The sequence below is a fragment of the Streptomyces sp. NPDC026092 genome (assembly GCF_040638605.1).
Classification (GTDB): Bacteria; Actinomycetota; Actinomycetes; order Streptomycetales; family Streptomycetaceae; genus Streptomyces.
In genome coordinates this window covers 56,367-114,037 of record NZ_JBEZYN010000014.1, presented here as the reverse complement: position 1 = coordinate 114,037, position 57,671 = coordinate 56,367, and the positions used below count along the sequence as shown (strand labels likewise).

Sequence of the window (57,671 nt, the reverse complement as noted above, 5' to 3'; positions counted from 1 at the left end):
CAACGGCCTGTTGCAAACAGAGGACTACACCCAGGCTCTGTTGACCATGCGCCGCCCGCTGCTGAGCGATGACATCATCGAGCAACGCGTTCTGGCACGGATGGCCCGCCAAGAGATCTTCAATCGGCAGCCGTCCCCGCTGCTCAGCTTCGTCATGGAGGAGCCCGTACTGCGGCGCCCACTGGGTGGCAGGTCGGTGCAGCGAGGCCAGCTCGAGCAGATCCTGCTGGTCGCGCACAGGCGCAACGTCGAGCTCCAGATCATGCCGCTCGACCGAAAGGACAACGCCGGCGTGGACGGCCCATTCACGCTGATGACCCAACGCCGCGGCGATCAGTTCGGATACGTGGAGGTCCAGGGTCGAAGCACGCTGGTGACGGACCGAGAAGAGGTCCGCGCGCTCGCAGCGCGCTATGGGATCATCCGAGCGCAGGCTCTTACCCCATGGGAGTCTCTGGCCTTCATCGAGAAGCTGCTGGGAGAAGTATGAACGTCGCAGACACCACCGCTAGCGCCCCCGAACTCGCGTGGCGCAAGAGTAGCTACAGCGGCGCCGAAGGCGGCCAGTGCGTTGAGGTCGCTGTACGCCCCGGGACCGTGCACGTCCGGGACTCGAAGGACAAGGCGGGGCCAGCGCTGTCCCTGGCGCCTGAAGGATGGGCGGCCTTCGTGGAGTTCGCCGCACAGGGCTGAGCCGAACCGACATTGACGAGGGCGCCCCGCCAACGGACCGTTCCGTCGGCGGGGCGCCCTCGTCTGTACACGACTGTACGCGCGGCTCTCAGTCGGCCCTCTTCGCCCGACCGCGCGTCTTCTTCTCTGGACGCCAGGCCGTGAGGTCCTCCGCCGAGAGTCCGTGCTTGGCGCGCTGCTCGTCCAGGTACGCCTGGTACTCCTCGGAGGGCGTGCCGCCCCACTCTTCGTCGTGCTCACCGTGCCACTGGTGGACCCAGGGCATCAGTTCCTGGATGCCTGCGAGGAGCGGGGTGAGCCGCGGGGTGCCCCAACCAGCCTGCTCGGTACGGTCATTGATCACGTTGACCAGCGCCTGCACCTGATCCTTGTGGTCCCAGCCGGCCCAACCGAGGAGGATGGTCGGATCGGAGTCGGGCGACGCGTCCGGGTAGGAGATAAACCGCTCCTTGGGGACGTCCAGCTTGCCGCGGTGGGACCAGTAGGAGGTCTTGAGGAAGTCAGAGGAGGCGTACTTCGGCGGTACGGCGATGTCGAGGCGCTCGCCGGTCTTGTCCTCCTCCCGCTGGAGGTCCCAAACCTGCTCCCACTGCTCCCGCTTGCGCAGACCGGAGTCCTTGTAGCGCAGGGCAGCGAGGTACGGCACGTGCTCGCTGGCGATCACGTCCGCGAGAACGGTCACGAGGGTGGCGTCACGCTTGCCCATGTGATCGGTGGCGTACAGCTCGGCGACGGCCTGGACGTCAGCGTCCTGCCGGAGGGCGTCGGCGAGCTGGGAGACGGTGAGCGTCCGGGGCGCACGGAACCCGTCCCGGAGGCCGAACCAGAGGTTCTCGCCCTCGCACCGGTCGAGCAGCCAGGTACGGAGGGCTTCCTTCTCCTTCTTCTCCCAGGGGTCGGAGGCCCAACGCCGCTTGCATTCGGGGCGCTCGATGAGGGCGATGTCCTTGCGGGAGTTGATGATGTCGATACGGGCCTGGACGACGGCCTTGTACTCGTCGGGCCAGTCTGCGGGGATCTCAGTAGTAGGGGTCGACCCGTGGCGCTTAAACCAAGCGGTCTCGGCCTCGCCTGCGGCTACCTTCCGCGCCAGCACGATTTCAAAAGCCCGCTCGCCGAGGCCAACCTTGGGTACGCCAAGGGTGCTAGGCAAGGTTGTACGGCTTACCTGGTCCGGAGAGAGCAGGTTGTAGGAGCCATAGACAATCCAGTCCAGCTCCTCCTGGAGGGCGACCATCCGCGCGCCGATGGAAGCGTACGCGCCATGGGCCCTTTCGAGCGCCGCACGGGTGGGGGCGCTGATGACCACAACAGAGGGCCCATGCGTAGCCGCCTCCCGCGCCAGGGAGTCAAGGGCACGGCCTGCTTCGAGGGGCAGCTCCCCCGGCAACGGGAATTCCTGAAGTTTCGTCCCCGTGAACTCATACCGTTCCTCCCACTCTTCGTCCTGCAGGCCGCGCCCAAGGCCACTACCTCCCTTGCCTTGGCTCACCTGCTTGAGCCAGAAGCAAGCCGCCGACGAATTCAGCACCCCCAACAACCCCAGGTGCTGCTCCTCCGTCGCCCCCTCTGGCAACTTGATGATCGGCGCCGACTGCTTGAAGACCTTCTCACCACGGTCCAGCACGAAGTGATTATGCGTCGCCACAAACGCAAATGCGATCGAAAGATCAGGCCTCAGCTTGCTCGGGTATAGTTCCTGCCACTCGTGCCAGGCCATCCCGCGCTCCAGCATGGGAACCCCGAAGCGCCTTCGATGAGAGATCGCCACACGATATGCGGCAAGCAGTCGCCTGGTCGACCCGATCGACTCGTAGGGAAGCGCCTGAAGATCATCGCCATAAACCCACACCGAGTCGTGTGCTGGCACCAGATCGAAGTCACGGATGACATCCCCCGTTACCATCGGACGTGTCCTGGCGACCGCGAGCCGCCTCGCCGCACCATCTCGCGGCAGCAGAAAAAGATCATCTTCCCCCGTGACCGCAGAGATTCCGATGGATTCAGTGACCGGCCCCAGTTTCTGCCCTGCAGCCTCGAGGCATCCAAGAACTTCACCGGCGCCGCCACCACTGAGAGACCACGGATGCATCGCAAAGTCGTGTCGCGCAGCATCCTCAACTGAAACCCACTCAGACTCACTCCCGGGCTTCTCCAGCTGACCCAAAATTGCAGTCCAAACCATTGCCCGCGCCGGATCACTCGGCTGGCTTGGCTCGCCTCGCACCCCCAATACGGCGCGAATGCCGTCAGTTTGTCGACCCATACTGTTGCGACCCGCTAGAATCACGGTCGGGGTCCCATGGCCAGGGATGTAAGCCCCTGAAGTGTCGATCACATGAGTGAGGGCAACCTTCGGAAAGAGTTCCTCGATCAGCTTCTTCCCGAACTCCCGCTTCATGAACGAGTTCGACGTGATCTGCCCCGTGAAGCCACCGTCCCGCCGGTCACCCCCCGCCCGCACCGCCAGCTCAAAGATCCGCTGCGCGAACGGCACCGACAGCGCGTACTTGCCCGAGCACGCGTCGTACGCCTTGCGGTAGTTCTCGTTCTCCTGCTTGTCCTTCACCGTGATGTACGGCGGGTTCGCCACCACTACGTGATACGTCCCCCGCCCCAGCAAATCCACCCGCTCCGCGTACTCCCGCACATCCTCCGTGCGGTACGCGAACATCCCCTCGTCCTCACCCCCGAACAGCGTGTCCAGCGTCTCCGTCACGGACTCCGCACCCCGCCCATGCAGCAGCGAGTCCCCCACCGCCACGTTGATCGGGAACGCGGGCGCCGCACTCAGCCGCCGCTCGCCGCACGCCTTCAGGGCAGCCACCAGCAAGCGGAATCGCGCGATCGCCACCGCGAACGGGTTCTTGTCGCAGCCGTGCACGGACTCCAAACTCCGCCGCACCAGCTCCCAGTCGTCCGTGCCCGGCTCCGCCGCGCGCCACTTCTCCAGCAGGCGGCTGAACATGCCCAGGAGGAAGTGGCCCGAGCCGCACGCCGGGTCGATGCAGCGCAGACCCCGCGCGACCGGGTCGGCGCCCTGCCACCCCTTCGGCTTGTGCTTCCATACCGGGTCGAGGCCGAACTCCTCGACAGCCGGCTCCAGCGTCAGGTCGAGGATGAACTCCTCCACGAACTCCGGCGTCTGCAGCAGCGCGTACGTCTTTCGGGCGTGCTCGCTCAGGTCCTGGTACAGGTCGCCCAGGAATCGCGTGTCCAGTTCCTCGTCCATAAACGAATGGACGATCTCGCCGTCCGCGCCCCGCTCCCGCCAGAAGCCAAGGAGTCGCGTCGCCGCCTCGTATGACGGGGTCAGCTCCCACAGCGGGTTGTGGCCCCGGTCGAAGAGACCCGCCACCGCCTCGTGCGAACCTGCCAGCGCCTCGAAACCGGCGACCAGCCAATCCCGGTCGTTCAGCTCCGGGCGCTCCCGGAAGAACGCCGCCTGGCGGTCCTCCGCATCCGCGAGCCGCTCGCCCGGGCCCGCGATGTACGGGTCGGCGATCAGCCCGTTGTCCTCGCAGAAGCGGACGAACACCGTCGCGAGGACCCACGCCGCCGCCGCTTGCGTCACGCGTTCGTCGCGCCACGCTCCGTACGTGGCCGCCGTGCGCTGCGCGTCTCGCGCCGCCGCATATTCGCGCTCAAGCGCCACACGGAACTCGCCCTCCGAGTCCGTCCGCGCCCGAAGGTCGTCCTCCAGCGCGGTGACCTGCCTACGCAGGTCCTTCAGCAGTGCGGCCTTGTCCACGACGTGGCGCCCTTCTCTCCCGTAACCCACAACCCGTCCCCTACCTACAGCCCGTCCATCCTGCCAGCTCGGGAGGAATGTCCAGACCTGCCCCGACCTCAGCCTTCAGCGGACCACGCCGACCCGGCCCGGTCCGCCCTCGAGCCTGCGCTGGCGGTGGAGCTCCGCGATGTCCGCCTGCAAGGACTCGCGGATGTCGCTGCCCATGCGGCGCCAGCCGAAGAACTCGCGTACCTGCTTGATCAGCTCCTCCTCCGAGATACCAGGGCATTCCGCAGCGATTTCATACAGCGCAAGCTGCCGTTCCGCCGGAGCGATGGACGTCACCTTGCGCGGCTCGTCCCCGGCTTCCGGACGCCGCGCCTTCAGGCCTGCAAGCCCGTCCCGGGCCTTCGCGTCGTAGGAGTCGTAGAAATCGCCGTCCCTAACGATCACCTTCGCGCTCACCAGGCTCCGCGCCACCAGCATCACGTTGTCCCGGATCCGACTCCCCGCCCGTCCCACGCCCCACGCCTCCCGCGCCCGCTGGACCAGCAGCTCCAGATGGATCGGGCCCTCGGCCTCGATGATCTGCACCAGTGCTTTGCGCAGGGCCGGCCGCGCCTCGGTCGTGTGCATCTCGTAGCGGGAACTCACCGTCGGCCGGCTCGGGCGGTACACAGCGGCCCACCCACGCTCCACCTCCGTGTCCACCGGTACGCGCTCGTACTCGATCTCGACCTGAGGCTCCCCCACGGGCACCGTCACCACATGACCACCCTCGTAGGTCGCCGCACTGGTACTCGCCCCGGCGTCCGGAGTCGGTTGGTGCGCCGGCGCGGCCAGCGGGCCCTGCGCGATCGCCTGCTCCACGGCCTCCTGCAGTCGCAGTTCCGCCGCTGCCCGGCCCCGGTACCAGTCCGTCCCCCAGATCCGGTACAGCCGCCAGCCCAACCCATTGAGCACTTGCTCCCGCAGCCGGTCGCGATCACGCGCAGCCTTGGAGGAGTGGTACATCGCGCCGTCGCACTCGATCCCGAGCGCGTAGGCGCCCGGCAGCTCGGGGTGACGCAGGCCGAGGTCGATGCGGTATCCGGCGACACCGACCTGGGGCTGGACCTGGTAGCCCCAGCCGCGCAGCACCTCGAGTACGGATTCTTCGAAGGGGCTGTCGGGCTCCGCATCCCCCTGAACTACATCACGAGCGAGGACCGCAGGTCCCTGCTCCGCGTACTCCAGGTAGCGCTTCAGGTACTGGACGCTGAGATTGGCGCTGTCCTTGAGCTGCGTCCCGCGGAACGAGGAGACGACCTCCATCCGGTAGCGGGCGCGGGTCACCGCCACGTTCAGACGACGCCAGCCGCCTGCCTTGTTGATCGGGCCGAAGTTCAGTCCGAGGGTCCCGCGCTCGTCGGGACCGTAGCCGACGGACATGATCATCACGTCTCGCTCGTCACCCTGAACCGATTCGAGGTTCTTGACGAAGAAGCCGTCCAGGCGGTCTTCGGTGAAGCAGTGCTCCAGGTCCGGGCGCGAGATGCGCGCCTGCTGGACGGCCAGGTCGATAGCCGAGGCCTGCGCCTGGGAGAGGGCGACAACGCCGAGCGTCCTACCGGGGCGGGTGTCGAAATGGTGCATGACCCGTGCAGCCACGAAGTCCGCCTCGCTGCGGTTGTCCCGACGGCCCCCCTTGTCGTACACGCCGTCGGCTTTGAGGAAGGCCACACCGACGTCGTTGCCCTTGTCGAGCGATCCGGGGAAGGTCACCATCGAGTTCCCGTAGAACTCACGGTTGCTGAAAGTGATCAGGTCCTCGTGACGGCTGCGGTAGTGCCAGCGCAGCGACAACTCCCGCATGGCCCCGCCCTTGCAGGCATGCAGCAGGGACTCGAAGGAGTCGGGCACGTCCTCCGCGTACTCGTCCGAGTCGTCCTCGACCGAGGAGTCGAAGAACGAGGTCGGCGGAAGCTGCTTGTCGTCGCCCGCGACGATCAGGCTGCGGCCCCGGTAGATGCAGTTGATCGCGTCGCTGGGGCGGACCTGGGATGCCTCGTCGAAGATGACGACGTCGAAGGTGTAGTCCGCCGGCAGATGCTGGCTGACGGTGAGCGGGCTCATCATGAAGCACGGCTTGATCGACTGGACCACCTCGCGCGTGCGACCGAGGAGCTCGCGTACCGGCATGTGCCGGGTCTTCTTCTCCGCCTCGCGCTTGATGACGGCGCTGCCGCCACCGCCGAGGTTGCGGGGACGCCGCCTGTTGCACTGCTCGATCACCGCTCCGCCGGCCGCCGCGATCAGACGGCGGTCCGCTGCGCGGAAGTCCGCCACCCGGGCGTCAAGGTCTTCGGAGCGGGTGGCACGGAGGCGGTCGTCGCTCGCCAGAATCGCGTCGGCCCAGGAGCGGAGCAGCGCCTGCTCGACGATGTCGGGAAGCTGCTTCGGGTCGATGCCCCGCTCGGCCGCGTTCGCGACGAGGTCGTCGGCGCCATGGCGGGCGAGGACGGCGACGCCGGCGCGGTATGCCTGCCATTCGTCTGGGCCGTGCGGATCGGCGAGGAGTACGTCGATCAGCTGCTTCGCCTGGTCGAAGCCGCCCAGCAGGGACGGGGAGAGCTGGGCACTTCTGGCCGCGTCGAAGAGTCCGAGGAGTGCGGTCGCGGACGCGGACCAGCGTTCGGCGCGGCGGTCCGCCGTGGTGCACCACGTGGCCAGGGCGCTGCGTACGTTCGCGGCGAGTAGCGCCGGCAACGGATCGGTGTCGGATCCGTCGGCCAGCTGGCCGGCCAGCCGCTCGCGTCGGGCGACCCCACCCGCCAGCTCGGCAACTCGGTCCGCGGTCGCCAGGGCCTTGTCGAGGTCCGATGCCTCCGCCCGGGTTCGCGGTGTCCAGCGTCCGAGGAGAGTGGTGTGCTGATCGGCGAGACGCTGCACCTCCTGGAATGCGTGATACCAGTCGAGTGCCTGGCCGAGGCGCCCGGAGAGCTTCCTGTCCCAGGTTGCGCTGTGCGTCAGTGCCGCCGCCGCGGCCCGGTCTGTCTTGTACTGCGCCGAGAAGCGGGCCAGCAGTCCGCTGTGAACGTCGGCGAATCGCGCCACCAGTTCCGGCAGTTCGGAGGCGCTCAAAACCTGCTCGCCGAAGACGTCCTCCGCTGCAGTCCGCGCCGCGCCCTCAGCGGTCAGCGCCTGGTGCAGTTCCTGTGCGGCGCGGTGCGCTGTGCTCCGTACGCCGTCGTCGAACCATCCCGCCGGCGGCCGGTGGGTGGCCTTGGTGAGATCCGCGAGCTCGCAGAGGGCGAAGGCGGCCTCGGTTCCATCCGGCTTCTGAACGCCGAAGAGATCCGCGAGCTGCGCAAGCTGGTCGGAGACGTCCTCGGGCAGACTTCCGTCCGCAGCCCCTTCCTGGCCCGGAAGCCCAGCCCGCAGGGTGCGTACGACCTGCTGGAGTTCACGTACCGAAGCCGGTGCGGCCTGAGTCACGGCGAACGGGCGACGTACCGCAACGGCCTGTACGGCATCCCATGCGTCGGCTGCCTCCGAGAGCACGGAGAGCGCCGAGCTTCCGACCAGCCCCCGCCAGGGCAAGGCGTCCCCCTCGGAGGCAGGTCGCCAGGCACGGCTGACGGATTCGGCGGCCGAGGTAACTTCCTGCAGTGCATCGGCGCTCAGCCTGCCGACAGTCTGGACATGGGAGCCGGGCAGCGGAAGGTGCGGAGTACCCGCCAGCTCCAGCTGGATCAGCCGTCCCAGGACGTCGTGGAGACTGCGCTGCAGTGGCTCGCGGGTCTGGTTCATCGCCGCTGCGTAGGCGGACAGCTCCTCACGCAGCAGACGGGCCCGCTTCAGCTCGTGCTCGGCCGCCCCCGTGGCCCGGGCCTCGGTCGTCAGCACCCGGGCGAGTTCGGTCGCCACTGCCTTCTTGCTCGTATCTCCGCTGTGCAGAGCCATGACGAAGTCACCGAGGCCCACACTGCGAAGACGGTTGCGTACGACATCGAGGGCCGCGGCCTTCTCACTGACGAACAGCACACTGCGACCCGCGTGCATGAGTGCGGCGATCATGTTGGTGATGGTCTGGCTCTTGCCCGTGCCGGGAGGACCGCTCACCACGAAGGATCGGCCATCGAGCGCGGCCGCGATGCACTGCCGCTGAGATGCGTCCGCATCAAGGACCAGCGGCGTCTCCTCGGGCAGCTGGACTTCGTCGATCCTGTCGAGTTCCGGGGGCTCGAAGCTGATGAGACCGTCGGGCAGACCCGCGTCAGGACCGAGGGCGACGGCCCTCACCAGCGGATGTTCGAGGATGCGCCCTTCGTTCTGTTGAAGGTCCTGGTACATGGCCTCCCGGTGCGAGGCGAACAGCCCAAGCACCACGCGCTCCTGGACCTTCCAGCCGACTTGACTGGCCGCGACCGAGCGAGCCGCGGCGATCACGGCGGACAAGTCGGCGACGTCGGTGCCGGTGACGGGGCTCCAGTCGATCCCCAGCCGGTCGAGTTTCACCGCGAGGGCGGGGTTGTGCATCCGGTCCTGGCCGTCGACCGGGTGGAGGCGGTAGCGGCGGTCCTTGTCGCGCCGTAGTTCCACCGGCACGAGCAGCAGCGGCGCGGAGCTGCCCTCTTCAGCCCCGGCTTCTCGCCAGTCCAGCATGCCGACGCCCAGCCACAGCACCCACAGACCGAAGTCGTTGAACGTCTGGCCGGACTTCTGTCGAAGCTGGTACAGGGCGCTGTCGAGCGCCGCCTGCGTGGGCTTCTGCGTCACCACACCGGTCCGGGAGCCATGGGCCGACACCCCGGTACCGTCATCCCCGGATTCTTCGGCTTCTGTCCCGAGCGGGGCGAAGTCCCAACCAGCGGCGAGTCCGCTCAGGAGAGTCGTTGCGCTGGGCGATTCGAGCTCCAGCGTCGCCGTCTTCGTATGACGGAAGTTCAGCAGCCGATTGCGTCCACCGAGGTCGAGAAGCGAGCGGCGCCAGCCTTCCAGCACGTCCTTCAGCCGGTCGAGACCGGGATCGCTCGTCGCGGTAGGCACGGTCTGAGGCTGATCGGGCATAGGGGGTGTACCTCCTGAGCTGAGCGCACAGGGGTGTCCACACTCACAGGCCCCCCTGGAGACATCTGCTTATCAGCCCACATCCACCGACACGCCGGAGATCCACAACTCGGTATGAATTCGTTTGCCGCCCGCACGCAACTTCAGCGATCGTCGCTCGTACTGCCGCTCTTGAGCTCCTTCAGAAACAACGAGCCGAGCACCGTCCACTCGGTGGCGCGGTCGACCACTTCCACCGTGCGTCCGTCCAACGAGGGCGTCTGCTTCGGGTCCTCCATCGGGCACAGCCACCACAGCCCGTGCGGAAGCTGCGCCGGGCGCCGGGCAGCCTGCTGGAGATTCACCAACAGGTCGTGTCCGCCGCCGTCGAAGTACCGTGCCAGCAGGCTCGCATTGTGGAAGAAAAGCACGGCCCTCGGGCCGGCTTCCTCGGCGCGCACGGTGAATCGCTCCGAAAGCCGATCAGTGACCCGCTGGACATAGGAGCGCAGCCCGGGCTTCAGCTCACCGCCGCTGGTGAAGGCGGCATCCGCCCGCAGGACCTTGGACCAGTCGGTACCCAGCTCCTCGGCCAGCATCCGGAAAACCGCGAGGAACTCGGTGTTGAAATCGACCGGAGTCACGCCGAACTCCGCTGCCAGAGCCGCCGCCGTGCCGGGCAGGTCCGCGCCCTTGAGGGTGAGGGCGAGGAAGCCCCCGCGCTCGGCGGACGTCGTCAGCTTGGCCCGTACCACGGCCTGCGGATCACGGCCCGACGCGACCGCGGCCCTGGCTTCCGCGACGAGCACGCTCGTACGGGTGTAGGTGGAGCTGGTCCAGCGTGCTCCTTCGACAGCCGGAGGGAAGAACCGCTTGCGTACGGTGTCGTACTCGAGGGGGAATCCCGCATCGACGAGCGCGTCCTCGATCGCAATGTGCGTGGGGGCTTCCGAGAACGGCAGCGAGGGGAAGCGCGCCTTGACCCGGGCGATGAGCTCACCGGTGGAGATGCCGACTTCGCGGCGGACACCGGCAACAGCCTGGGAGATTCTAATGGCGCGGGCCAGGCCGAGCGCCTTCGGGTAGATCTCCAGCCGGGGCGATGCGGAGGCGTCCTGCGAGACCACGGCCGCCAGCCCCACCAGGCGGGTGTCGGCCAGCGGCGTCATTCCCTCCGGCGCAGGTACCTCGCGCAGGGTCCGTACGACCGTGGCCCGGCCCGGCAGGGGATCCTCGGCGGCCATCCGGTCGGCGGCGGCGCCGAGGTTCGCTGCATAGTCCGCCAACTCCTGTGGAGTGGGGTCATCAGTGCCAGGCAGGGAGTCGAGTGCGAGCAGAACGCGGGATCCCCTCCGCAGCACTTCGAGGCGCGGGTCCCGCTCGTTGCCTCGCTGCAATGCCTCGGCGTCAGCCGCTGCGCGGACGACAGCAAGCGCCTTCGCCAACGTTCGCTCGGCGGTGTCGTCTCCGGCGCCATGGCGTACGCGAAGCTCGGCAGCGGCTTCCTGGACGGTCATCACGCGGCCCGCCTGAACCAGAATCTGCACCAGCTCGTCGCGGATGTGCGCGATCCATCCGGTCGCGGACCACTCCTCGATCGCGGCGACGTGGTGCCGGGACACTGTGGGCTGGCTGCTGCCGAGATGCTTGGCGATCAGCGTCTGCGGCGGCCAGGGGCCGAGAGGAGAGAGAGCGCCTCCGTCCTCCTTGGTGCGAGGCAAACCCAGGGTCAGCCGTACCACGTCCGGACGCAGGTTGCCCTTCCGCGCAGCTCCCGGAGCGAGGCGGGCTGCCAAGGAGTCGACGGACTCGGTGGCAGTCAGTCGCGCTTCGTCCATGGGCGTGGCAGCCAGGGCATCGGAAAGCGCTGATTCCACGGGCGTTGTGCCACGCTCCGACGCTGGGGCGGGGCGCTTGAGCATCGCGTACCACTGCTTGTGGCGCCGGTTCAGTTCCCTGCGCACGAGCGTGCCGGCGCCTCGGGCGCGGGCGATCGTATGCGGGGGCACATCAAGGAGTTCGCCGACCGTGACCGCACCTAGCCCGTTGGCGACGGACACAGCTCGTGGGGAGAGTCCGGCCGCATCGAGGGCTGTGGTCGGCTCTGCCGCTGCCGCTGCCGTCTCCCGGGCTTCCTCCGTCGTCGCCGTCAGTGCCCCCATGGTTGCAGGGGTGGTGGCCGGCTTGGCGGAGTCGGCTGTACGGAAGATCTGCCGCCAGGCATCCTCCATCTGCTTGAACGTGTCGAAGCGCCGGTCGACATCACGGTGCAGAGCCCGTTGGAAGAAAGCGGTGAGCCCGTCACGCAGTCCTGGCTCGAACAGCTCGGCAGCGACGAACAGTTCGACGTCCTCGCTCACTCGGGGATCGCTCTGTCCGTCGCCCCAGATGGGTCGCTCGCCGGAAGCCATCTCGTGCAGGGTCACGGCGGCCGCATACCGCTCGGCGTGATCGTCGTAGAGCGAGCGACGAGCACTGCCGAGGAAGGGGTCGAGATAGCCGCGAGTACCGGCGCTGATGTCCCGTTCGGAGGCGTCAGCCAGAGAGAAGTCGAACAGCAGCAGCTCCCACGAGCCGTCGTCGCGCTTGTGCAGACCCAGGTTGTCCGGCTTGATGTCGCGGTGACGAACTCCCTTGGCGGCGAGCTGGTCGAGTGCAATGAACAGATCGTTGCCGTACCGCTCCAACTGGTCGTAGGTAAGCCGTCCTTCGCCGCGCAGCCGTGCACCGAGAGAGCTCTCGCCTGCATACTCGAGTTCCAGAACCGTATGACCGGCGATCTCCCGCGGCTCCTCGAGAAGCCGGATGATCCGGCCTCCGCCCACTGTCTTGAGGGCGTTCGCCTCCGCGTACAGCCGTGAGTCCTTGTCCTGGTCGAGCGCAACCTTGAAGACACGTTCCTGGACAATGGTCTTGTCGTCGGGCCCGACAGGCTCCTCGACGACTCGCTCGACCAACAGCGCCCGTGCGGTGGCTCCGGTCCCGAGTACCCGCTTGACGGTCCACACGTCGTCCACCGGCTGACCCGGGAGCGCCGTCAAGGGATCGGTATCCACCGTCGCGGGCTGATCCGGAGTCGCCGTCTGCTGCTCGGCGTCGTCGAGGATGTCGAGGAAGCGGTCTGCAGAAGGCAGCCGATCGACGACCTCGGCGCGAGTGGCTCGGTAGATCAAGGCATCAAGGCTGTCCGAGAGGCCATCGGCCACGGCGTAAGGATGCAGGCCGCCTTCGGCGGACAGCCTTTCGATCAGGGCGCTTCGCTGAGGGGCAGGCGGCTCGCCCGTGAGGATCAGGTAGGCGACAGCACCGAGCCCGAAGAGGTCCAGATCGACCGGATCGGCGAATTCCTGGTCGGTCTCCGGGGCCAGGTACACCTGGGCGGAGTCCTCGATCAACCCACCGTCGAGCGGTGTGTCTCCGATCGAACGCATCGACGTCGTTTCGAAGTCACGGGCCGCGGTCTGCCAGTCGGTGATGCGTACGGCGGGGTCGGAGCCGTCCTCCTTGGCCGAGACGTACACAGAGCGGGCAGAGAGTGCGCGGTGATAAAGGGAGCGGTTGTGCGCATACCGGAGGGCCTCAGCGAGCTGACGCACAAGGTCGAGCCGGACCTCCGGGGTGAGTTTGCCTCCGTAAGCAGCCAGATAGGCGTCGAGCCGGAGGTCGGAGTGACGGTGGCGGAACAGAATCGCCGGCCCACCCTGATGCTGATGAATCTGGGCGGCCTGGGCGATACCCCGGTGGGTGATGCCCTGCAGAACCTGATACTCACGCCGAGCAGCACGATCCGCGGCTCGCCTCGCGGCCTCGCCTGCCATCTGCTCGACCAGATATATCCGGACCCGGCCTTCCTCCTGCACGAGGCCGTCGACACGGACCGCAAGACGGTCCTCCCAGCCGGGGCCCGCATCGAGCACACTCGGCTCGAGCTTCCAGTCGTCACCGAAACGCAGGTGGGCGGTGGAGTGGCTGATACCGACCTTCTGCATCAACTGCTCGAGCAGCTGCGCAGACTGCGGCGTGATGCGCCAGCTCTCCCGCTCCGGAGGCCTGCCGAGCAGGTCATCCCAGATTCTGCCCAGCCCGCTCGCACCGTCGTTGCGTCCAAAGACATTGATCCGCTGGAACTCGTCGAGCCCGCTGACCAGACCTGAGTCATGGAGGAAGACCGCGGGCTTGATGAAGGGGACACGCCGCGGGTCGACTCCCATCGACCGGGCGGCCCGCTCCAACTGGCCCTTGAGTTCCTTGCACTTGAGGTCGGTCAGATGCAGCGGGTTCTTGAGAGTGCGTACTCGGTCCGCGTGGAACTGCCAGGTGTCTCCGTGATTGACGACTCGGCCGGGATGTCCCTTGAGCTCGAGGAGATAGAGACCACCGGGGACCGCGATAAAAAGGTCGCACTCATTGGTACGCCCGGATGCAGCGGTGAAGGCGAACGTGGCCCAGGCACGGTAGGGCTCCGTCGACGGCATCAACTGCCGGATGTGGTCGAGCCCTTCCTGCTCCCAGGAGTGGCTGGACCGGCGAGGCTGGAACCAACGCTCCTTGCGTGGCTGCCCGGGCTTGGGCGCCGCCGGCGTACCAGCTGCCGTCACGGTTCGACCTCCGAGGTGATTCCGTACGCCACACGGCGTAAGCCTCCAGGCCACCGACCCTACCCTGACGCAGTTGCAGGACGAGTCGGACCGCGCCTCAAGAATCTCCGGCCATGGGTGCTACGGACCATGCTAGGCTCCCGGGGCTATTACGGAATCCACCGGGCTGTCGAATTCGGACGATGCCCTCCACACCGTAAGGAGAGCGCGCATGGCTGCGCCTCAAGGCTCGACTCCAGTACACATATCGGGGTCGCATTCCTCCACTCTGCCGAAATTCAGGCGGAACGATTCCCTGACGCAGAGATCCCGGCACGCAGAATTCGTGGGTGCAGGCGAATCGTTCTCCCCCGTCGAAGCCGTCGACGTCGTCATCCGGGGAGCCCTCCATGCTTCGTGATTCCGTCTCCAACGCCGCCGCTCAGGGACTGAACGGCATGTTGTTCCAGCGGCTGACGGAACAATTCGTGCACGACCACGGCTACCGGCCCGGCACGTCCGAAGCGCGGTCGTGGGAGCGCAGCCTGCCGGCCTTGATGAGCACGCTCCTCGAAGCGGGGCTCCACGATGCAACCGTGCTCCTGGAGTACGGACTGCCACTGACCAGTAAGCGAGCCGACGCCGTCCTGGCAGGCGTGCACCCGAGGACCGGCGAGCCGTCCTACGTCGTCATCGAGCTCAAGCAATGGAGCCAGGCGGAGCCGGAGGACGGGGAACCTCTGCTGTGTCGCGTAGACGCCTACACGCGGCCTGTCCTCAACCCCGTCGAGCAGGTGCGGGGGTACTGCGACTACCTCGTGTCGTTCAACGGAGCACTGGCAGATCACCCCGAGCGAATAGCAGGAGCTGCATACCTCCACAATGCCACCGAGTTCGGAATCTCCGGACTCGCAGAGGTCGGTGAATCCGAGCGAGGAAGACTGTTCAGCGAGCAGCGCCGCGGCGAGTTCATCACATTCCTCAAGTCTCGGCTGGCGCCCGTGAACGGCGCTTCAGCCGCCGACGAACTCTTGGCCGGCAAGATCGGCCCCTCGAAACAGCTCATGGCTGTCGCCGCTCAAGAGGTCCGCGAGCGGGAGCAGTTCGTACTCCTGGATGAGCAGCGTGTCGCCTACGAGACCGTGATGCGCGCGGTGCGTGAAGCTGCACAGGCCGACCGCAAGAACGTCGTGGTCGTCACCGGCGGACCCGGAACGGGCAAGAGCGTCATTGCTCTCTCCCTGGTGGGCGAGTTGTACCGACAGGGACGGCCGGCCCTCCACGCGACGGGGTCCCAGTCGTTCACCAAGACGATGCGCAAGGTCGCCGGGGCGCGGAAGCGTGAAGTGCAGGATCTCTTCAAGTACTTCAACAGCTTCATGACCGCCGAGCGGAACGCACTCGACGTCATCATCTGCGACGAAGCTCACCGCATGCGCAAGACGTCGGCGAATCGTTACACCCCTGCGAACCAGCGCAGCGACCGGCCACAGGTGGAGGAGCTGATCGACGCCGCTCGCGTTCCGGTCTTCCTCCTCGACGAGCACCAGATCGTGCGGCCTGGCGAAATGGGCAATGTCGACCAGATCCGCGCGGCAGCCTCCGCCAAAGACCTCTCCTGCACGGTCATTCCCCTGGACAGCCAGTTTCGGTGTGGCGGCAGCGATGCCTACCTCCGCTGGGTACTGCGCCTTCTAGGCCTGGCGTCGGGTGGGCCTGTCGGGTGGGACCCGGACGACAAGATGCAGCTCATCGTGGCGGACACGCCCGAGGAGATGGAGGCATTGCTCGAGCGAAAGCAGGCCCAGGGCTACAGCGCTCGCATGTCTGCCGGGTACTGCTGGAAATGGACAAAGGAGACCGCCCCCGGTCAGCCCCTTCCAGCCGACGTGGTGATCGGCGACTGGAAGCGCCCATGGAACGTGTTCGGCGATCGCGCGGTGGCCGGGGCACCACCGTCCGCCCTTTGGGCCACCGATCCTGCCGGATTCGGGCAGGTGGGCTGCGTCTACACAGCCCAGGGGTTCGAATACGACTGGAGCGGAGTCATCCTCGGCCCCGACCTGGTCTGGCGTGACGGGACTTGGGTGACGGACCGCACGAAGTCGAAAGATCCGGCCTTCAAGCGGTCGACCCCGGACGACGAGGTCGACCTCCTCATCCGCAACACCTACAAAGTCCTCCTGACACGCGGCATGATCGGGACAATCGTCTACTCCACGGATGAGCAGACGAGGGAAAGGTTGCGCGAACTCGTCTCAGACTGACCCGCATGCCCCTAGGGCACGACAACGGTGCGCTGGGCCGAGAAGTCACCCCAGGTGCCGTCGGGGAGGCGGGCGCGGAGTTTGACGCTGTGGCGGGTGGGCTTCGTGGTGGGGACCGTGAAGGTGTAGGTCGCGCGGCCGGGTGGGGGTTCGGCGCCCCAGATGATGGTGGTGGCGAAGGCGCCGTCGAGGAAGAGCTGGTGTTCGGTGACGGGGGCGCCCGTGCTCGGTGGGGTCCAGGTGAGGGTGACCTCGCCCTTCGCCGGCTTTGCCGTCAGGTCCGTGGGGGCCGTGTTGGGGGGAGCGCCGGGGGCCGGGGTGGTGGTGAGGTCGGCGGTGGGGCTGTCCGGGGAGGAGTTCTCCGCGGCGTCTCGGGCGCGGACCGTGAAGGAGTAGACCGTGCCCGCCCGAAGGCCCGTGAGGCGGGCGGTGGTGGCGGTGCCGGGGACGGTGTGGATCCGGGCGTCGGCCTGGTAGATGTCGTACGCGGTGACCTTGGTGTCGTCCCGGGCCGGCTGCCAGGTCAGGGTGGCCCCGTGGCTGCCATCGGCGGTGGCCTGGAGGGTGCGCGGGGTCGTCGGGGGCGTGCGGTCCTGGGCGCTCGCGGCGAGCGTGGTGGCCGGGACGGTCGCGCTGTGCGGGGAGCGGTTGCCGGCGGCGTCGCGGGCCCGGACCGTGAAGGCGTACGGGGTCGCGGGCGTGAGGTTCACGATGTCGACCATGAGCGTGGTGGCAGGGAGGTCCTTGACCTTGCGGCCCTGCTGGTAGACCTCGTAGCCGGTGACCGCGCGGTCGTCGGTGGCCGCGTTCCACATCACGTGGACGGTCTGGGCGCTGCCGGAGGCGGCGGTGACGCCCGTGGGGGCGGTGGGGTTCGCGGTGTCCTTCGCGGGGGCTGCGGAACAGGCCGTGAGGGTGAGCGCGACGGCCGTCAACAATGCTGCGGCGAGCGGGCGTTGCACAGGAATGCCTCCGTCCGTCGACTTGGTCCAGACCTGTATGGCACGGGTGCCGCGACCCCGGCAAGAGGGCGGTTGTCAGTGGTGTGCGCTTCACTGAATTCGTCACGCTGAGTAATCGAAGCGAGGGGGAATCGTGACGGACCGTACGACTTTTGTGACGCTCACCGGGCTGCGCGAGCGCGGCTGGACCGACCCGATGGTGCGCGATCTGCTGGGCGAGCCCGACATCCAGGGGCGGGATCCGCGGCGGTGGTCGATCGCGCCCGTGCGGCTCTACCGGCTCGCGCGGGTGGAGGCGGTGGAGCGGACACCGGAGTTCGCCCGGGCCGCGGCGGCCCCCGGGAGCCGTTCCGCGGCCGCCGAGGCGGGGGCGGAACGGCGACGGCGGGCGGTGCTCGCGGCGATCCGGGCGGAGCCGATCGAGGTGCCCCGGCTCCCGGCGGCCGAGCTGGAGCGGCGCGCGGTACGGCACCGGCAGCTGCTCGGGGCGCGCGGGCCGGGCGGACCGGGCGGACCAGGGGGACCCGCCGGCGGGGTGGTGGCCGGGGCGCTGGTGCGGTGGCAGGTGACCTATCTGCGGCACGCCCTGGCGAGGTACGAGATCCTGCTCGACGGGCTGTTCGGGTCGACCGGACGGGCGGAGGCCGAGCGGCTGCTGCGCGCGCGGCTGTACGAGGCGATCGGCGCGGCCTACCCGCACCTGGCCCGGGAGTGCCGGCGGCGCGCCGAGGCCGAGAGGTGAGGCCGACAGGTGAGGGTCCGCGCTCAACTCCCTTGCACGCAAGGGGTGTACGGACACTCGCCCGGCTGATAGGAAAGCTTCCTAACAAACCAACCCCCGCATCTGTTTGGGAGGCCCCGGTGCCCAACCCCCATCAGCGCACCGCGATCCGCGTCGCACTCGGAATCGCCCTGCTCGCCGTCCCGGCGACCGCCATCGCCGCTCCCTCGGACGGAGCCGCCCCGGCCCGCGCCGAGTCGAGCGCGGCCGCTCCCTTCGCCGCCGCGGCCGTCGGTCTCGACGACCCGGCGAAGAAGGAGATCGCCATGAAGCTGGTCTCCAGCGCGGAGAACTCCTCGCTGGACTGGAAGGCGCAGTACAAGTACATCGAGGACATCGGCGACGGGCGGGGCTATACGGCCGGCATCATCGGCTTCTGCTCCGGTACGGGCGACATGCTCGACCTCGTCGAGCTCTACACCGAGCGCAAGCCCGGCAACGTCCTCGCGAAGTACCTGCCCGCGCTCCGCAAGGTCGACGGAACCGACTCGCACGCGGGCCTGGGTTCGGCCTTCGAGCGGGACTGGGCCAAGGCCGCTTCGGACTCCGCGTTCAAGAAGGCCCAGGACGACGAGCGCGACCGGGTGTACTTCAACCCGGCCGTCAAGCAGGCCAAGAGCGACGGCGTGGGCGTGCTCGGCCAGTTCATCTACTACGACGCCATCGTCATGCACGGCGACGGCACCGACTCGGCGAGCTTCCGCAACATCCGTAAGAAGGCCCTCGCGAAGGCGAAGCCGCCGGCCCAGGGCGGGGACGAGATCAAGTACCTCAACGCCTTCCTCGACGCCCGCGTCTGGGCGATGAAGCAGGAGGAGGCGCACAGCGACACCAGCCGGGTCGACACGGCCCAGCGGGTGTTCGTCCGCAACAAGAACCTCAACCTCAACACCCCGCTGGACTGGAAGGTCTACGGGGACAGCTTCCACATCGGCTGACCTGAGCCCTGGCCGGAGCCGGACCCCTCCGACACCGCCGGATCGTGCTGCGCCAGTTCGCGTGCGATCCGGCGGCAGGCGGCCGGGACGGGGGCGATCACCGGGACGTCGAAGCGCGCACGGAGCGCGTCCGCCGCCTCGGCCAGCGGGCCGCCGCCGATCACGACGGCCCGCGCCCCGTCCCGTACGACACACGCCCGTACCGCCTCGGCCAACTCCTCCCGCAGCGCCTCCGGTTCGTGGGACAGCAGGTGGGCGTCGCCCCGGGTCAGGCGGATCCCGGTGTACCGGTCCGCGAGCCCGAGGGCGGCGATCCGCCGGCCGATCGCCTCCGCCAGGTCCGGGGTCGTCGTCGCCACCCCGAACCGCACTCCCCCGGCCGCCGCCTCCGCGCATGCCGCCTCCGCGAGACCCACGACCGGGACGCCCGCGAAGGCCCGCAGCTCCGCCACGCCCGGATCGCCGAAGGCCCCCACCACAAGACCCGCGCAGTCCCCCGCCGCCAGGGCCTCGCGGGCCGCCGCGACCACCTCGGGCACCGCCGCCCTCAGCGCCGCCGGGTCGGTCAGCATCCGGGGGCCGCGCGCCACCGTCACCCCGCGGACGGAGGAACCCAGGGTCCGCCGGGCGATCGCCGTCATCATCGCCGTCGTGTCGGCGGAGGTGTTCGGGTTGATCAGCACCACCGAACGCCCGCGGCCGGCCCCCGCGGCATACGCGGGGACCGGCTCGACGGACGGCGGATGTGCGCTCAGTGGACGTGCGCCGCCTTGGCGCCACGGGTCTCGGAGATCTCCTCGCCCGGTTCCATGGGCGCGGTGACCGTGTCGTCGTCCTGCCCCTTGCCCAGGTGGTTGAAGACCAGGTTCAGCAGGACCGCCGCGACGCAGCCGGTCGAGATGCCCGAGTCCAGGATGATCTTCGCGGTCTCCGGGAAGGCGTGGTAGAACTCCGGCGCCGTGATCGGGATGATGCCGACGGCCAGCGAGACCGCCACGATCAGGACGTTGTTGTCCTTCTCCAGACCGGCCTTGACCAGGGTCTGGATGCCGCTCGCCGCGACCGAGCCGAAGAGGACCACGCCCGCGCCGCCGAGGACCGGTCGCGGTACGACCGAGATCAGCGAGGCGGCGACCGGCGAGAGGCCCATCAGGACCAGGAAGCCGCCACCGCAGGCGACCACGAACCGGCTGCGGATCTTCGTCATCGCGACCAGCCCGATGTTCTGGGCGAAGGCGCTGCACATGAAGCCGTTGAAGAACGGGCTGATCGCCGAGCCGAGGGTGTCGGCGCGCAGACCGGCGGCGATGGTCTTCTCGTCGGCGGGCCGGTCGACGATCTCACCGAGCGCCAGCATGTCGGCGGTCGACTCGGTCATCGAGACGAGCATGACCACGCACATCGAGATGATCGCGGCGAGCGCGAACTGCGGGGCCCCGAAGTGGAACGGCGACGGGAAGCCGACGATGTCCGCCTCCGTCACCGGGCTGAAGTCCGTGACCCCGAACGGGATCGCGATCAGCGTGCCGATGACCAGGCCGACCAGGACCGCGATCTGCTTCAGGAAGCCGCGGGTGAACCGGCGCAGGACGAGCACCACCACGAGGGTGATCGCGGCGAGGGTGAGATAGGTGGTCGAACCGTAGTCCTCGGCCGCCGGATTGGGCCCTTGGGCCCAGCCGAAGGCGACCGGCAGCAGCGAGACACCGATGAGGGTGATCACGGTGCCGGTGACGACCGGCGGGAAGAAGCGGACGAGCTTGGAGAAGTACGGGGCGGCTATGAAGCCGAGCACTCCGGCGACGATGATCGCGCCGAAGATGATCGGCAGCGCGTCGGACTTGTCGTCCGTGGTGTCGACGATCGCGAGCATCGGCGCGACGCCGGCGAACGTGACGCCGTTGACGAACGGCAGTCGGGCGCCGATCTTCCAGACGCCGAGCGTCTGCAGGAAGGTGGCGAGTCCCGCGGTGAAGAGGCTGGCTCCGGTGAGGAAGGTCAGCTCGGTGCCGGAGAGTCCGACGGCCGCGCCGACGATCAGGGGCGGGGCCACGACCCCCGCGTACATGGCGGCCACGTGCTGGAGACCGCTGGTGAACATTTTCAGGGGCGGCAGAGTCTCGTCGACCGGATGCTTCTGGTCTTCGGTGTCGGCGCCTGCGTCGTGCGCATCATTGCGAAACCTGGGCTTGGTGGCCACGGAGGTTCCTCCGGTCGGGTAACACGTCGGCGGTGACGTGGGTGTCATGGAGGTGGTGCAAAGCGGTGCAGGTCGTGCGCCTCACGGGTGCGGCTCATGAGGAAGTGGGGGGTACTTCTTCATCTTTGAGAACGGCGTTGATCGTTCTCGAAACTGCGTCGATCCTTGAAAGCTGCTCGTGTGCCCGGGGAGGCCTGGATGGCTGACACACGTCGACCGTCCGGGGGGTGCCGTACCTCTTGTCGTACGGTCACCCCCCGTCCAGCCGTCCGCGGACCCCGCTCGGGTCCACGGTGACCGACCGAGGGCCGTCCCCCTCGGTCGGACTCCTTGGGGAGGTCAGCCCTGGGCGGTGATCCGCGCCAGGCGCTGGGCCTCAGCGCGCGCGTCGCGGGCGATCGCCTCTTCGTCCGCGAAGAGCAGGCGGTTGTTCTCCACGATCTGCTTGCCGTTGACGAACGAGGCCGTCACCGGGGCGGCGGCGCCGAACACGATCGCGGTGACCGGGTCGGCGATCGAGGAATGGCCGAGGCCGTCGATCTTCCACAGGACGAAGTCGGCGAGCTTGCCGGCCTCCAGCGAACCGATCGAGTCGGCGCGGCCGAGGACCTGCGCGCCACCGAACGTCCCGAGGCGCAGGGCCTGGCGGGCGTTGAGGGCGGCCTCGCGGTGGGCGCCGAGGCGGTTGATGAGGAGCGCGTTGCGCAGCTCGGTGTGGAGCTCGCCCGACTCGTTGGAGGCGGTGCCGTCGACGCCGAGGCCGACCGGTACGCCGGCGCGCAGCATGTCCGGGACGCGGGCGATGCCGGCGGCGAGCCGCGCGTTGGAGGACGGGCAGTGGGCGACACCGGTCTTCGTCCGGGCGAAGGCCTCGATGTCGGAGTCGTTCATGTGGACGCAGTGCGCCATCCACACGTCCTCGCCGAGAAAGCCGGTGGACTCGAAGTAGTCCGTCGGGCCCATGCCGAAGAGCTCGTGGCAGAACTTCTCCTCCTCCACGGTCTCCGAGCCGTGGGTGTGCATGCGCACGCCGAGCCGGCGGCCGAGGGCGGCGCCCTCGCGCAGCAGCTCGGTGGAGATGGAGAACGGCGAGCAGGGGGCGACGGCGACCTGGGTCATCGCGTCGAAGGAGGCGTCGTGGTGCTTCTTGACGGTCTCCTCGGTGGCGATGAGCGCACCCTCGGTCGTCTCGACGGCGAAGTCCGGCGGCAGGCCGCCGTCCTTCTCGCTGCGGTCCATGGAGCCGCGGGCGAGGGTGAAGCGGACACCCATGTCACGGGCGGCGCCGATGATGGCGCCGGACAGGTCGCCGGAGCCCTGCGGGTAGACGTAGTGGTGGTCCATCGCGGTGGTCACACCACCGCGGGCCATCATCGCGAGCGAGCCCTGGGCGGCGACGCGGACCATCGACTCGTCGATGCGCGACCAGGTCGGGTAGAGCGCGACCAGCCAGTTGAAGAGGTTGTGGTCGGTGGCCAGGCCCCGGGTGATCCACTGGTAGAAGTGGTGGTGGGTGTTGATCAGACCGGGCGTCACCAGATGACCGGTGGCGTCGATCCGGCGGACCACGTTCTCCAGGCCCTCGGGCGCCTTGCCCGCGCCGAGGGACTCGATCCTGTTGCCGGCGACGACGATGTGCCCGGAGGCGTACTCGGTGTCGTTGGCGTCCACGGTCGCGATCGCACAGTTCTCGATGACGATGCGCTCGACTGCTGCCGAAGGTGCTGCCATGGCGGTGCTTCCTTCATTCCTCGGGGGTGGTGTGGGCACGGCAGGACCCTAGGAGGATTTGAGTGCCGGAGCCGCGTGACGGCTCCGGGTGCCGAGATGGTGGAAGAACAGATTGAGCGAGACCGCGACGAGCGCTCCGGCGCTGATGCCGGAGCCGAGCACGGTCTGTGCCCAGGCCGGGAAGTCGGCGTAGAAGGTGGGAGCGGCGAGCGGGATGATGCCCGCTCCGAGCGCGACGGCCACCAGGATGATGTTGGAGCTGTCGTCGAGTCCGGCTTCCGACAGGGTACGGATTCCGGAGACGGCTATCGAGCCGAAGAGGACGATACCGGCACCCCCGAGGACCGGCATCGGGACCATCGACACGACCGCTCCGAGGACCGGGAACGCGCCGAGGACCAGCAGGGCGCCGCCGGCGACGGCGACGACGTAGCGGGAGCGGACCCGGGTCAGCGAGACCACTCCGACGTTCTGGGCGAAGGCCGAGGTGGGGAAGCCGCCGAAGACCGGGCCGATCAGGGTGGCGATGCCGTCGGTGCGCAGGCCTCGGGTGATGGTCTTCCCGTCGCTCCTGCGGTCGCAGATCTCGCCGAGCGCCAGCATGCCGGCGCTCGACTCGGTCATGAGGACCAGCATCACGATGCAGAGGGAGAGGATCGCGGCGGGCTGGAACTCCGGTGCGCCGAAGGCGAAGGGGCCGGGCAGCGCGGCGACGGGCGCCTCGCGCAGGGCGGTGAAGTCGGCCATCCCGAACGGGATCGCGGCGAGCGTCCCGATGAACAGGCCGAGCAAAAGGGCGACTTGCTTGACGAAGCCCTTGCCGAAGCGCTGGAAGAGCAGGATGACGACGAGGGTGAAGCCGGCGAGCGCGAGGTACTTCATCGCGCCGAAGTCGGCGGCTTCCTTGTTCCCGCCCTGGGCCCAGCTCACCGGTACGGGCATCAGCGTGACGCCGATCAGGGCGATCACGACACCGGTGACGAGCGGCGGGAAGAAGCGGAGCAGCCGGCCGAAGAAGGGGCCGACCGCGAGGCAGAAGACTCCGGCGACCATCACCGCACCGTAGATGGCGGGGAGTTGGTGGCCGGGGGCGCTGGTCTCGGCGATCGCGAGCATCGGGGCGATGCCGGCGGACGAGGCCGCGTTGACGAACGGGAGCCGGTTGCCGGCGAAGCGGCCGGCGCCGATCGTCTGGAGGATGGTGGCACAGCCGGCGATGAGCAGGCCGGCGGCGATGAGCCGGGTCATTCCGGCGGCGTCCAGGCCGACCGCCTGGCCGATGATCAGCGGAGGGGTGACGACGCCCGCGTACATCGCGGCGATGTGCTGGAGCGCGGCGGGAACGAGCCGCGAGGCGAGGAGCTTCTCGTCCACCGGGTGGACCTCGTGCGAGGCCACCGGCGGGGTGGAACACGGGCCTTCTGCGGATGCCGGCCCCGTTGCGGGCTGTGCCATGTGGGTACGTCCCTCCGGTGGTGGCGGCCCCCGCCCGACTGCGGGCGGGCGGGGGCGGCCACGAGGTGCCGCTTAGAGGTTGGTCATGTCGACCGGGATCTGCGCCGTGGCTCCGTCACGCAGCACCGTGGCCTCGATGAGGCCGTAGGGGCGGTCGGCGGCGAAGTAGACCTCGTTGTCGTTCTTGAGCCCGAAGGGCTCCAGGTCCACCAGGAAGTGGTGCTTGTTCGGGAGCGAGAAGCGGACCTCGTCGATCTCCGAACGGTGGTTGATGATGCGCGTGGCCATCTGGTACAGCGTCTGCTGCAGCGAGTACGAGTACGTCTCCGAGAAGGCCTCGAGCATGTGGCGCCTGGTCTGCGCGTAGGACTTCTCCCAGTTGGGCATCCGCTGGTCGTCGTCGGTCCAGTTGAACCGCCAGCGGCCGGACACCTGCGTGGCCAGGATGCGGTCGTACGCCTCCTGGAGCGTCGTGTACTTGTCCTTGATGTAGCCCCAGAACTCCGAGTTGGTGGAGTTCATGACGATGAGGTCCTTGAGGCCGGAGATGACCTCCCAGTTCTCACCGTCGTACGTGATCTGGGAGACGCGGGTCTCCTGGCCCTTGCGGGCGAAGGAGTGGTTCACCTCGTCCGAGCCGATGAACTTGGAGTTGGCGTCGGAGCTGGCGATCCGCTCCCACGAGTACTCCTCGATCCGGATGCGCGCCCGCTTGATCGGCTCCTGGCTGGTCACGAAGTGACGCGCGAGGTGGATGCCGAACTGCTCGGCCGACTCGATCCCGTACTCCTTGGCGAAGGCGTACACGGTGTTCTTGGTCGTGTCGGTGGGCAGGCAGTGGGCGTTGGAGCCCGTGAGGTGGACGTCGTCGAGATCGCCGGAGAGGGCGACGGAGACGTTCAGGTCCTTGATGTGGTGGGTGGCGCCGTCCCGCGTGATCTTGACGACGCGGTTCTCTGCTTTGCCGTACTGGTTCTGGCCGAGAATCGTGGGCATGTCTGCTAGCTCCCTCGGTAAACGGAGTAGCCGAACGGGTTGAGCAGCAGCGGTACGTGGTAATGCTCGCCCGGCTTGACGGCGAACGTGATCGCCACCTCCGGGAAGAACGCACCGCTGTCCCTTACGCGGGGGGCGTCCTGCTGCGCCTCGGCTTGCTTCTTGGAGAAATACGCCTCGGTCTCGAAGCCGAGACGTACGTGGGTGGTGCCCTCCGGCAGGGCCGGCAGGTCCTTGCAGCGCCCGTCCGCGTCGGTGGCGGAGCCACCGAGCGTGACCCACTGCGCGTCGAAGCCGCTGCGGGCCGTGAGCGTGATGGCCACGCCCTCGGCGGGGCGGCCGATGCTGGTGTCCAGGATGTGGGTGGACACCGAAGCGGTGGTGTCGGTGCTCATGCGCTCTCTTCCTCAGTGCTCTCTACGAGACGGGTCAGGCGGATGCGGTTGATCTTGCCCAGTTCGGTGCGGACGATCTCCCGCTCCGCCTCGGGCGAGTTCTCGATCCGCTCGCGGACCGCGTCGCGCATCTGCTCACCGGTCTTGCCGGTGGCGCAGATCAGAAAGACATGGCCGAACTTGTCCTGGTAGGCCAGGTTGAGTTCGAGCATCTCGGCCTTGAGCTCCTCGGAGGCGCCGGCCATCCCGCTCTGCTCGCGGGAGGAGGTCGGGTCCCCGGCCTTCGGACGACCGATCGGCGGGTGGCCCGCCATCGCGTCGGCCAGGTCCTCCGCGGTCAGCTCGGCCATGGCGGCGTCACTGGCGAGGAAGAGGGCGTCGGCGGTGGCGTACGGGCGCTGGGCGAGGATCTTGCTCCCCCACGCCGAGCTGGAGCACACCTCGTGGAGGGCGGCGACGGCGTCGCTGTCCGCGGAGGTGTTGAACCGGGTGAGGCCCGGTGTCGTACCTGAAGTCACGGGAAGCCTCCGTGGCTGTTTTTCGCTGTGCGTCTGACGGGCTGCGGATAGCTAACGCCCTTTGCCGACACCACGTCAACACTTTGTTGAAAACTCGGGGACACAAAAGCCGTCGTCCCGACATCCGGACGACGACTCCTGTCCACACATGATCAACTAGCCGTTCTCGGCGGCCTTTTCCCTGCTCAGGGCGGTCTCCCGGTTCAGGTAGTTGTACACGGTGAACCGGCTGACACCCAGTGCCCCGGCCACCGTCTCGACTCCGTGTCGCACGGAGAAGGCTCCGCGCGCCTCCAGCATCCGGACCGCTTCCTGCTTGGCCTTGCGGTCGAGCTCGGCGAGCGGCATCCCGTGCCGCCGCTCCATCGCGGCCAGAATGTGGTCGAGCGAGTCCGAGAGCTGCGGCAGCCGTACGGCGAGCACGTCCTCACCCTCCCAGGCGAGCACCACATCGTCGGTCTGGGCCTGCTCGGGCCCGAGTATCTCGGCGCCCATCGCGTCGACCAGCGGCTTCACTGCGGTGATCAGCGGGTGCTCGCTCACGCTTCCTCCCCGATCACATTGACCTGGAGGGAGACGCGGGTCGCGCCGGCCGCCAGGGACTTGCGCAGCAGCGCGTCGACGGCGGTGAGCACGGCGTCGGAGCCGCCTTCCGCCGTATTGCCGAAGGGGCCGACATCCACCGCGTCCAGCTCGGCCGACTGGATGACCTCACGGGCCACGACCGCGTGCTCCGGCGCCTCGTCCAGGTCGAAGGGCTCGGTCGTGAACTCCACTCTCAAACGCACCATGGCCCCACGCTACTGGCCGGATGTGCGCCGACGGCAGCCCTGAGCTGCCGGACCCTCTTGACAAGCACGCGGATCCCCTTGCAACATTCCGTCAGACAGAAAGTTACTTCCGCAATACGGAAGGAGCGCCGCCCCTCATGGCCCGCTTCTCAGAAGGCGCAGTCACGGACCAGCGCTTCGATGTGAACCTGTCGATCCTCTTCACGGAACTCCCGCTCCTGGAGCGCCCCGCGGCCGCCGCCGCGGCGGGCTTCACCGCGGTCGAGCTGTGGTGGCCCTGGATCGACACCGCCACCCCCGCCCAGAGCGAGCTGGACGCCCTCAAGAAGGCTCTGGACGACGCCGGCACTCAGCTGGTGGGTCTGAACTTCTACGCCGGCCGGCTGCCGGGCCCCGACCGCGGCGCGCTCTCCGTGCCCGGTGAGGAGTCGGACCGCTTCCGCGCCAACATCGACGTGGCGGCCGACTTCGCCGCCTCGGTCGGCTGCAAGGCGCTCAACGCGCTCTACGGCAACCGCGTCGAGGGCGTCGACCCGCAGGTCCAGGACACCCTCGCCCTGGAGAACCTGGTCCTGGCGGCCCGCGCGGCCGACCGGATCGGCGCGATCCTGCTGATCGAGACCCTGAACAAGCCGGAGTCGCCGCTCTACCCGCTGGTGAGCGCCCCCTCGGCGATCGAGGTCGTCGACAAGGTCAACGCCGCCACCGGGCTCGGCAACGCCAAGTTCCTCCTCGACATCTACCACCTGTCGATGAACGGCGAGAACGTCAGCCAGGTCATCGCGGAGTACGCGGACAAGACCGGCCACGTCCAGATCGCCGACAACCCGGGCCGTGGCGCGCCGGGCACCGGCGAGCTCCCCCTGGAGCAGCTGCTCGACGAGCTCAAGAAGGCCGGTTACGACGGCTGGGTCGGCCTGGAGTACAAGGCCGCCGACGCCGCCGCGTCCTTCGAGTGGCTCCCGGCCGAGGCCCGCGCGGCCCGCTGACTTCCTCCCCACGTACCACCAGTTTTGAGAGGCACCCCAATGAGCAACCTCCCCAAGATCGCGTGGATCGGTCTCGGCATCATGGGCTCCCCCATGTCCGAGAACCTGATCAAGGCCGGCTACTCGGTCACCGGCTTCACCCTGGAGCAGGACAAGCTGGACCGTCTCGCCGCGGCCGGCGGCACCGCCGCCGCGTCGATCGCGGAGGCCGTCAAGGACGCCGACGTGATCATCACGATGGTGCCCGCCTCCCCGCACGTCGAGGCCATCTCCTACGGCCCCGAGGGCATCCTGGAGAACGCCAAGCAGGGCGCGCTGATCGTCGACATGTCGTCGATCACCCCGCAGACCTCGGTCGACCTGGCCAAGAACGCCAAGGAGAAGGGCATCCGCGTCATCGACGCGCCCGTCTCCGGCGGCGAGGCCGGCGCCATCGAGGCCGTCCTGTCGATCATGGTGGGTGGCGAGCAGGCCGACTTCGACGTGGCCCTGCCGATCCTCGAGGCGCTGGGCAAGACCATCGTCCTCTGTGGCCCGCACGGCTCCGGCCAGACGGTCAAGGCCGCCAACCAGCTCATCGTCGCCGTCAACATCCAGGCGTGCGCCGAGGCCGTGGTCTTCCTGGAGAAGTCCGGCGTGAACCTCCAGGCCGCCCTGGACGTCCTCAACGGCGGTCTGGCCGGCTCCACGGTCCTGACCCGCAAGAAGGACAACTTCCTCAACCGGGACTTCAAGCCCGGCTTCCGGATCGACCTGCACCACAAGGACATGGGCATCGTCACCGACGCCGCCCGCAACGTCGGCGCGGCCCTCCCGGTCGGTGCCGTCGTGGCCCAGCTGGTCGCCTCCCTGCGTGCGCAGGGCGACGGCGGCCTGGACCACTCGGCCCTGCTGCGCGCCGTCGAGCGCCTCTCCGGCCAGCAGGTCTGACGCAGGTCCACCTCATGACTTCCGGTCGGCGGCGGCGCTGACAACCTGTCCTGTCGCGCCCAGGCGCCGCCGCCGCCCGGAACACCCTCCTTCGTTTTCAACAAACTGTTGACGTTCGCTTCAGCGGCTCTTTACGCTCCTGACACCGTCACCAGTGCAGCTCCCGTACGGAAGGTCACCATGTCGAAGCGCGTGCTTACGACCGAGTCCGGCGCCCCCGTCGCCGACAACCAGAACTCCGCCACCGCCGGCGTCGGTGGCCCCATCCTGCTCCAGGACCAGCACCTGCTGGAGAAGCTCGCGCGCTTCAACCGTGAGCGGATCCCGGAGCGCGTGGTGCACGCCCGCGGCTCCGGCGCGTACGGCTACTTCGAGGTGACCGACGACGTCACCGGCTTCACCAAGGCGTCCTTCCTCTCCGAGGTGGGCAAGCGGACCGAGACGTTCCTCCGCTTCTCCACCGTGGCCGACTCGCTCGGTGGCGCGGACGCCGTCCGTGACCCGCGCGGCTTCGCGCTGAAGTTCTACACCGAAGAGGGCAACTACGACCTCGTCGGCAACAACACCCCGGTGTTCTTCATCAAGGACCCGATCAAGTTCCCCGACTTCATCCACTCCCAGAAGCGCGACCCCTTCACGGGCAAGCAGGAGCCGGACAACGTCTGGGACTTCTGGGCGCACGCCCCCGAGGCCACGCACCAGATCACCTGGCTCATGGGCGACCGCGGCATCCCGGCCTCGTACCGCCACATGAACGGCTACGGCTCGCACACGTACCAGTGGACCAACGAGGCGGGCGAGGCCTTCTTCGTCAAGTACCACTTCAAGACGAACCAGGGCATCCGCTCCCTCTCCGCCGACCAGGCCGCCGAGCTCGTCGGCAAGGACGCGAACTCGCACCAGACGGACCTGCTCCAGGCCATCGAGCGCGGCGTCGCCCCCTCGTGGACCCTGTACGTCCAGGTCATGCCGGCCGCCGAAGCCGCCGACTACCGCTTCAACCCGTTCGACCTCACCAAGGTGTGGCCGCACAGCGACTACCCGCTGCAGCGCGTGGGCCGGCTGGTCCTCGACCGCAACCCGGACAACGTCTTCGCCGAGGTCGAGCAGTCCGCGTTCTCCCCGAACAACTTCGTCCCGGGCATCGGTCCCTCGCCGGACAAGATGCTCCAGGGCCGTCTCTTCGCCTACGCGGACGCCCACCGCTACCGCCTCGGTGTCAACCACACCCAGCTGCCGGTGAACGCCCCGAAGGCGACCGTGGCCGACAACTACGGCCGCGACGGCTTCATGGCCACCCGCAACGGCCGCCGCACGGACAAGAACTACGAGCCCAACTCGTACTCCGGTCCCGCGCAGACCGACGAGGCGCTCTCCGCCCCGCTGGCGATCCACGGCTGGACCGGCACCCACGCGGCGCCCGAGCACGCCAAGGACGACCACTTCTTCCAGGCCGGTGAGCTCTACCGCCTGATGTCCGAGGACGAGAAGAAGCGTCTGGTCGCCAACATCGCCGGTGGCCTGTCCCAGGTGTCCCGCGAGGACATCATCGAGAAGAACCTCGCGCACTTCGCCGCCGCCGACGCGGACTACGGCAAGCGCGTGGCCGAGGCGGTCCGCGACCTGCGCGAGGACTGATCCACGGCGATATCCAGACCGCGTACGGCATATGACGGGAGGTCAGATGCCGTACGCCGTCCGGACCGACGGCCCGGATGAGGGGTGGCCGGCGGAACGGACAGCGTGAGGACCGCGGCGGCGACGAGCCAGTGCGGTGGTAAGGGCGGACCAGGCCCCTTCTTGACCTGAAGGAAGGGATCACCCGGTCCACCCGTCGTCGCCGCCGCGGTCCCAACGCCCCCTTCGGGGGAACCCCAAGACTCCGCCCGGCGGCGCGAACGTCCTGTCGCGCCAGCCTCGCACCGTCGGGCGGGCACAACGAGAGCGCGGAACCAGGTTTACGGTCCTTGGTTCCGCGCTCTTCTGCGTTCCCTCATCGCCTGTGCGGCAGCGCATCGTTTCTGCGGTGAAGATCCACACCCGCACGGGCGAGCGCACCGCGATTCACGGCATGTGCGCCCCTCCCCCGCCGCTATCCACTCGTACATGATCAAGAACCTGGTGCGGGGCCTCGCCCCGCTCGCCCTCATCCTGTCCCCGCTCGCCGTGCCCTCCCCGGCCATGTCGGCCAACGTCGTCCTCTTCCCCGACGCCCTCGCCGACCTGACGGAGGCCACCGAGGACCCGGCCGGCTACAAGGAGTCCGCGTTCAAGCACTGGAACGCGGGCCTCGACGCCGCCGACGGCTGCGACACCCGCTCCGAGGTCCTCCTGGAGGAGGCCGTCGACGCCCCGAAGACCGGCCCCAAGTGCGCGCTGACGGGCGGGAAGTGGACCTCGTACTACGACGGCCAGACCGTCACCGACCCGACCGCCCTCCGCGTCGACCACGTCGTCTCCCTGAACGAGGCCTGGGAGTCCGGGGCGTCCGGCTGGACCGCGGCCCGGCGCGAGAAGTACGCCAACGACCTGGGCTCCCCCAACACCCTCGTCGCCGTCACCGCCCGCAGCCAGAAGGACAAGGCCGGCCGCGACCCCGCCGACTGGGTGCCGTCCTCCTCCACCCAGTACTGCCGCTACGTCGCCGAGTGGGTGGGCACCAAGCTGCGCTGGGGCCTGAGCGCCGACAAGGACGAGGTGGAGGCGCTCAAGCTGTTCGCCGACGGTCCGTGCGAGGAGACGGTCGTGGTCCGCTCGAAGGCGCCGCAGTGAGCCCCAGCGACACCGTGACGGCGAGCGAGGCGACCGCGAGCACCACCATCGCCGTGCGCGGCGAGGTCGCCTCGGCGACGGCGCCCGCGAGCGCCGCGCTCAGCCCCTGCAGGGCGAGCATGCCGGAGGTGTGCAGCCCGAGGGCGTGACCGCTCAGCTCCTCCGGTACGAGGGCGAGCAGCCGCTCCTGGTACAGCAGGCTCGCGCCGTACCCGACCGCGGAGACGGTCACCGCGGCGAGGGCGAGCGGCAGCCCCAGGTCAAGGGCGAAGAGCAGGAACGGGGCGGCCAGGAGCGCCTGGAGCGGTCCGGCGAGCCGGCCCCGAAGCCCGCTCGGGACGAACCGGCCCAGGACCGTGTCCCCCACCAGCATCCCGAGCGCGCCGCAGGCGAAGAGCAGCCCGGCGCGCTCGGGGTCGTACGGCACGAAGAGCGACTCGCAGCCCACGATCAGCCCGTTCGGCACCCACAGCGCGATGTACACGCGGCGGCGGGCGCGGGAGGACCAGAGCGTTCGGTTCGTACGCCAGGTCACGGCGGCCGAGGCCCGGCCGGTGGCGCGCGGGGCGCGCCGGGAGAGCCCGAGGCGGGCCACGAGGGCGGCGACGAGGTAGAGCGCGGCCCCGATGAGCAGGGTGCCGCGCGGGGAGAGCAGCGCGACGAGCAGCCCGCCGGTCGCGAAGCCGGCGATCTGACAGCCGCCGACCGCCATGTTCATCACCGAACGCCCCAGCAGATACCCCTCGCGGGGCAGGACCTCGCCGAGGAGCCCGTAGCGCACCCCGCCGCCGACGGACCCGACCAGCCCCTGGGCGAGCAGGATCGCGAAGACCACCCCGATCGGCAGTCCGGGCACGGCCGTCGCGGCGGCGCCCACGGCGAAGAACAGCGCCATGCCGGCGAGCGCGGCGCGCGGCGGAAGCCGGTCGGCGGCGGAGAGAAGCGTGGCGGCGCCGAGGAGCTGCGCGAGCGAGGGCCCGAAGAGCGCGAGGGAGGAGAGGAGCGGGGAACCGGTCTGCCGGAACACGAGCGTGGCGAGCCCGAGCCCGGCCACGGTCTGGGCGGCGACCTGGACGGAGCAGGTGAGGTAGAGGGGAGTGAACTCGGGTGTACGGAAGAGGACTCGGTAGCTGCGCATGCGGCGGAGTCTGCGGGGGCGGTCGGGACGGCCGGTAATGTTTCGCGCGGGAGCGAAACGAGGGGCGCGGGGACGAGGTAGGTCTCGGGACGGCGTAGGTCGCGGGACGACACAGGGGGCGGGGCGCATGGGGTGGTGGCGGGTCGACGCGGACGCGCTCGCGGGGAGCCGGTTCCTGATCTCCCCGCTGGCGGAGGCCACGGCGGCGCTCCAGACCCTGGACGTACCGAAGGCCACCCACCCCGGCGAGCGGGCCTGGCTGAAGGCCCATCTGCCCGCCTACCGGGCCCGGTTGGCGGCCGAGCCGCTCGACGCCCTGCTCGTACGGGCCGCGCTCGGCACCGCCTGGAACGCCGACTTCGTCACGCCCACGCCCCTGGGCGACCGCGAGTCGACCTTCGAGGACGAGCTGGTCCGGGTCCGCGCGACGCGGCCCTCGGCGGCCGTGGCGGATCTGGCGGTGTCGCTGGGCGGCGGCCCGGTGCCCGAGCCGCTGGCATCGGCGCCCGATCTTCCGTACCGGATGGCCGAGTTGCTCGCGTGGGTGTGGCGGGAGACGGTTCTGCCGACCTGGCCGCGGCGCCGGCGGATCCTGGAGGCGGACGTCCTCGCGCGCACGGCGCGGCTCACCCGGGAAGGCTGGGCGGCGGCCCTGGACGAGCTGAGTCCGGGCCGCACGCGCTGGCTCGGTGAGGGCCGGCTCCAGGTCAACACCCGTGACCATCCACCGCGTTCGGCCACCGGAGCGCGGCTGCTCTTCGTACCGGTGACCCCGAGCCGCGGGTGGGTGTCGTGGGAGGGGGCGGAGCGCTTCGCGATCGTCTACCCGTGCGCGGGCGCCCTGGCGGACGTGGAGGGCCCGATGGTTCCCGAGGCCCTCGCCGCGCTGCTCGGGAGTGCGCGGGCCGGGGTGCTCGTACGCCTTGAATCGCCGCTGTCCACCAGCCAGTTGGTGGCGCTGACCGGGCAGGGCCTCGGGTCGGTGGGGCGGCACCTGAAGGTGCTGCTCGACGCGAGGCTCGTACGGAGGAGAAGGGCGGGCAGGTCGGTCCTGTACGACTGGACGGAGGCCGGGGCGGCTCTGGTACGGGCACAGGGCGGCGGGCCGACGTAGCGGAGGCACACGCAGATCGGCCCCCGCTCCGGTGCTCTCGGAGCGGGGACCGATCGGTGAGGGCCGGGATCAGACCTTGAGGGCCTTGATCGCGGTCGGCGCGTGGCCGGGCTCGGTCGCGAGCTCCTCGAACTCGGTGACGTCGCTCATGTCGACCGTCTTGCTCATCGCGATGTTGGTGATCCGCTCCAGGATCGCCTCGACGACGACCGGGACCTGGAACTCGACGGCCAGCTTCTTGGCCTGCTCCAGGGCCTCGCCCAGCTTCTCCGGGTCGGTGACGCGGATGGCCTTGACGCCCAGACCCTCGGCGACCTTGACGTGGTCGACGCCGTAGACGCCGATCTCCGGGGTGTTGATGTTCTCGAACTCGAGGTTGACCTCGAAGTTGATGCCCAGGTTGCCCTGCGCCTGCCGGATCAGACCCAGGTAGGCGTTGTTCACGAGGACGTGGACGTAGGGGACCTTGTGCTGGGCGGCGACCGCCAGCTCCTCGATCATGAACTGGAAGTCGTAGTCGCCGGAGAGCGCGACGACCGGGGTCTCCGGGTCCGCGGTGGCGGCACCGATGGCGGCCGGGATGGTCCAGCCGAGCGGGCCGGCCTGGCCGCAGTTGATCCAGTGGCGCGGCTTGTAGACGTGCAGGAACTGCGCGGCCGCGATCTGGGAGAGGCCGATGGTGGTGACGTAGCGCGTGTCCGGGCCGAAGGCCTTGTTCATCTCCTCGTAGACGCGCTGCGGCTTGATCGGCACGTTGTCGAAGTGCGTACGGCGCTGAAGGGCGGCCTTGCGCTCCTGGGCGGAGGCGGCCCAGGCGGAGAAGTCCGGGAGCTTGCCCGCGGCCTTCCACTCCTTGGCGATCTCGACGAAGAGCTCCAGGGCGACCTTGGCGTCGGAGGCGATGCCGTAGTCCGGGGCGAAGATCTTGCCGATCTGGGTCGGCTCGATGTCGACGTGGACGAACTTCCGGCCCTTGGTGTACGCCTCCATGTTGTAACCGGTGTGGCGGTTGGCCCACCGGTTGCCGATGCCGAGGACGAAGTCCGACTCCAGGAAGGTCGCGTTGCCGTAGCGGTGCGCGGTCTGGACGCCGACCATGCCGGCGGACAGCTCGTGGTCGTCCGGGATGGTGCCCCAGCCCATGAGGGTGGAGATGACCGGGATGTTCGTCAGCTCGGCGAGCTCGACCAGCAGGTCGGAGGCGTCGGCGTTGATGATGCCGCCACCGGCGACGATCAGCGGGCGCTCGGACTCCAGGAGGAAGCTCAGGGCCTTCTCGGCCTGCGCACGGGTCGCCTGCGGCTTGTAGACCGGCAGCGGCTCGTAGGTCTCCGGGTCGAACTCGATCTCGGTCAGCTGGACGTCGATCGGCAGGTCGATGAGGACCGGGCCGGGACGACCGGAGCGCATCAGGTGGAAGGCCTGCTGGAAGACGCCGGGGACCTGCGCGGCCTCCAGGACCGTGGTGGCGGCCTTGGTGACGGGCTTGGCGATCGAGGCGATGTCGACGGCCTGGAAGTCCTCCTTGTGGAGCTTCGAGACCGGGGCCTGGCCCGTGATGCACAGGATCGGGATCGAGTCCGCGATCGCGGAGTACAGGCCGGTGATCATGTCGGTGCCGGCGGGGCCGGAGGTACCGATGCAGACACCGATGTTGCCGGCCTTGGCACGGGTGTAGCCCTCGGCCATGTGGGACGCGCCCTCGACGTGGCGGGCGAGGGTGTGGCTGACCCCGCCGACGTTCTTGAGCTCGCGGTAGAAGGGGTTGATCGCCGCGCCGGGCACGCCGAACGCGTTGGTGACGCCTTCGCGCTTGAGGATCTCAACGGCCGCTGCGGCGGCGGTCATACGGGGCATGGGAGGGCTCCTGCTTCGGCCAGGCGGAACCGGGTCCGCCACCGTCTCGGCGGGCCGTTTCCGTATTGCGGAAGTATTGTTCTGCTATACGGAAGCAATGTAGGTCGGGGTGGCGAGGGCCGTCAAGGGAGTGGGCGCGGCCGATGGCCGAACTCCCTCCCCTCGCGTGGCGGATTGGTGGACGATGGGGGCGGGAAGACAGGGGGTTCGCCGTGGGGTTCGGTGTGGGTGACTCGGTTCCGGTGCGCTGCCCGGAATGCCTCCGTACGCAGCCGTACGCCGCGCCGGTGTTCCCGTGCGCCTGCGGCACCCCGGTGGTGCCCCCGGTGATCCCCGGGGCGACGGGCGAGCCGGTCACGCACCGGAACTGGACGGATGAGTGGGTCACGGTCCGCTGCGCCGCCTGCGGCCGCGAGGACGCGTGGCCGCACCCGGAGCTCGGCTGCACCTGCGGCACGGTCCTCCGCGTCCCGGTCCTGCCCCCGACCGGAGGCAGGGGCCCGGCGGAGGGCACGGGTCCGGGTACGGGAGCGGGCGACGGTACGGGACGGGGTACGGGCGCCGGCACGGGTGCCGATTCGGACACCGGGCCCTGGCGGGTCGTGGACCCGCGCTCCGCGACCGACGCACGCCCGGGGACGGGGACGGGCGGGTGGTTCACTCCGGGGAACGGCGGAGACGGCGCCCCCGAGGGCCATGGCGGCGGGCACCCGTTCACGGGACCGGGCCCCGGCCCGGCCGAGAACCGCGCCCACGCCGCTCCGCAGACCGGCGGGCACCGTGCGTTCGCCGACCGCTACCCCACGCACATACCGCTGCCGCCCACGGCTCCGCACCCCGCGCCGCCGAGGCCCTCCTTCCGTCCCGTGACCATCCGTACCGCCCGGGACGCGGTCGCCGCGTCCGCCGGATACCTGCGCTGGCTCGGGTTCCGGGACGTCGTCCAGCCCGAGGAGCGGTCCACGTCCGAGGTCGACCTGCGGGCGCCCGGACTCGTCGCCCAGGTCGACCCGAGCACCCGCCCGGCCGGCCTGCGGGCCGTCGAGTGCCTCTGGCTCAACGGCCTCAGCTGCACGGCCGTGAGCGTCTTCTTCTCCCTCGCCGGCTACACCCCGGAGGCCCGGTCCCGCGCGGACGAACTCGGCATCCCGCTCTTCGTCCTCGACCTGACGGGCACCCCGCAGCCGGTGAACACCCCGGCTGACGAACTGGTCACCACGGGCGCGTAGCTCGACGCCATACCCGAGGGGCCCCCGCGCGGCACCGCGGCCGGAGCCGGAGCCGGTCCTGAAGCGGCCCTCCAGCGCGTCCCCGACTCAAAATAACCTCAGAATTCGGCCAATTCACGCGTGACGATCACCCTCCCCCGGGCACAACAGTCTCGGGGGGTGGGGCGTCATGGGGGCGGAGACGTGGTGGTTCATCGGTGCGTCGTGCGGACAACTGCTGCTCGCGCTCGCCCTGTTGCGAACGCGCAGCCCGCAGCGGGCGGAACTGCCCCCGCAGGCGCTGGCGTTGCTCAGGGGCGGGCCTCGGGCGGCCGTCGTCGTGGCCCTGGTCGCGCTGCACCAGCGCGGCGCGGTCGCGGCCGGCCGGAAGGGCACGATTCGGGCCAACGGCGGGCCCGGCCGGACGCGTGACCCGGTTCAACTCGGGGTGCACGGTTCGCTGCGGCGCGCGCTGGGTCTCCGGGTGCTCGCCGCGCAGCCCCGGGCGCGGCGCGCGATCGACGCGCTGCGGGCCGAACTCGGCCGGGCGGGGCTGCTCCGCCCGTACGGCAGACTGCGCATCGCGCGCGTGCTGCTCGTGGGCGCGGCGGCGACGGTCGTCGCGGGCCTGCTGATCACCCGCCCGTCCGGGACGGAGCTCGCGCTCGCGCTCACCCTCGGAGCCGTACCGACCGGCGCCGCGCTCGCCCTGCTGTTCCTGCCGCCGACCACCCGGGCCGCCCGCCGGCTGCTCGCCGGGCTCCGCGAGCGGCACCCGCTGCCCGCGCACCGGCGCGAGGTGACGGACGGCAATCTGGTGCTGCTGTACGTCGCCCTCTACGGAGATCCCGCGCTCGTGCTCTTCCTCCCCCGCTTCTCCCGCGACGGCGGGCTCCTCGGCCGCGGCGGCGGGACGGACGGGTACGCGACCGGCCGCGGCTGGTTCGGCGGGCAGGACGTGATCGGAGGGAGTTCGGGCGCCGCCGGAGACGGGGGCGGGACCGGGGGCTCGGGTTGAGGCGAGGGTCCGCGCCATACTCGTCGCATGCACATCCGAGCGGCCGCACCGGCCGAACTCCCGCTGCTCCAGGACATCGAGCGGGCCGCGGGCGAACCCTTCCGCTCCGTCGGCATGGCGTTCATCGCCGACGACGAGCCCCTGCCGCTGGACGTCCTGGACGCCTACCGGCGTGCCGGCCGCGCCTGGGTGGCCGCCGACGAGGCCGACCGCCCGGTCGCGTACCTGCTCACGGACACCGTCGACGGGGCCGCCCACATCGAGCAGGTCTCCGTGCACCCGGACGCCGCCCGCCGGGGCATCGGCCGCGCCCTGATCGAGCACCTCGCGGCTCAGGCGGCCGAGCACGGCCTCACGGCGCTCACCCTGACGACCTTCGCCGAGGTCCCCTGGAACGCCCCGTACTACGCCCGCCTCGGCTTCCGCCCGCTCGCCGAGTCCGACCCGGAGCTCACCGTCGGCCTGCGCGCGATCCAGCGGGCCGAGGCCGCCCACGGCCTGGCGACCTGGCCCCGGGTCTGCATGCGCCGCGAGCTGGCGGGCGCCGCCGTGGTCCGGCAGGCGCCCGCGACGTAGCCGGTACGTACACCGTGGCGCGCGTGCGTACCCCGCCGGCTACCCCTCCTCCCCCAGCCCGAATCGCCGCCGCAGCTCCACCTTCCGCACCTTCCCGCTCACGGTCATCGGGAACTCGGCAAGGATCTCCACCCGGCGCGGGACCTTGTAGTGCGCGAGACGGTCGCGGCAGTACGCGGTGATGTCGTCGAGGCTCGGCGGGTCGGCGGGGTCGCGGGGGATCACGCAGGCCAGGATCTCCTCGCCGTAGCGGGGGTCGGGGACGCCCACGACCTGGACGTCAGCGATCTTCTCGTACCCGTGGAGGAACTCCTCGATCTCGCGCGGGTACACGTTCTCACCGCCCCGGATGATCATGTCCTTGATCCGGCCGACGATCTGGACGTACCCGTCCTCACGCATCACCGCGAGGTCCCCGGTGCGCATCCAGCGGCCCGCGTCGACGACCTCGGCGGTCTTCTCGGGCTCGTCCCAGTAGCCGAGCATCACGCTGTAGCCGCGGGTGCGCAGCTCGCCGGGGACCCCGCGCTCGACGGTGAGGCCGGTGACCGGGTCGACGACCTTCACCTCGACGTGCGGCATGACCCGGCCGACCGTGCCGGTGCGGCGCTCCAGGTCGTCGTCGCGCCGGGTCTGCGTGGAGACGGGCGAGGTCTCCGTCATGCCGTAACAGATCGACACCTCGGCCATGTTCATCTCGGCGACCACCCGCTTCATCACCTCCACCGGGCAGGGCGAGCCCGCCATGATGCCGGTGCGGAGGGTGGAGAGGTCGTACGAGGCGAACTCGGGGAGGTTCAGCTCCGCGATGAACATCGTCGGCACGCCGTACAGGGACGTGCAGCGCTCCTCCTGGACCGCGCGGAGGGTGGCGGCCGGGTCGAAGGACGGCGCGGGGATGACCATGCAGGCACCGTGCGAGGTGGCGGCGAGATTGCCCATGACCATGCCGAAACAGTGGTAAAACGGGACGGGGATGCAGATCCGGTCCTGCTCGGTGTAGGCGATCATCTCGCCCACGAAATAGCCGTTGTTGAGGATGTTGTGGTGGGAGAGGGTCGCCCCCTTGGGGAAGCCCGTGGTGCCCGAGGTGTACTGGATGTTGACCGGTTCGTCGCAGGAGAGCGCGGCGGGGCGCAGCTCGCCGGCGGTACGGGAGAGCAGCTCGTCCCAGGTCGGGTCGCCGAAATAGACCGCCTCCCTCAAATCCGGGCATTTAGCGGCGACTTCCTCGACCATGGCCCGGTAGTCGCTCGTCTTGTGCGTGCGCGAGGCGAAGAGCAGCGAGATCCCGGCCTGCCGGAGCACGTACTCCAACTCGTGCGCGCGGTAGGCCGGGTTGACGGTCACCATGACCGCGCCGATGCGTGCCGTGGCGTACTGGACGAGCACCCACTCGGGGCAGTTGACCGCCCAGATGCCGACCCGGTCGCCCTTGACGACCCCGCTGCCGAGCAGGGCATCGGCCAACTTGTCGACGTCGGCGCCGAATTGGGCGTACGTCCAGCGACGCCCGGACGGCACGTCGACGAGCGCCTCGCGCTCGGGCCAGGTGGCGACGGCGCGGTCGAGGTTGGTGCCGATCGTGTCGCCGAGGAGGGGGGTGGAACTCGCCCCGTGGGCGTAGGAGAGGTTCGCTCCGCTCAGGGTTGTCATGCGAGGTCCCCCTCCGTGTACTCCGTACCCTCACCCTTCGCCGTACGCTCGCGCAGCTCGATCCGGCGGATCTTCCCCGAGACGGTCTTGGGAAGGTCGGCGAACTCGATGCGACGCAGCCGCTTGTACGGGGCGAGCACCGCGCGCGAGTGGGCGAAGAGCGCCTGCGCGGTCTCCTCGCTCGGCTCCCAGCCGTCCGCGAGGACGACGTACGCCTTGGGGACGGCGAGCCGCAGCGGGTCGGGGGCCGGGACGACGGCGGCCTCGGCGACCGCCTCGTGCTCGAGCAGGGCGCTCTCCAGCTCGAAGGGCGAGATCTTGTAGTCGGAGGCCTTGAAGACGTCGTCGGACCGGCCGATGTAGGTGATGTACCCGTCGGCGTCGCGGGAGCCGATGTCGCCGGTGCGGTAGTAGCCGCCCGCCATGGCCTCGGCCGTACGCTCCGGGTCGCCGTGGTAGCCGGTCATGAGGCCCACCGGGTCGGAGGAGAGATCGAGACAGATCTCGCCCTCGTCCACGTCGGCCTTGCCGCTCACCGGGTCGACCAGGGTGACCCGGAAGCCGGGGCTGGGCCGGCCCATGGAGCCCTCCTTGAGCCGCTGACCTGGGCTGTTGGAGACCTGGACGGCCGTCTCGGTCTGCCCGAACCCGTCACGGACGGTGATGCCCCAGGCCCTCCGCACGGACTCGATGACCTCGGGGTTGAGCGGCTCCCCGGCCGCCACGACCTCGCGCGGCGGGTGCTTCAGCTGCGTGAGGTCGGCCTGGATCAGCATGCGCCAGACGGTCGGTGGCGCGCAGAAGCTGGTCACGCCGTTCCGCTCCATCTCGGCCATCAGGCGGGCCGGGTCGAAGCGCGTGTAGTTGTGGATGAAGACGGTCGCCTCCGCGTTCCAGGGGGCGAAGAGGTTGGACCAGGCGTGCTTGGCCCAGCCGGGCGAGGAGATGTTGAGGTGCACGTCGCCGGGCTTGAGCCCGATCCAGTACATGGTGGCGAGATGACCGATCGGGTACGAGGTGTGGGTGTGCTCGACGAGCTTGGGTCGGGCCGTGGTGCCGGAGGTGAAGTAGAGCATCAGCGGGTCGTCGGCGCGGGTGACGCCGTCGGGCTCGAAGACGCCGGAGGCGCGGGAGGCGTCGGCGTACGAGACCCATCCGCGCACCTCCCCGCCCTGCGGTCCGACGACGACGATCCGGGTGTAATCCCCGGGTACGTCATCGAACTTGGCGGTGTCCTCGGCGCGCGCGATCACGTACCGGGCCCGGCCGCGCTCGACGCGGTCCCGCAGGTCGACCGGGCCGAGGAGCGGGGTGGCCGGGATGACGACGGCGCGCAGCTTCATCGCGGCGAGCGCGGTCTCCCACAGCTCGGCCTGGTTGCCGAGCATGACGATGATCCGGTCGCCGGCCCGAACGCCCTGCGAGCGCAGCCAGTTGGCGACCCGGTGGGAGCGTTCACTCATCTCGGCGAAGCTGACGCGCGTCTCGGTGCCGTCCTCCTCGACGATGTGCAGCGCGGTCCTGTCGTTGCCGGCCGCGATGACGTCGAACCACTCCAGGGCCCAGTTGAACCGGTCCGGACGGGGCCAGGCGAAACCCTCGTAGGCAGCCTCGTACTCCTCGCGGTGCTGGAGCAGGAAGTCGCGGGCGGCCCGGAACCTCTCCGTCGCGGTGGTGGGCGTCATGTGTCCTCCTCGTTGCGGGACCGGTCACGGACATCGTGTAATCAGTGACCCAGGTCTCACTACCCCCGTTCGGGGGTGAAGGAGTAGTCGCGTGGCCGAGCTGACGGAATCGGTGGAGATGCGTGCGGCGCTGCTGCGGCTGCGCCGGTCCACGGGCCTGGAAGTCGCCTTCGGCGGACTGCTGCACGACAGCCGGGCGGGCGGTGGCCGGGCGGGCCGGGACGGGGAAGGTGGGCGCGACGGGCGTCGGCTGCGGATCGCGGAGCTGAACGGCGCCGTGACCCCGGCCCTGCGGGGCCTCTCGATCTCGGCGGGCAGCGGCCTGGGCGGGAAGTGCCTGGCGCTGTCGCGGCCCTGCGCGGTCGTGGACTATCCGTCCGCGCGGCACATCACGCACGAGTACGACGGCCCGGTGTCGGCGGAGGGCCTGCGGTCGGTGATCGCGGTGCCGATCGTCGTACGGCGCCAGGTGCGCGGCGTGCTGTACGGGGCGCTGCGGGACGCGCTGCCGCTCGGCGACCGGGTCTTCGACGCGGCGGTGGCGGCGGCCCGGGACGTGGAGCAGGCGCTGGCGGTACGGGACGAGGCGCGGGACCACGTACGGGAGCTGCTGGCGGAGGGGCCCTCGGCGGAGATCCGCGAGGCACACGGCGACCTGCGCGCCCTGGTGCCCCAGGTCACGGACCCGGACGTGCGGGCCCGGCTTTTCGAGGTGTGCGCCCGCCTGGAGGCGGCCACGGCGGGCCCGGTGCGCCGGCCGGCGGGCGTGGCGCTGACGCCGCGCGAGCTGGACGTCCTGGTGGCGGTGGCGTCGGGGGCGACGAACGCGACGGCGGCGGACCGCCTGGGGCTCCGCCCGGAGACGGTGAAGGGCTACCTGCGCTCGACGATGCGGAAGCTGGGGGCGCACACGCGGGGTGAGGCGGTGGTGGCGGCGAGGAGGGCGGGGCTACTGCCGTAGGGGCGGCTGACGCCGCCAGTGGGGGCGGCTGACGCCGCACCCGTTCGCCTACACGTCGACGACCCCGAACCCGACCTCGAACGGAACCGCCTCCTCCGCCATCACGCCCAGCATCCGCTCGGCCTCCTCGGCCAGCTCGGCACGCACGCTCTTGGTCGTACGGCCGAAGGGCTGGATGGTCATCGTGGTGCGCTCCTTGGCCTCCTCCAGGCGCCAGAGCCCGGCGAGGAGGCCGTCGAGGAGGAAGACGGAGAAGGCCTGGTTCCCCTTCCAGGTGCGGTTCTTCGCCTCGGCGGAGACGAAGCGGCCGCGGTCGGCGTGGGAGAGGAGGACGTTGTCGTACTCGGGGAGGAAGCGCGGCGGGGCCGGGGTGTCGGGGTCGGGGCGGGGGGCCTCGGGGAGGTCGAAGAGTTCCACGCCGCTTTCGTCCTGGAAGGCGAGGAGACGGGGGCGGAGGCGCTCGAAGGACTCGCGGAGGCGGGTGAGGCCGCACCAGGTCTGCATGTCCTTGACGGAGGCGGGCCCGAAGGCGGCGAGGTACCGGAGGACGACGGCGTCCAGGTCGATCGCGGGCTCGGCGTCGTCGGACGTGTGGAGCCAGGTCCGGGCCGTGGTGAGGCGGACCTGGCCGCTGCGGCGCCAGAGGCCGCGCGGGGTGACCTGGACGAGGGGCAGCAGGCAGCGGGCGGCGACCGAGAGGGACTGCGGGTCGGCGTCGGGCCAGTGGACGAGCAGGGCCTCGCGGATCTCCTTGGGGGTGCGGGGCTCCTCCTCGACGAGCGCGCGGGAGAGGTCGGCGAGGCGGTCGAGGTCGACGCCGTCGAGACCGGCGCGGAAGATCTTGAGCTCGCGGTCGCGGGCGGCCTGGCCGAGCGGCCGGAGGATGCGGACGTCCTCGGCGGTGTGGGTGTGGATGGTGGAGCGCAGGGTGACGATCCGGGCGACCTCGCGGGACTCCATGAGCGCGGAGAGCTGCTCGGGGCGGAACCCGGCGAGCCGGGCGGCGAGGGCGTAGTACGGCGGTTTGGTGTTCTGCGCCTGGAGCCCGAGGAGATGGCTGACGGCGTCCTTGGCGGACATCGAGGCGGGCTCCAGCAGGAGCTGCCGGGCCAGCGTGGCGCGGCCCAGGGCGCGGGTGGAGAGAACCGGGTTCGTCGAGGTGGAGGCCATGAACGGCACGCTACTCGGGCTTGCGGACAGGTAGTGTCCGCAAAGGAAGGGCGGCGGCCCGGTCAGGGGGACGGGGCGCACGGACCGGGGCACGGACACCGGCCGCCGCGCTGCGGCAATTCACCCCGTATATCCTTCCCGGGAGACTGGCCACGCCCACTGACCACAACAGCACCCACACCCGCACCCACGCCCACGGAGATGGACCCCACGATGTCGGAGCGTCGCCCCCGCGCAGCCTGGCGCCGTCAGCCGGAACCGCCGGCACGGACGCCCCAGCCGGAGCCGAAGCCGTCCGAGGCGGAGGCCCCGGCAGCGGACCGGCCGAGCGTGGTGCAGGCCACGTTGTACCGCGACGGCCGCAAGGTGGCGTCCCCCGACACACTGGCCGAGACCTTCCGTCAGCTGCGCGAGCACCCGGACGGCATGGCGTGGATCGGCCTGCACCGCCCGACGGAGTCCGAACTGCACTCGCTGGCGGGCGAGTTCGACCTCCACGAGCTGGCGGTGGAGGACGCGCTCGAGGCGCACCAGCGCCCGAAGCTGGAGCGGTACGGGGACACGCTCTTCGTCGTTCTGCGGGCGGCCCGCTACCTGGACGCCCAGGAGGAGGTCGACTTCGGCGAGCTCCACATCTTCGTGGGCCAGGACTTCGTGATCACGGTCCGCCACGGAGCGGCCCCGGACCTCTCGGCGGTCCGCCTCCGCATGGAGGAGGACCCGGACCTGCTGGCCCTGGGTCCGGAGGCGGTCCTGTACGCGATCCTGGACGCGGTGGTCGACGGCTACGCCCCGGTCGTCGCGGGCGTCCAGAACGACATCGACGAGATCGAGACCGAGGTCTTCAGCGGCGACCCGGCGGTCTCGCGCCGCATCTACGAACTCTCCCGTGAAATGGTCGAGTTCCAGCGCGCGACCCGCCCCCTGGTGGGCATGCTGCACGGCCTGATGGCGGGCTTCGCGAAGTACGGCACGGACGAGGAACTCCAGCGCTACCTCCGCGACGTGGCCGACCACGTCACCCACACCAGCGAACGCGTGGACGGCTTCCGCCAGGCCCTGACAGAAATCCTGACCGTCAACGCAACCCTGGTCACCGAACAACAGAACGCGGAAATGCGCGCGTTGGCGGAAGCGGGCTTCGAACAGAACGAGGAGATCAAGAAGATCTCCTCGTGGGCGGCGATCCTGTTTGCACCCACACTCGTGGGAACCATCTACGGGATGAACTTCGACAACATGCCGGAGTTGCACTGGGTAGGCGGGTATCCGTTCGCGGTGGTGCTGATGGCAGTGGTGTGCACCAGCCTGTACGTGGTCTTCAAGAAGAAGGACTGGCTGTAGCCACCCACCCCAGACTCTTGATCCACTTAGCATGAGCAAACCCAGGGTGGCACCTCCAGACGCCCCCTGGGGAGAATCGCGAGAGGGTCGATCGGTCGGTGAGAAGGCGGGCCCGGGGCAGCTAGGCGCCACGGGCCCGCCCGTTCGCACCCGCTCCGACAGGCTCCTGCCCGGGTACGGGACCGGTCGGAGCCCAGCGGGCAGCAAGGACCGCGCCCAGCAGTCCCACGCCGACCAGGCAGAGGCCGGCCACTGCGAACGCCAGGCTCGGGCGGTGCGCTGCGAGCGCGGGCACGAACAGCATCGAGACCGTCCCGGCGGTACGGATGACCGTGAGGTCCACGGCCATCAGGCGCAGCCGGTGGGCCGGGGGAAAGCCCGACAGGTGAGTGACAAGAGCGACTTGAACGAACGGATTGACCGCCCCAAGCAGAACGGACAGGGCCAGCAGCGCCGGGACCGACCCCGCGAGCGCGATCGACGCGAGGGCCACGCCGGAGGCCCCCCAGGCCAGGCAGTAGAAGGCCGGCAGGTTGGGCGGCAGGCGAAGGTTCCCGGCGAGACCGTTCGCCGCGAGCGCTCCAGCGCCCGTGGCGGCGAGCGCGGCGCCGTACGTTCCAGCACCGGCGCCGAGTTGGAGGGTGATGAAGGCCGGCAACGCGAGGGCGACGGTGTGGGCCGCGATACCGACGCCGTGGATCCCGATGGCGATCGCCGTGTCCGGTCGCGTCCGCAGCAGCATCCGGGCCTGGGCAGGGGCCGTTTCCTTCTCCGGAGCACGAGCCTGCCGCACCACCGTGCTGCGGCGGGCCAAGACGGCGAGGGCGACGGCGGAGACGAGGAAGGTGGCCCCGTCCAGCCAGAACAGGGTGGTCATCGGCATGACCGCGAGCAGCAGCCCGGCCGCGCCCGGCCCGGCGATCCGCGCGATCCGGCCCGACAGATCCATCAGGCCGCTCACCGCCTGGACGTCCCGCTTGTCGACCAACTCGGGCGTCAGCGCACCGAGGTTCGGATCGAACACGGCCCCCGCGAACCCGGCCACCAGAACCAGAGCGATCGCTCCGGCCAGCCCCAGGTGGGTCCACGCCAGCGGCAGAACGGCCACCAGCCCGGCCCGTACGACATCCACCACGGCCAGTGCCCTGAGCGAGCCGAACCGACCCACGATCCGGCGCCCGACCGTGCCGAGCACGATGTACGGAACGGACTCGGCGATCGCCACGAGACCCATCGCAAACGCCCCGGACGCCTCGAAGGCGATCCACATGACAGCCATCGCGTACAGCCGGTCCCCGAAGGCCGACAGGGCCTGCCCCACCCACAGCGTGAGCACGGACCGGCTCCGAAGCAGCCGCACGTAACCCAAGATCACCACCGGTCCAGGAACGAACAGAACCCGGCGACACCGCAGAGCACCGGGAACGCACGTCACCCTAGAGCACCACGACATGAGAGTCAGGTGATGTCATCAGAAATCAGGATTCCCCGCGAGGCTGTTGCCTCCGCCGAATCCCACTGTGGACGGCCAGTACGGTGGGATGTCTCCGCCTCCACCTGGACGCGGATCAGGTTGATGCCTGGTCAGGGGCCCTTCTCGTGTGCCGGCCACCGGCGCGAGCCGATCCCCGGCGCGAGGCGGCGTCAGCGGCGGCAGAGGGCCGTATCCACGACGGTCTCGACGCGCCTCGTGCCCGAGATGTCGGCCGGGATGCTCGTCACCGCGATGTTCGCGGCGTAGCCGTCGTCGGTCGCTCCGCCGCGGGTCTCGTATCCCACGATGTCGCCGCCATGGCCCCAGTAGACGCCGCCGCACGACAGCTTCCTGCTCATGAGGCCCAGGCCGTAGCTGGCACCGGTGTCGCCGACCGGGACAGTGGTGCGCATCTGGGCGAGCTGGGCGGCCGGGAGGAGGCCGCCGTCGAGGAGCGCGGTGAAGAAGCGGTTGAGGTCGGAGTTGGTGGAGATCATCTGGCCCGCCGCCCAGCCTGCCGACGGGTCGATCTCGGTGTACTCGCGCAGCGGCTCGCCCGTCGGCATCACGCGGTAGCCCTTCGGGTGGGGTTCCCTGATGGTCCTGTCGCCGGGGGCGGGGAAGTAGGTGTGGCGCAGCCCGAGGTGCTGGACGACGCGCCGGTCGATTTCCTCGGCGAGGGGGCGGCCGGTGACCTTCTGGACGATGAGACCGGCCAGGACGTAGTTCGTGTTGCTGTAGCTCCACTTCGTCCCGGGCCGGAACTCGGCCTTGTGCTTGAGGGCGATGTCGACGAGGTCGCGAGGCTCGAAGTACCGGTACGCAATCTCGTCGTCGCTGATGTGCGCCCCGTACTCGGGAAGCCCGCTGGTGTGCTGCAGGAGCTGACGGACGGTGATGCGGCGGCCGTCGTTGCCCTTCCCACGTACGAGGCCCGGGAGGTAGGTGTCGACGGAGGCGTCGAGGGCGATCTTCCCCTCGCCGACCAGTTGCAGAACGACGACGGCGACGAACGTCTTGGTGTTGCTGCCCATCCGCACCTGGCCGTCCCTCGGCACCTTCGCACCGGTGGCCAGGTCGCCAACGCCCGCGGTGTACGTACGGGTGCGACCGTCAGGGCCCTGGACGGTCGCCAGCGCGGCGGGTTGGCCGTCGCGCACCAGTCCATTCAGGCCCTGCTGGACAGTGTCCGGCCGGGCGGCGGCAGATGCCGTGGGCGGAGCCAGGGCGCCCGTGGTCATGACGGCGACGGCCACCGCGGCTGCGGCCGCCAGCGCTCCGCGGCGCCGTGTCGTGGACGTACGGGGCCCGTGCCAGGTCTGCTCACACATGAGTCAACTCCAGGGAAATCGTGGGGTGCTGTCGGCTGAGCCGCCCGTCAACCGGGCAGGGCACGATCATGGATTCCCGGGCTCCGGCGCGCATCGCGGGAAAGCGGGAGAACGTACTCCCCTGATCGGGGGAGGCCGCGCGTGTGCCGCCCCGTACATACTGGCCGATCATGATCAAGGGACTTCGGCCGCTGCTGCGCCGCTCCACGTACTCGGGTGCGCTGTTCGCCTACCTCGCCGTCCTGGCGAGCCTTCCCCTGCTGTCCTTCGCGCTGCTGCCGGCGCTGGCGTGGCGCTCCGCTCCCGAGGGCGTGCAGATCGTCGTGGTCTTGCTCGGCTGGACGGTACTGATCGGCCTGGTCGGTCTCGCGCGCACCACGCGGCGGGTGCTGGTCGTGTCCGCCCGCCGGCTGCTGAGGGTGTCGTTGCCCGAGCCTGTCGCCGTACGTACGCCCCCGAGCCGGCTCGGCGACGGGCCGGCCGCCGCTGTGCCCTCCCGCGTCGACCGCTGGCGGACTCCTCTCTGGCTGCTGCTGCACGTGGCGCTCGGATGGACGGGAGCGCTGGCGAGCGGCGTGCTGCTCTTCGCGGGCCTGACCCTTCCGGGGGGTTGGCTCGGCGCCGAGTTGGGGCTGAGCCTGTTCGGCCGGACGGTACGGGTGGAGGGCGGCTGGCAGAGCTGGGCGGTCGCGCTCGGCTGCCTGCTGCTCGCGGCGAGCGTGTGCGTGGTGGTGACGAAGGCGCTGCGCTGGTCGGCGCCCCGGCTGCTCGGGCCATCCTCGGCCGAGCGGCTCGTGCTGGCGGCCGAGCGGGAACTGCGGCTGGCCGAACGGAACCGGCTGGCCCACGAACTGCACGACTCGATCGGGCATACGCTCACGACGACCACGATCCAGGCGGCGGTGGCGGGCGAGGTGCTCTCCGCCGACCCGGTGGCGGCGCGGGCCGCCCTGCGCAGCATCGAGGAGTCGTCCCGGGCCGCGCTGGAGGACCTGGACTACGTGCTCGGCGTCCTGCGCGAACGAGAGGCCGAGACGGCGCCGCCCCGCACCCTGGCCGATCTGCCCGAGCTGCTCGACCGGTTGCGGCACGCGGGCGCGGTGGTGGAGCTGGAGCTGTCGGGGGACCCGGCGCAGGTGCGGGGGACGCTCTCCCGCGCGGCCTACCGGATCCTGCAGGAGGGGCTGACGAACGCGATGCGGCATGGAGCGGGTGGTCCGATCGAGGTCCGGGTGGCGGCCATGCCGGACCTGCTGGAGCTCGGTGTGGTCAACCGGACCGGGGACGGGCCGCGTACGAGCACGGGGCCGGGCGCCTTCCCCACATCCGGGCACGGCCTGCCCGGCCTCGCCGAGCGCGTGCGACTGCTGCACGGCGAGATCGACGCGGGCCCGGACGGGCCGCGGCACTGGCGGTTGGCCGTCCGGCTGCCCGTACGGTTGTCGCCATGACCGGCTCCGGCAACACCCCCGTCACCCTCCTGATCGCGGACGATGACGAGGTGACCCGCAGCGGTCTGCGCACCTTGCTCGCGGCACAGCCGGGGCTCGCGGTGGTCGGCGAGGCCGCCGACGGCGTCGAGGCGGTCGAACAGGCACGGCGGTTGCGTCCGGACGTCGTCCTGATGGACGTCCGGATGCCGCGCCGCAACGGGATCGAGGCCACCCGGCACCTCCTCGCCGGGTCGGCCGAACCGCCGAAGGTCGTGGTGATCACCACCTTCGAGAACGACGACTACGTCACCGCCGCGCTCAGCTCGGGCGCCAGCGGGTTCGTGCTGAAGCGGCTTCCGGTCCGGCAGATCGCTGAGGCGGTGCGGGTGGTGGCGGCGGGGGAGGCGATCCTCTTTCCGACAACCCTGCGCCGGATGATCGCACCCCGGCCGCTGCACTCCGCCGAGGCCCTGCCGAGGGCGGCGCTGACGGGGCGGGAGGAGGAGGTGCTGCGGCTGATGGCCACCGGCCTGTCCAACCCGGAGATCGCGGAGTCGCTCACAGTGAGCCTGGAGACGGTGAAAACGCACGTCGGGAACGTGCTGACCAAGCTCGGCGCACAGAACCGGACCCACGCGGTGGTGATCGCGTACGAATCCGGCCTGGTGGTCCCGGGGTTCGCCGGCTGAGCCCGGAGCGTCGTCGGGACCCGCATCGGAGCCGCCCTCTGATTCCCCGGCCGGAACGCGGATCGGCGTCACCACCCCGCCCAGGTAACCACCCTCGAACTCCTGACCCACACAGCCGGCCTGCCTCTCCGCGCCAACCTCAAGAACCTCCATGGCGCCGACCGACGCCAGTCTCCTCGCAGAGGCGAACGGCTCTCTCCAGGAGAAGGGGAGCCTCCCTAGGCGCGAGGCTCCGGATCCCCGTGCCGGGAGAGCAAGATCTGGCTCCAGGGCGGGTCCGGCCTGCCGAGCGCGAACCCTTGCGCGTCGGCCTTGTGCAGATGCGCTGGTACGCCGACGAGCGCGAGCACGACGCCAGGCTCCGCGAGGGCGTGGAGCCGGCGGCGGCGCAGGGCGCGAAGGTCGTGTGCCTGCCCGAGCTCACCCGGAGCCCGTACTTCTGCAACACGGACGATCCGCTGGCCGACGGCGCGGACCGCTACCTGGAGGACGTGCAGACCGGGCCCACCGTGGCGCTCGCGGCCGAGCTGGCGACCCGGCTCGGCATCACCGTCCACGCTTCGCTCCACGAGCGCGCGGGCGACGGGGGCCTCGGCTACAACACCGCCGTCTGCGTCGACTCCGACGGCCGCCTCATCGCCCGGACCCGTAAGAACCACATCCCCGCCTTCCCCGGCTACCGCGAGGACCTGTGCTTCCGGCCCGGCGACAGCGGGTTCCCGGTCGTCGAGCACGCCGGCGCCCGGTTCGGTTTCCCGACCTGTTGGGACGAGTGGTTCCCGCAGCCGGCCCGCGCCTACTCCCTGGCCGGGGGGGGGAGATCCTCGTCCACCCCACCGCGAGCGGCTCCGAGGTGGACCTGCCCGCCTTCGACACCCGGCCCATGTGGGAGCAGGCGATCAGCGCCAACGGCCTCGCCAACGCCCTGTTCATGATCGTCCCCAACCGGGTCGGGACCGAGGGCCGTTCCACCTTCTACGGCTCCTCCTTCATCTCCGACCCGTACGGCCGGGTCATGCTGCGGGCCCCGCGCGACACTCCGGCCGTCCTCGTCGCCGACCTCGACCTCGACCAGCGCCGGGACTGGCTCGAGTTCGGCCTCATGCGCACCCGCCGGCCCGAGCTGTACGGCACGCTCACCGACCCCGTCACCCCGCCTAGGTGATGGAGGTGTCGCCGAGGGAGACCAGGAGGCGGCGCAGTTTGCGCGCCAGGTCCTCGCACTCCTCCCGGTCGAAGAAGGCGAGCATGCGGGCCTCGTTGGCGAGGTGGTCGACCATGTAGGCGCGGGTGATCTCGTGGCCCCGCTCGGTGAGGCGGATCTTCACCGAGCGCCGGTCGGCGGTGTCCCGCACCCGTTCGACCAGGCCTTTGGCCTCCATCCGGTCGATGCGGTTCGTGATCGCACCGGAGGTGACCATCGCCGCCTTGCGGAAGGCACCGGCGGTCAGCTCGTACGGCGGACCCGAGCGCTGAAGAGTGGTCAGGACGTCGAACTCGCCGAGTTCCAGCTGGCGTTCGGCCGCGAACGCGCGGAACTCCTTCTCCAGCGCGACACCGAGACGCTGGAGCCGGCCGAGCACCTCGACGGGCCACAGCGCCTCGGCCAGGTCGGGGCGCTCCCGCGTCCACTGCCCGATGATGCCGTCGACGGCATCGGCCGCGTCGCCATCCCCGTGGCCGTCCCCGATGTCGGCTCCGCCCATGGTCCGTCCCCTCCTCGCGTCACTGCCCCAGAGATTATCTCAACGTTGAATCACTTGACGCTGAACGAGCCACCCTGCTTTTATCTCAACGTTGAAATAATCAACCTTGAACGGATGCACTCGGGGGTTCTCGTGTCCGCAGCAGTCTCTGCCGTCCCTTCCACCGCTCCAGCGGTGTCCCGCCGGCCGTCCGCACTCTGGCTGGCGCTCCTGGCCGCGCCCATCGCCACCGGAGCGAACGCACCGGTCCTGATCCTTCCCGACATGGCCCGTTCCCTGGGCATCTCCACGGCCGGGGCCACGTGGCTGGTCACCGTCTTCGCCTGGTCCATGACCGTGGGAACACCCCTGTTCGCGGCGCTCGTACGCCACCGTGGCCTGCGCGCGGCGCTCGTCACGGGCGCGGTCGCCGCGCTCGCCGGCACCGCGCTCGTCGCGGTCTCGCCCTGGTTTGCCCTGACGCTCGTGGGCAGAGCGGCTCAGGCGGCGGGCGGTGCGGGGCTGGTCGCCGTGGCGATGAACCTCGCCGGCTCGACGCGCCGGATGGGGGCGATCACCGCGGGGTTCGGGGTCCTGGGCGCGGTCGGCCCGCTTCTCGGCTCCACCCTCGCGGCCCTGGCGGACTGGCGCGCCTCGCTGGCCGTGTCCGCCCTGGCCCTCCTGGCGGTCCCCGCCGTCTGGCGCCACATCCCCCGTACCGGCTCGCAACCCACCCCGCACACCACGCCGTTCGACGCGGTCGGGGCCGGGCTCGTCACGGCCCTGGCGTCGGCACTGGTGCTGATTCCCATGGCTCCGCTCACGGGCGCACTGGTCGCCGCGGCGGTGGTCGTCCCGCTGGCCGTGCATGTCCGGCGCCACCCGGACGGCTTCGTTCCCGCCGCCGTGCTGGGCTCCCGTGCGTTCGTCAGCTCCTCCCTGCTCGCGTTCGCGTTCTCCACCTCCTACTTCATCCTGCTGTTCGCCCTGCCCGAGCTGGCGCGGCGGCACACGGACTGGAGCACCGAGGCCGTCGGTACGGGACAGCTGGTCGCGCTCCTGACCGGCTCCGCGCTCTCGTGGCTCCTCGCCGCGTCGGCGGCGCGCCTGGGCCACCGGAAGGTCCTCACCGTCCTCATCGTCCTCGGCACGGCCGCACCCCTCACCGCCGCGTTCAGCTCATGGGGGCCCGCGCTGCTCCTCGCCGCGGCGGCCGCCGTCTTCGTCGCCACCGGCAGCAACGCCACCCTGTCCGTCCACGCCGCACAGCCCGCCCCGGCCTCCCAACGACCGGCCGCGATCGGCCTCTTCGTCCTCTGCTACCAACTGGGCGGAGCCCTCGGCCCGGCCCTCGCCACCCTCCTCGTCCTGACGTGAAGGACCCTTCAGCCCCTTCAGGCGCGGTTCGGGCCGAGCGGGAGCCGCCGGCGCTACTGTCCACCGAAGCCGAGCAGCGGGACCTCGTCCGGGTCGACGTCCTCGGGCGAGGGCCGGCCTTCCAGGAGGAAGCCGAAGAAGGCGCGCAGGGCGTTGTTGCCCAGTTCGAGGAGGTGGAAGGGCAGGGCGTACGGCTTCCTCCCAGACCGCGAAGGCGAACCATGCGCCGCACGCTAGCGGCCGCTACTGGCAGTCCGGTTGCTGCTCGTCCTCGTCGGTGGCGTACGGGTGGACGTACCGGCCGTCGTCGAGCGGAGCGAACCAGCCGCCGAGGGTCAGCGGCGTGATGTCGTCGTTCGAGTCTTGGTAGAGCCACTCGAAGTCCGTGTCCTCGTACGCCCAGGAGGCGAAGGCGTCCAGGGCGTCCGTGGTGGCGTCGTCCAGGAGGCCGTACAGGTCGAGGGTGGCCTCCGCGTGGCCCAGGAGGAGTTTGAGAGCCACGGCCTCCGCAAGGCAGCCGAGGTGCAGGAAGCTGCCGTCGGTGAAGCGGGTGGTCAGGGCGATCGTGGTCACCAGGAAGCGGCGGGCGAAGAGTTCGTCGTATTCGAGGGCGTAGCGGGGCGGGAGGTCGCCCAGGTGCCACAGTTCGCTGTCGCACTCGGCGACATTCGTCTCCTCCTCGGCGAGGGTCTGGACGTCGTCGTACAGCTCGTCGACGAGGAGTTCCGTGGCGTACACCAGGGCCCCGGCGGCCAGTTCGGACGTCTCCGGGGCGATGCCGTCGAAGGACGCGGCGGCGAGGGAGGCCAGGCGCGGGGCCAGTGCGCGGATCTGGGGCTCGTGGTCGACGTCCGGGTCCGTCACGCCGCCGTCCGCCGGTGCGTTCGCCGGGTGCGCAGGTGTGCTCGTCGCCGCGGCCGCGCTCGCCTTGTGCTGGGCGCGGCGGGTCTCCAGGTCGCTGGACGGTGCGTTCGGGCCGTCGGCGGCCTCCAGGCTCTCGCGGGTCAGGTCGATGTGGAGTTTGACCTCGCTGCTCTCCACCACCCAGTCGGCGAGGAGCTCCGAGCGTTCCAGGACGTCCTCGGCGACCGAGCCGACGGCATGCTCGGCGATCTCCAAGGAGGGAGCGTGGACGAAGACCTTGAGGATCGCCCCGCGCGCATGGACGGCGACGATCGTCTCCAGGACGTCGATCTCGATTCCGTCGGGTCCTTCGATCGCCTCCACGGCGTCGAACCCGCGCTCCAACAGCGTTGACGTGCCGACCTGTTGGAGTGCGTCCAACTCCTCCGCACCGTCGGGTACCCGCGCATCCACCGTTACGACGTAGCTCACGTGGGCAAGCGTGCCAGGAACCGGTCCGATTGTTGTCCGGTCGCGCGAAGCCGCGGGCGAAGAGAGCGGGTGGCGACGGCGGTTGCCGCGCCACCCGCTCCGCGGTCAGTTCGCGTTCACGAGGTCGTGCGCGGGGACCGTCACGGTGCGCTTGCCGGGGGTGCCGCCGAGGACGATCTTCCGGAGGGCGCTGTTGTTGTCGAGGTTGGTCTCCTTCAGGCGCTTGGCCGGGTTGGCCAGCACCTGGATGTAGTACGTGCCGTTGGGGATGTCCGTGATGTCGAACGACTGGCCCGGCAGGTCCTGGGTGTAGGTGTCACCGGAGCCGACGTCGAGCACCTCGCGGACGGAGATGGAGTTCTCCTGGCCGCAGGCGGTGGACAGATCGGTGTTGTACGGGTGCCAGTTGGCGTTCTTCACCGTGTAGTCGACCGCGTCGGTGTTGGCCAGGCAGAAGGCCTCCTTGCCGCTGCGCACCGCTTCCTTCTGGTCCGCCTTCAGGAGCCGGTAGCTGGCGAAGTCGGTGAAGTGCCAGTGCACATGGCCCGGACGCGGGTCCCACTCCATGGTGCCGGTCGGGGTGTAGCCGACCTGCTTGCCGTTGGCGTCGTAGAAGTACTGGTACGCGTCCATCGTGGCCTTGCCGGGCGAGCGGAAGCCGTCCACGACGAGCTGGGCCGGACCGGCGTTCCACACGTTGGCGCTGAAGGCCAGGTAGTCCTTGCCGGGGATGTCCTCGGCGCCGTCGCTGATGACGATGCCGTAGGCCGGCAGCGAGCGCAGGTCGGGCTTGGGGACGTCCGCCGGGACGGAGGCCTTGCCGGTGGGCCGCTGGGACATCGGCTTGAGGGCGGGCGCCTTGCGCGATCCGTCGGTCTGCCCGGCGGTGTCGCCCGTCTGCAGCCGCATGTCCGCGCGCGCGGCCTGCTGCTGCTTCTTCAGCGCCCAGGGCAGGGCCGGCGGCGCGGCCTTCAGCGGGCCGTGGCCCACGTTGTACGAGACGCCCGCGCCGCTGGTCTCCGGCGCGCCGGCCTGGGCCGGCGTCGGGGCGTGACCCGCCCCGTGCCCGGCGTGCGCGGACGGGGCCGGGGCCTGGGCCTGGGCCTGGTGACCGGCGCCGTGCCCGGCGTGCTCGCCTGCGGCGGCCGAGCGGGCGGCCGCGCCGCCGCGGCCCTCCTCCCAACTGCGCTCCTCGACGGTGACCTTCACCGTCGCGGGCTTGTCGGCGATGCCGAAGAGGTCGCGGTACTTCTTGGCGACCCCGACCTTGGCCGTGTACGTACCGGCGGCGAGCTTCACCGGCTGGGTGTAGGAACCGGCGTAGGTGTTGGACGCCCACCCCTTCTCGACACCCCACACGGAACCGAGGGTGAAGGGGTTGGTGGGGCAGCTCTCCGGATACTTCGAGGTGGCGGGCGCGTCGGGCCGGACCCGTCCACTGGCGTTGTTCGGACAGAAGCTCTCCGTCCGGGTGACGACCTTCTTGCCCGCCTTGTCGGTGAGGGTGATCTCCGCGAAGCCGGGCAGCCCGGAGAAGTCCTTCACGGTGCCCAGGGGCAGCGTCTTGGACGTCGCCTTGCCGCCGTTGAACACGGTCTGGGTGATGGTCACCGGGTCCTTGTAGGACTTCCGGGTCACCTTGAACTCCAGCGGAGTCCCCTCCGCGGTCAGGTAGGTGCCCAGGTCCAGAAAGACGCCCGGCTCCTCCTTCCACGAGGTGAGCGTGACCGATTCGGTCGCGGCGATCAGACTCAGCTTGGGCCCCGTCGCGGCCTTCGCCTGATCCGGCGTGGCGGCCATGAAGCCGGCCGTCACCGCCATGGCGGCGACGGCCGTGGTACCGGCGAGCAGCGGACGCCGCAGCCGGGTGGTGCGCTTGGTGGTCATCGTTCCCTCGTCCTCCGGATGCTGTGAGAAGGAAGCGGACAGCGGGCCACCCGGCCGAGCGGGACAGGGACAGATTCACGGTCCGTACGGTCCGGCCGGCGCGGTGAGAGGCACTCGCTGCGCCCGTGGGGAGAGAGGAGGCGGAGGGATGCCGGGTTGTCCGGGGGGTCGAAATGGTCGGGATGTTGGCCGAATAGTGCCGCCCGACACGGCCGCGTAGGCGAGCCGCGCCCGCGCTCGCCTACGAGGCGGTGCGCCGCGTCAGGGGCGGGCGGCCAGGGCTTCGACCTCGAAGAGCACGTCGGGCGTGGCCAGGCTCGCGACGCCGATGAGGGTCTGCGTGGGCGGGTTCTTGCCCCAGACCTCCTGTACGGCCCCGGCGATCGGGCCGAGCTTGCCGACGTCGTGGTTCACGACGTACGTCCGGAGCTGGACGACATGGCTGAGGTCGAGGCCATGGGCGGCGAGGGCGACGCCGATGTTGTGGAACGTCCGCTTCACCTGCTCGGCGAAGTCCGTCGAGACGACCGCGCCGTCGGGGCCGGATCCGTACTGGCCCGCGACAAGCACCAGTTCCGTACCGGCGGGGACGGCGGCGGTGTGGCTGTAGCCGAACGGGACCGGGTCGTGCAGGCCGTCGGGGTTGACGAAGGCGTGTGCCATGCGGGTGTCACCTCGTTTGTGTGAGGGGTCGGTTGGGCTGTGTGGCGTGGTGCGTTGGGTTGCGTTGGGGTTGCTCAGCGGGGAGAGCCTCGCAAGCAATCACGACACCGTCTGTCGTGTATCCGGTAGCGTTTTCGCCGTGCGCGCCGATCGGTTGGTCTCGCTGGTGCTGTTGCTGCGGCAGCACGGCCGGTTGTCCGCGGCCACCCTGGCCCGCGAGCTGGAGGTGTCCACCCGGACCGTGCTGCGCGACATCGACGCGCTGTCCGCCGCCGGTGTCCCGGTCTACGCCGAACGCGGTCGGCACGGCG

General features: G+C 70.0%; 45 protein-coding genes (2 of these 45 cut by a window edge). 21 read left to right on the top strand and 24 right to left on the bottom strand.

Annotation, left to right across the window (positions count from 1 at the left end):
- On the top strand, positions 1–490 hold the 3' portion of the coding sequence (locus tag AB0F56_RS22940; protein WP_362012937.1) for a helix-turn-helix transcriptional regulator. The gene continues 365 nt to the left of window position 1, outside the view; 490 of the gene's 855 nt are visible here — the last part of the coding sequence; the start codon falls outside the window, past its left edge; the stop codon is at positions 488–490.
- The gene (locus tag AB0F56_RS22935) at positions 487–693 is read left to right on the top strand and encodes a DUF397 domain-containing protein (protein WP_362012699.1); all 207 of its coding nucleotides are present in this window, start codon (positions 487–489) and stop codon (positions 691–693) included. The genes AB0F56_RS22940 and AB0F56_RS22935 overlap by 4 nt, the downstream gene beginning before the upstream one ends.
- Before the next feature lie 88 nt (positions 694–781).
- Here the strand turns inward: AB0F56_RS22935 and pglX are convergent, their stop codons facing one another.
- The 3 genes from pglX to pglW form a co-directional block, all read right to left on the bottom strand.
- Positions 782–4,444: a BREX-2 system adenine-specific DNA-methyltransferase PglX gene (pglX, locus tag AB0F56_RS22930; RefSeq protein ID WP_362012698.1), complete on the bottom strand. Its 3,663-nt coding sequence runs from the start codon at positions 4,442–4,444 to the stop codon at positions 782–784.
- Positions 4,445–4,549: 105 nt separating this feature from the next.
- On the bottom strand, positions 4,550–9,457 hold the full coding sequence (locus AB0F56_RS22925) for a DUF3320 domain-containing protein (protein WP_362012696.1): 4,908 nt from the start codon (positions 9,455–9,457) through the stop codon (positions 4,550–4,552).
- Positions 9,458–9,621: 164 nt separating this feature from the next.
- Positions 9,622–14,055: a BREX system serine/threonine kinase PglW gene (gene pglW / locus AB0F56_RS22920; protein WP_362012693.1), complete on the bottom strand. Its 4,434-nt coding sequence runs from the start codon at positions 14,053–14,055 to the stop codon at positions 9,622–9,624.
- Positions 14,056–14,444: 389 nt separating this feature from the next.
- Here pglW and AB0F56_RS22915 point away from each other — a divergent pair, with 389 nt between their 5' ends.
- A complete protein-coding gene (locus AB0F56_RS22915) occupies positions 14,445–16,301 on the top strand; it encodes a DUF2075 domain-containing protein (RefSeq protein WP_362012690.1) in 1,857 nt (618 codons plus the stop codon).
- 11 nt (positions 16,302–16,312) lie between these two features.
- Here AB0F56_RS22915 and AB0F56_RS22910 read toward each other — a convergent pair whose 3' ends face one another.
- Positions 16,313–17,263, bottom strand: a complete 951-nt coding sequence (locus AB0F56_RS22910; RefSeq protein WP_362012687.1) for a fibronectin type III domain-containing protein — start codon at positions 17,261–17,263, stop codon at positions 16,313–16,315.
- A 133-nt stretch (positions 17,264–17,396) separates the two neighbouring features.
- Here AB0F56_RS22910 and AB0F56_RS22905 point away from each other — a divergent pair, with 133 nt between their 5' ends.
- Both AB0F56_RS22905 and AB0F56_RS22900 read left to right on the top strand, forming a co-directional pair.
- A complete protein-coding gene (locus AB0F56_RS22905; RefSeq protein WP_362012684.1) occupies positions 17,397–18,005 on the top strand; it encodes a hypothetical protein in 609 nt (202 codons plus the stop codon).
- A 164-nt stretch (positions 18,006–18,169) separates the two neighbouring features.
- The gene (locus tag AB0F56_RS22900; RefSeq protein ID WP_362012935.1) at positions 18,170–18,982 is read left to right on the top strand and encodes a chitosanase; all 813 of its coding nucleotides are present in this window, start codon (positions 18,170–18,172) and stop codon (positions 18,980–18,982) included.
- On the opposite strand, the gene AB0F56_RS22895 is transcribed toward AB0F56_RS22900, so the two are convergent.
- From AB0F56_RS22895 to AB0F56_RS22855, 9 genes are all read right to left on the bottom strand, one after another.
- Positions 18,955–19,665: an aspartate/glutamate racemase family protein gene (locus tag AB0F56_RS22895; RefSeq protein ID WP_362012681.1), complete on the bottom strand. Its 711-nt coding sequence runs from the start codon at positions 19,663–19,665 to the stop codon at positions 18,955–18,957. The genes AB0F56_RS22900 and AB0F56_RS22895 overlap by 28 nt on opposite strands.
- Positions 19,666–19,733: 68 nt before the next feature.
- On the bottom strand, positions 19,734–21,182 hold the full coding sequence (locus AB0F56_RS22890; protein WP_362012678.1) for a nucleobase:cation symporter-2 family protein: 1,449 nt from the start codon (positions 21,180–21,182) through the stop codon (positions 19,734–19,736).
- 339 nt (positions 21,183–21,521) lie between these two features.
- Positions 21,522–22,913 (bottom strand): 8-oxoguanine deaminase, encoded by a 1,392-nt coding sequence (locus AB0F56_RS22885; RefSeq protein WP_362012675.1) that lies wholly within the window; start codon positions 22,911–22,913, stop codon positions 21,522–21,524.
- 48 nt (positions 22,914–22,961) lie between these two features.
- On the bottom strand, positions 22,962–24,368 hold the full coding sequence (locus AB0F56_RS22880) for a nucleobase:cation symporter-2 family protein (protein ID WP_362012672.1): 1,407 nt from the start codon (positions 24,366–24,368) through the stop codon (positions 22,962–22,964).
- 72 nt (positions 24,369–24,440) lie between these two features.
- Positions 24,441–25,364 (bottom strand): factor-independent urate hydroxylase, encoded by a 924-nt coding sequence (pucL, locus tag AB0F56_RS22875; RefSeq protein WP_362012670.1) that lies wholly within the window; start codon positions 25,362–25,364, stop codon positions 24,441–24,443.
- 5 nt (positions 25,365–25,369) lie between these two features.
- Entirely contained in the window at positions 25,370–25,759 is a 390-nt protein-coding gene (gene uraH / locus AB0F56_RS22870) for a hydroxyisourate hydrolase (protein WP_362012667.1), read from the bottom strand.
- Positions 25,756–26,277, bottom strand: coding sequence for a 2-oxo-4-hydroxy-4-carboxy-5-ureidoimidazoline decarboxylase (gene uraD / locus AB0F56_RS22865; protein WP_362012664.1), 522 nt, complete (start codon positions 26,275–26,277; stop codon positions 25,756–25,758). The genes uraH and uraD overlap by 4 nt, the downstream gene beginning before the upstream one ends.
- A gap of 156 nt (positions 26,278–26,433) precedes the next feature.
- The gene (locus AB0F56_RS22860) at positions 26,434–26,772 is read right to left on the bottom strand and encodes a helix-turn-helix domain-containing protein (RefSeq protein ID WP_362012933.1); all 339 of its coding nucleotides are present in this window, start codon (positions 26,770–26,772) and stop codon (positions 26,434–26,436) included.
- A gap of 44 nt (positions 26,773–26,816) precedes the next feature.
- Positions 26,817–27,065 (bottom strand): hypothetical protein, encoded by a 249-nt coding sequence (locus tag AB0F56_RS22855; protein WP_362012931.1) that lies wholly within the window; start codon positions 27,063–27,065, stop codon positions 26,817–26,819.
- A gap of 140 nt (positions 27,066–27,205) precedes the next feature.
- Between AB0F56_RS22855 and AB0F56_RS22850 the strand changes: the two genes are divergently transcribed.
- The 4 genes from AB0F56_RS22850 to AB0F56_RS22835 all read left to right on the top strand — a co-directional run bounded on the left by AB0F56_RS22850 (position 27,206) and on the right by AB0F56_RS22835 (position 31,759).
- Positions 27,206–28,057, top strand: coding sequence for a TIM barrel protein (locus AB0F56_RS22850; RefSeq protein ID WP_362012661.1), 852 nt, complete (start codon positions 27,206–27,208; stop codon positions 28,055–28,057).
- 39 nt (positions 28,058–28,096) lie between these two features.
- The gene (locus AB0F56_RS22845) at positions 28,097–28,987 is read left to right on the top strand and encodes a 2-hydroxy-3-oxopropionate reductase (protein WP_362012658.1); all 891 of its coding nucleotides are present in this window, start codon (positions 28,097–28,099) and stop codon (positions 28,985–28,987) included.
- A gap of 180 nt (positions 28,988–29,167) precedes the next feature.
- Entirely contained in the window at positions 29,168–30,625 is a 1,458-nt protein-coding gene (locus tag AB0F56_RS22840) for a catalase (RefSeq protein WP_362012655.1), read from the top strand.
- 468 nt (positions 30,626–31,093) lie between these two features.
- Positions 31,094–31,759 (top strand): HNH endonuclease family protein, encoded by a 666-nt coding sequence (locus AB0F56_RS22835; protein WP_362012653.1) that lies wholly within the window; start codon positions 31,094–31,096, stop codon positions 31,757–31,759.
- Here the strand turns inward: AB0F56_RS22835 and AB0F56_RS22830 are convergent.
- A complete protein-coding gene (locus tag AB0F56_RS22830; RefSeq protein WP_362012650.1) occupies positions 31,695–32,897 on the bottom strand; it encodes an MFS transporter in 1,203 nt (400 codons plus the stop codon). The genes AB0F56_RS22835 and AB0F56_RS22830 overlap by 65 nt on opposite strands.
- A gap of 127 nt (positions 32,898–33,024) precedes the next feature.
- Here AB0F56_RS22830 and AB0F56_RS22825 point away from each other — a divergent pair, with 127 nt between their 5' ends.
- The gene (locus AB0F56_RS22825) at positions 33,025–34,011 is read left to right on the top strand and encodes a transcriptional regulator (protein WP_362012647.1); all 987 of its coding nucleotides are present in this window, start codon (positions 33,025–33,027) and stop codon (positions 34,009–34,011) included.
- Between the two features lie 69 nt (positions 34,012–34,080).
- Here AB0F56_RS22825 and gcl read toward each other — a convergent pair whose 3' ends face one another.
- Complete coding sequence (gene gcl / locus AB0F56_RS22820) at positions 34,081–35,868, bottom strand: glyoxylate carboligase (protein WP_362012645.1); 1,788 nt, start codon at positions 35,866–35,868, stop codon at positions 34,081–34,083.
- 224 nt (positions 35,869–36,092) lie between these two features.
- On the opposite strand from gcl, the gene AB0F56_RS22815 reads away from it, so the two are divergent.
- The 3 genes from AB0F56_RS22815 (at position 36,093) to AB0F56_RS22805 (ending at position 38,670) form a co-directional block, all read left to right on the top strand.
- Positions 36,093–37,097, top strand: coding sequence for a hypothetical protein (locus AB0F56_RS22815; protein WP_362012642.1), 1,005 nt, complete (start codon positions 36,093–36,095; stop codon positions 37,095–37,097).
- A 169-nt stretch (positions 37,098–37,266) separates the two neighbouring features.
- Complete coding sequence (locus AB0F56_RS22810) at positions 37,267–38,094, top strand: TIGR04222 domain-containing membrane protein (protein ID WP_362012640.1); 828 nt, start codon at positions 37,267–37,269, stop codon at positions 38,092–38,094.
- Between the two features lie 27 nt (positions 38,095–38,121).
- Complete coding sequence (locus tag AB0F56_RS22805) at positions 38,122–38,670, top strand: GNAT family N-acetyltransferase (protein ID WP_362012637.1); 549 nt, start codon at positions 38,122–38,124, stop codon at positions 38,668–38,670.
- Positions 38,671–38,709: 39 nt separating this feature from the next.
- On the opposite strand, the gene AB0F56_RS22800 is transcribed toward AB0F56_RS22805, so the two are convergent.
- Positions 38,710–40,326 carry an AMP-binding protein gene (locus AB0F56_RS22800; protein ID WP_362012634.1) on the bottom strand — a complete coding sequence of 539 codons (1,617 nt, stop codon included), beginning with the start codon at positions 40,324–40,326 and terminating at the stop codon, positions 38,710–38,712.
- Complete coding sequence (locus AB0F56_RS22795) at positions 40,323–42,011, bottom strand: AMP-binding protein (RefSeq protein ID WP_362012631.1); 1,689 nt, start codon at positions 42,009–42,011, stop codon at positions 40,323–40,325. Before AB0F56_RS22795 ends, AB0F56_RS22800 begins: the two co-directional genes overlap by 4 nt.
- A gap of 91 nt (positions 42,012–42,102) precedes the next feature.
- Here AB0F56_RS22795 and AB0F56_RS22790 point away from each other — a divergent pair, with 91 nt between their 5' ends.
- On the top strand, positions 42,103–42,972 hold the full coding sequence (locus AB0F56_RS22790; protein ID WP_362012629.1) for a LuxR C-terminal-related transcriptional regulator: 870 nt from the start codon (positions 42,103–42,105) through the stop codon (positions 42,970–42,972).
- A 48-nt stretch (positions 42,973–43,020) separates the two neighbouring features.
- On the opposite strand, the gene AB0F56_RS22785 is transcribed toward AB0F56_RS22790, so the two are convergent.
- Entirely contained in the window at positions 43,021–44,142 is a 1,122-nt protein-coding gene (locus AB0F56_RS22785) for a winged helix DNA-binding domain-containing protein (RefSeq protein ID WP_362012626.1), read from the bottom strand.
- A gap of 213 nt (positions 44,143–44,355) precedes the next feature.
- Between AB0F56_RS22785 and AB0F56_RS22780 the strand changes: the two genes are divergently transcribed.
- Entirely contained in the window at positions 44,356–45,486 is a 1,131-nt protein-coding gene (locus AB0F56_RS22780) for a magnesium and cobalt transport protein CorA (RefSeq protein WP_362012624.1), read from the top strand.
- A gap of 121 nt (positions 45,487–45,607) precedes the next feature.
- On the opposite strand, the gene AB0F56_RS22775 is transcribed toward AB0F56_RS22780, so the two are convergent.
- Together AB0F56_RS22775 and AB0F56_RS22770 are read right to left on the bottom strand one after the other, a co-directional pair.
- The gene (locus AB0F56_RS22775) at positions 45,608–46,846 is read right to left on the bottom strand and encodes an MFS transporter (RefSeq protein ID WP_362012621.1); all 1,239 of its coding nucleotides are present in this window, start codon (positions 46,844–46,846) and stop codon (positions 45,608–45,610) included.
- A gap of 284 nt (positions 46,847–47,130) precedes the next feature.
- On the bottom strand, positions 47,131–48,291 hold the full coding sequence (locus AB0F56_RS22770) for a serine hydrolase domain-containing protein (RefSeq protein WP_362012619.1): 1,161 nt from the start codon (positions 48,289–48,291) through the stop codon (positions 47,131–47,133).
- Between the two features lie 170 nt (positions 48,292–48,461).
- On the opposite strand from AB0F56_RS22770, the gene AB0F56_RS22765 reads away from it, so the two are divergent.
- The 4 genes from AB0F56_RS22765 to AB0F56_RS22750 all read left to right on the top strand — a co-directional run bounded on the left by AB0F56_RS22765 (position 48,462) and on the right by AB0F56_RS22750 (position 51,578).
- The gene (locus AB0F56_RS22765) at positions 48,462–49,742 is read left to right on the top strand and encodes a histidine kinase (RefSeq protein ID WP_362012617.1); all 1,281 of its coding nucleotides are present in this window, start codon (positions 48,462–48,464) and stop codon (positions 49,740–49,742) included.
- Entirely contained in the window at positions 49,739–50,413 is a 675-nt protein-coding gene (locus tag AB0F56_RS22760) for a response regulator transcription factor (RefSeq protein ID WP_362012614.1), read from the top strand. Before AB0F56_RS22765 ends, AB0F56_RS22760 begins: the two co-directional genes overlap by 4 nt.
- Before the next feature lie 299 nt (positions 50,414–50,712).
- Complete coding sequence (locus AB0F56_RS22755) at positions 50,713–51,348, top strand: nitrilase-related carbon-nitrogen hydrolase (RefSeq protein WP_362012611.1); 636 nt, start codon at positions 50,713–50,715, stop codon at positions 51,346–51,348.
- A complete protein-coding gene (locus AB0F56_RS22750; RefSeq protein WP_362012609.1) occupies positions 51,267–51,578 on the top strand; it encodes a nitrilase-related carbon-nitrogen hydrolase in 312 nt (103 codons plus the stop codon). The genes AB0F56_RS22755 and AB0F56_RS22750 overlap by 82 nt, the downstream gene beginning before the upstream one ends.
- Here AB0F56_RS22750 and AB0F56_RS22745 read toward each other — a convergent pair.
- The gene (locus AB0F56_RS22745) at positions 51,571–52,119 is read right to left on the bottom strand and encodes a MarR family transcriptional regulator (RefSeq protein ID WP_362012606.1); all 549 of its coding nucleotides are present in this window, start codon (positions 52,117–52,119) and stop codon (positions 51,571–51,573) included. The two genes, AB0F56_RS22750 and AB0F56_RS22745, sit on opposite strands and share 8 nt — an antisense overlap.
- 114 nt (positions 52,120–52,233) lie before the next feature.
- On the opposite strand from AB0F56_RS22745, the gene AB0F56_RS22740 reads away from it, so the two are divergent.
- On the top strand, positions 52,234–53,475 hold the full coding sequence (locus AB0F56_RS22740) for an MFS transporter (RefSeq protein WP_362012604.1): 1,242 nt from the start codon (positions 52,234–52,236) through the stop codon (positions 53,473–53,475).
- A 243-nt stretch (positions 53,476–53,718) separates the two neighbouring features.
- Here AB0F56_RS22740 and AB0F56_RS22735 read toward each other — a convergent pair whose 3' ends face one another.
- The 3 genes from AB0F56_RS22735 to AB0F56_RS22725 all read right to left on the bottom strand — a co-directional run bounded on the left by AB0F56_RS22735 (position 53,719) and on the right by AB0F56_RS22725 (position 57,360).
- The gene (locus AB0F56_RS22735) at positions 53,719–54,810 is read right to left on the bottom strand and encodes a hypothetical protein (protein ID WP_362012601.1); all 1,092 of its coding nucleotides are present in this window, start codon (positions 54,808–54,810) and stop codon (positions 53,719–53,721) included.
- Between the two features lie 105 nt (positions 54,811–54,915).
- A complete protein-coding gene (locus tag AB0F56_RS22730; RefSeq protein WP_362012598.1) occupies positions 54,916–56,697 on the bottom strand; it encodes a lysyl oxidase family protein in 1,782 nt (593 codons plus the stop codon).
- 261 nt (positions 56,698–56,958) lie between these two features.
- Entirely contained in the window at positions 56,959–57,360 is a 402-nt protein-coding gene (locus tag AB0F56_RS22725; protein ID WP_362012596.1) for a Rid family hydrolase, read from the bottom strand.
- A 139-nt stretch (positions 57,361–57,499) separates the two neighbouring features.
- Between AB0F56_RS22725 and AB0F56_RS22720 the strand changes: the two genes are divergently transcribed.
- On the top strand, positions 57,500–57,671 hold the beginning of the coding sequence (locus AB0F56_RS22720; protein WP_362012594.1) for a WYL domain-containing protein. The gene runs 821 nt beyond the window's last position; 172 of the gene's 993 nt are visible here — the first part of the coding sequence; it begins with the start codon at positions 57,500–57,502; the stop codon falls past the right edge of the window.

Bases quoted from the DNA above. Each gene is read 5' to 3' on its own strand.
- AB0F56_RS22935 (WP_362012699.1), top strand. From the start codon at position 487: ATGAACGTCGCAGACACCACCGCTAGCGCCCCCGAACTCGCGTGGCGC.
- AB0F56_RS22915 (WP_362012690.1), top strand. From the start codon at position 14,445: ATGCTTCGTGATTCCGTCTCCAACGCCGCCGCTCAGGGACTGAACGGC.
- AB0F56_RS22885 (WP_362012675.1), bottom strand. From the start codon at position 22,913: ATGGCAGCACCTTCGGCAGCAGTCGAGCGCATCGTCATCGAGAACTGT.
- AB0F56_RS22880 (WP_362012672.1), bottom strand. From the start codon at position 24,368: ATGGCACAGCCCGCAACGGGGCCGGCATCCGCAGAAGGCCCGTGTTCC.
- pucL (WP_362012670.1), bottom strand. From the start codon at position 25,364: ATGCCCACGATTCTCGGCCAGAACCAGTACGGCAAAGCAGAGAACCGC.
- uraH (WP_362012667.1), bottom strand. From the start codon at position 25,759: ATGAGCACCGACACCACCGCTTCGGTGTCCACCCACATCCTGGACACC.
- AB0F56_RS22860 (WP_362012933.1), bottom strand. From the start codon at position 26,772: ATGGGCGCCGAGATACTCGGGCCCGAGCAGGCCCAGACCGACGATGTG.
- AB0F56_RS22850 (WP_362012661.1), top strand. From the start codon at position 27,206: ATGGCCCGCTTCTCAGAAGGCGCAGTCACGGACCAGCGCTTCGATGTG.
- AB0F56_RS22845 (WP_362012658.1), top strand. From the start codon at position 28,097: ATGAGCAACCTCCCCAAGATCGCGTGGATCGGTCTCGGCATCATGGGC.
- AB0F56_RS22840 (WP_362012655.1), top strand. From the start codon at position 29,168: ATGTCGAAGCGCGTGCTTACGACCGAGTCCGGCGCCCCCGTCGCCGAC.
- AB0F56_RS22835 (WP_362012653.1), top strand. From the start codon at position 31,094: ATGATCAAGAACCTGGTGCGGGGCCTCGCCCCGCTCGCCCTCATCCTG.
- AB0F56_RS22830 (WP_362012650.1), bottom strand. From the start codon at position 32,897: ATGCGCAGCTACCGAGTCCTCTTCCGTACACCCGAGTTCACTCCCCTC.
- AB0F56_RS22825 (WP_362012647.1), top strand. From the start codon at position 33,025: ATGGGGTGGTGGCGGGTCGACGCGGACGCGCTCGCGGGGAGCCGGTTC.
- gcl (WP_362012645.1), bottom strand. From the start codon at position 35,868: ATGCCCCGTATGACCGCCGCCGCAGCGGCCGTTGAGATCCTCAAGCGC.
- AB0F56_RS22810 (WP_362012640.1), top strand. From the start codon at position 37,267: ATGGGGGCGGAGACGTGGTGGTTCATCGGTGCGTCGTGCGGACAACTG.
- AB0F56_RS22805 (WP_362012637.1), top strand. From the start codon at position 38,122: ATGCACATCCGAGCGGCCGCACCGGCCGAACTCCCGCTGCTCCAGGAC.
- AB0F56_RS22800 (WP_362012634.1), bottom strand. From the start codon at position 40,326: ATGACAACCCTGAGCGGAGCGAACCTCTCCTACGCCCACGGGGCGAGT.
- AB0F56_RS22795 (WP_362012631.1), bottom strand. From the start codon at position 42,011: ATGACGCCCACCACCGCGACGGAGAGGTTCCGGGCCGCCCGCGACTTC.
- AB0F56_RS22785 (WP_362012626.1), bottom strand. From the start codon at position 44,142: ATGGCCTCCACCTCGACGAACCCGGTTCTCTCCACCCGCGCCCTGGGC.
- AB0F56_RS22780 (WP_362012624.1), top strand. From the start codon at position 44,356: ATGTCGGAGCGTCGCCCCCGCGCAGCCTGGCGCCGTCAGCCGGAACCG.
- AB0F56_RS22770 (WP_362012619.1), bottom strand. From the start codon at position 48,291: ATGTGTGAGCAGACCTGGCACGGGCCCCGTACGTCCACGACACGGCGC.
- AB0F56_RS22765 (WP_362012617.1), top strand. From the start codon at position 48,462: ATGATCAAGGGACTTCGGCCGCTGCTGCGCCGCTCCACGTACTCGGGT.
- AB0F56_RS22760 (WP_362012614.1), top strand. From the start codon at position 49,739: ATGACCGGCTCCGGCAACACCCCCGTCACCCTCCTGATCGCGGACGAT.
- AB0F56_RS22745 (WP_362012606.1), bottom strand. From the start codon at position 52,119: ATGGGCGGAGCCGACATCGGGGACGGCCACGGGGATGGCGACGCGGCC.
- AB0F56_RS22740 (WP_362012604.1), top strand. From the start codon at position 52,234: ATGCACTCGGGGGTTCTCGTGTCCGCAGCAGTCTCTGCCGTCCCTTCC.
- AB0F56_RS22730 (WP_362012598.1), bottom strand. From the start codon at position 56,697: ATGACCACCAAGCGCACCACCCGGCTGCGGCGTCCGCTGCTCGCCGGT.
- AB0F56_RS22725 (WP_362012596.1), bottom strand. From the start codon at position 57,360: ATGGCACACGCCTTCGTCAACCCCGACGGCCTGCACGACCCGGTCCCG.